Raw genomic sequence first — 55,834 nt, 5'->3', positions numbered from 1 at the left:
CTCGTCGTGACCGATCAGGACGACGAGAAGGACAACATGAGCGGCACTGCATCTGACGGAGTTCAGAGCGCCGCCGAGAAGCAGGAGAAGTAGCCGTGGCTGTTCCGAAGCGGAAGATGTCGCGCAGCAACACGCGCCACCGCCGGTCGCAGTGGAAGGCTGCGGTCCCCACCCTGGTTTCGTGCGAGCGTTGCCAGGAGCCGAAGCTCCAGCACATCGCGTGCCCGAGCTGCGGCACCTACAACAAGCGCCAGGTCCTCGAGGTCTGAGCGGCTGGTGAGAGGCGCAATGTCTGAGCTGTCCCACGCTGAGAAGCAGGCAGACAGTAACAACGCGGCCTCGTCCCACACGCTTCTGGAAGGGCGGCTCGGGTACCAACTCGAGTCCGCCCTTCTGGTGCGTGCGCTGACCCACCGTTCGTACGCGTACGAGAACGGCGGTCTGCCCACCAACGAACGGCTGGAGTTCCTCGGGGACTCCGTGCTGGGCCTGGTGGTCACCGACACGCTGTACACCACCCACCCCGACCTGCCCGAAGGCCAGCTGGCCAAACTGCGGGCCGCGGTGGTCAACTCGCGCGCACTGGCGGAGGTCGGCCGCGGCCTCGACCTCGGTTCCTTCATCCGGCTCGGCCGGGGCGAAGAGGGCACGGGCGGCCGGGACAAGGCATCCATCCTCGCCGACACCCTGGAAGCGGTGATCGGCGCGGTCTACCTCGACAAGGGCCTCGACGCGGCCTCGGAGCTGGTCCACCGGCTCTTCGACCCGCTCATCGAGAAGTCCTCCAACCTCGGCGCCGGCCTGGACTGGAAGACCAGCCTCCAGGAGCTCACGGCGGCCGAAGGTCTCGGAGTACCCGAGTACCTGGTCACCGAGACGGGTCCGGACCACGAGAAGACCTTCACCGCTGCCGCCCGCGTCGGTGGTGTCTCGTACGGCACCGGCACCGGCCGCAGCAAGAAGGAAGCGGAACAGCAGGCGGCCGAGTCCGCGTGGCGCGGGATCCGCGCCGCCGCGGACGAGCGGAAGGCCGCGGAAGCGGCGTCCGCCGCGGCGCCGGCCGAGTCCGGCGGTGAGCCGGCTTCCGCCGGTCCGGCCGCCACGGCCTGACCGGCGCTTCCTTCGGGTACGTCCCGCCCGCCCCTGCCACCGGCAGGGGCGGGCGGTCCCGTTTCCGGGCGGGGCCGTTGCGCGGACGGGCCGCCGGGTAGGCTCGCGGCAGAGCCGGACGCCCCCGCCGCCGCGTCCCGCGAACGCCCGCTTTCCCTCCGGAGGAACACCGTGCCCGAGCTGCCCGAAGTCGAAGTGGTGCGGCGCGGCCTGGAACGCTGGGTGGCCGGGCGGACCGTCGCCGCGGTGGAGGTGCTCCACCCCAGGGCCGTCCGCCGCCACCTCGCGGGCGGGGCCGACTTCGCCGCGCGCCTGGCGGGCGCGACCATCGGGGTCCCGCACCGGCGCGGCAAGTACCTGTGGCTGCCGCTGGAGGGCCGGGACCTGTCCGTCCTCGGGCACCTCGGGATGAGCGGGCAGCTGCTGGTGCAGCCGGCCGCCGCCCCCGACGAGAAGCACCTGCGCATCCGGGTCCGCTTCGCCGACGACGCCGGGACCGAGCTGCGCTTCGTCGACCAGCGGACCTTCGGCGGGCTCTCGCTGCACGAGGTCGCCCCCGGCAGCGAGGAGGGGCTGCCGGACGTCATCGCGCACATCGCCCGCGACCCCCTGGACCCCCTCTTCGACGAGGGCGCCTACCACCTGGCCCTGCGCGCCCGGCGGACCACCCTCAAGCGGGCCCTGCTCGACCAGTCGCTGATCAGCGGGGTGGGCAACATCTACGCCGACGAGGCCCTGTGGCGCGCGCGGCTGCACTACGAACGCCCGACGGCCACCCTCACCCGGCCCCGGAGCACCGAACTCCTCACCCATGTGCGGGAGGTCATGAACGCCGCGCTCGCCGTCGGCGGGACCAGCTTCGACAGCCTCTACGTCAACGTGAACGGCGAGTCGGGCTACTTCGACCGCTCCCTGGACGCCTACGGGCGCGAGGGCGAGCCCTGCCGCCGCTGCGGTACGCCGATGCGGCGGCGGGCCTGGATGAACCGGTCCAGCTACTTCTGCCCGCGCTGTCAGAGGCCGCCGCGCGCGCTGTCGTAGGACTGCCGCGAGGCGAGGACCTCGTCCATGCTGGCCTCCACGAAGTGGATCAGCGCGAGCAGGCGGTCGGCCACCTCGCGGCCGAGGGGGGTCAGCTCGTAGTCGACGCGGGGCGGGTTGGTCGGCTGGGCCTCGCGCGTGACGATGCCGTCGCGCTCCAGGGCGTGCAGGGTCTGGGAGAGCATCTTCTCGCTCACGCCCTCGACCCGGCGGCGCAGCTCGTTGAAGCGCAGGGGCCCGTCGCGCAGGGCTCCCACGGTGAGGCTGCCCCAGCGGCCGGTGACGTGCTCCAGGGTCTCCCGGGACGGGCAGGTGCGCGCGAAGGCGTCGAACGGCAGGTCGGCCGTGGCGCCGCCGGCGCAGACGTCGTTACAGACAGGGGTCTCCATACGTCCAGCGTACCCCCGGGTAGCGCTAACCATCCGCTTGCGCTTTCTAAAAGTTAGTGCTTCTCTGGGGGTGTCGCACCGCGGCGTCCGCGGCGCACCGAACAGCCCCCTAGGAGTACAGCCATGTCTGCCACCATCCCCGCCCCCGTCGTCTCGGTCGCCTACCACTCGGGTTACGGCCACACCGCCGTCGTCGCCGAGGCCGTACGGGCCGGCGCCGCCGCGGCCGGTGCGATCGTGCACGTCGTCAAGGTGGACGAGATCACCGACGCCGAGTGGGAACTCCTCGACGCCTCCGACGCGATCGTCTTCGGCTCGCCCACCTACATGGGCACCGCCTCCGGCGCCTTCCACGTCTTCGCCGAGGCCACCTCGAAGCGCTGGTTCGGCGACGCCTGGCGGGACAAGGTGGCGGCCGGCTTCACCAACTCCGCCTCCAAGTCCGGCGACAAGCTCAACACCCTCCAGTACTTCCAGATGCTGGCCTCGCAGCACGGCATGAGCTGGGTGAACCTCGGCCTGAAGCCGGGCTGGAACTCCTCCACCGGCAGCGAGTACGACCTCAACCGCCTCGGCTTCTCCTCCGGCGCGGCCGCCCAGAGCAACGCGGACGAGGGCCCGGAGGCCGTGCACAAGGCGGACATCGCCACCGCCGAGCACCTCGGCCGGCGGGTCGCCGAGCACACCCGCGTGGTCATCGCGGGCCGGGCGGCCCTGGCGGCGGCCGCGGTCTGACCGCGCCGGGGGGCCGCGAGGACCCGGAAGGGTCCAGCGGGGTTCCGGCGGGGTCTAGAAGCCGAAGTCCTGGGTCCACCAGGGGCCGCCGGAGCCGAAGTAGACGCCCACGCCGAGGGTGCGGAATTCGCAGTTGAGGATGTTCGCGCGGTGGCCCGGGCTGTTCATCCAGGACTCCATCACCGTCTTGGCGTCACCCTGGCCGCGCGCGATGTTCTCGCCGCCCATCCCGGATATCCCGGCGTTCTGCGCCCGCTGCCAGGGGGTGTTGCCGTCCGGGTCGGTGTGGTCGAAGAAGCCCCGTACGGCCATGTCCTTGCTGAAGGCGGCGGCCAGCGCGGCCAGCGGCGGGTTCGCGCGGACCGCGACGCAGCCGGCCTGGGCGCGCTCCTGGTTGACCAGGGCCAGGACCTCCGCCTCCGCGGACGGGTTCGCCACCCCGGCCGACGGCGGCTTGGGCGCCACGGGCTTGGGCGCCGCGGGCTTGGGGGCGGGTGCGGCCGCCTTCGGGGGCTGCGGGGCGCTCGTCTTCTCCGGCTTCTCCGGCGCGCCGGAGGAGGCCGAGGCGGAGGGAGTGGGCGTCGGCGTCGGCGTGGGGGACGGCGAGGCCGACGGGCTGGGGGAGGCGGAGGGGGTGCCCGTGCCGCGACCGGGGGAGGCGTGGTCGGACAGGTTGGCCAGGCCGCCCCGCTCCAGCCCCCGCTCCGGGCTCGGGGTGTGCTGGACGCGGGCCTCGCTCCGGTCGGAGGAGCCCGTGCCGACGTACGGGAAGGAACCGCCGACCGGGACGAACCCGGTCGTGACGGCCGCCGTGCCGAGCACCACGGCCACGGACACGCCGAGCAGGCCGGTGCGCACGGCGGTGCGCCGGGCACCGCGGCGCGGCGCGGCGTGGAGTCGGTGGCGTCCCATCGGTCGCGGCCCTTCTTTGCAAGATCAAACGTTGCTCACCCGAACGGGTGAGTCATTGGTGGGGGACTGTAGCCCATGCCGCAACCGGGCCGGTGGGATCAAGGAGCCCCCGGCACCGTTAGCGTTCTTGTATGGATGAAGACGTACGCATGACCGCCTGGGTGCGCGGTCGTGTACAGGGAGTGGGCTTCCGCTGGTTCACCAGGGCCAATGCTCTGGAGATCGGAGGGCTGGCCGGCTTCGCGCTCAACCTCGACGACGGCCGGGTGCAGGTGGTGGCCGAAGGTCAACGTGAGAATTGCCACCGGCTGCTCGACTGGCTCCGCGAGGGCGACACGCCCGGCCGCGTCGACGGTGTGACGGAGATATGGGGCACACCGCGCGGCGGCTACGACGGGTTCGAAATCCGTTGATCTATCGACCGATCATGGACTGATCAGACCTCCGGACCGTCCGCACCCGGTCGGATCTGCGCATTCGCCGTCGAGCCGTTGCCGTCGGCGGCGAACCGTGGAAGGCTCGGAGACGAGGATGATCTCCACGCCCCCTCCGAGGGCCGGGCCGCCCGCCGATACGGGGCGTGATCGTGTTGACCGTCAAACTTTTTGGTGAGACGCTGGAAGCCCCGCGCACCTGAGCTGTTTGGCAGTGCTGGCAGTCAACCGGCGTGAGCAAGAGAACAAGGCGCAGTGACGGACAGTCGCTGCCGGACATCGCGGGTGCGATTCCCTCACGACCCACACCGCTTCGGTCGGTCACTCAATGTGGAGGACCATCCATCATGGCAAAGGCGCTTCTCGGTTACGTCGGCGGCTCCGACCCGCGACTCCTCGCCGAGATGCGACGGCTTCAGCAGCGCGTCCAGGACCTTGAGTCCGAACTCGGACGGATCCAGTCCGAGAACGACGCGCTGACCGCGGCCGCCGCTCAGCACGGGGACTCGCTGCTCGGTAGCAGCATGGACCTCGACGTATCCCAGGCGGAGCCTGCGCTCACCTGACCCTCGACCCACCCGTCGTACGACTCCAGCCCCGGCACGATCTGCGAGGGCCCCGCTTGATCTGCAAGGGACGCTTCGGCGTCCCTTCTTTCTTGCGGGCGCCCTGACGTCTGATCTGCCCGGCACCTTCATGGGCGAAACCGGACATGGGAGGTAGAGTCCGGCGGCGTGCACCTCAAGTCCCTGACCCTGCGTGGCTTCAAGTCCTTCGCCTCCGCCACCACCCTCCGCTTCGAGCCGGGCATCACCTGTGTCGTGGGCCCCAACGGTTCGGGCAAGTCCAACGTGGTGGACGCGCTGTCCTGGGTCATGGGGGAGCAGGGGGCCAAGTCCCTGCGCGGCGGCAAGATGGAAGACGTCATCTTCGCCGGGACGACGGGCCGGCCGCCGCTCGGCCGCGCCGAGGTCTCCCTCACGATCGACAACTCCGACGGGGCCCTCCCCATCGAGTACGCCGAGGTCACCCTCACGCGGATCATGTTCCGCGGCGGCAGCAGCGAGTACCAGATCAACGGGGACACCTGCCGGCTCCTCGACATCCAGGAACTCCTCTCCGACTCCGGCATCGGCCGCGAGATGCACGTCATCGTCGGGCAGGGGCAGCTCGACTCCGTCCTGCACGCCGACCCGATGGGCCGCCGCGCCTTCATCGAGGAGGCCGCCGGCGTCCTCAAGCACCGCAGGCGCAAGGAGAAGGCGCTGCGCAAGCTCGACGCGATGCAGGCCAACCTCGCGCGGGTGCAGGACCTGACCGACGAGCTGCGTCGGCAGCTCAAGCCCCTCGGGCGGCAGGCGGCCGTCGCCCGCCGGGCCGCCGTCATCCAGGCGGACCTGCGGGACGCGCGGCTGCGGCTGCTCGCCGACGACCTCGTCGCGCTGCGGGCCGCGCTGGACGCGGAGATCGCCGACGAGGCCGCCCTGAAGGAGCGCAAGGAGTCCGCCGAGCGGGCCCTCGCGGAGGCGCTGCGCCGCGAGGGCGAGCTGGAGGAAGCCGTACGGGGGCTCGCGCCCCGGCTCCAGCGGGCCCAGCAGACCTGGCACGAGCTCGCGCAGCTGGCCGAGCGGGTACGCGGCACCGAGTCGCTGGCGCTGGCACGGGTCAAGAGCGCGTCGGCGCCGGTGGAGGAGGAACGGCGCGGCCGGGACCCCGAGGACATGGAACGGGAGGCCGCCCGCATCCGGGAGCAGGAGGCCGAGCTGACGGCCGCCCTCGAAGCCTCCGAGCGGGCCCTGGAGGACACCGCCGCGCACCGGGCCGAGCTGGAGCGGGCCCTGGCGGAGGAGGAACGGCGGCTGCGGGACGCCGCACGGGCCGTCGCCGACCGGCGCGAGGAGCTGGCCCGGCTGACCGGGCGGCTGGGCGCGGCCCGGTCCCGGGCGGGGGCGGCCCAGTCGGAGGTCGAGCGGCTGGTGGCGGCCCTGGACGGGGCGCGGGCCCGGGCCGAGGGGGCGCGGGAGGAGTACGAGGCGCTGGCCGAGGAGGTCGGCGCTCTGGAGGAGCCCTCCGCGCAGGAGGGGGAGTACGAGGCGGCGCGGGCCGGGCTGGAGGAGGCGGAGGCCCGGCTGGGCGCCGCCCGAGAGGCGCGGACCGCGGCGGAACGCTCCCGCGCGGCCGTCTCCGCGCGGCGGGACGCGCTGGCGCTGGGGCTGCGGCGCAAGGACGGCACCGGGGCGCTGCTCGCGGTGCGGGAGCGGTTGGCGGGGGTGCTGGGGCCCGCGGCGGAGCGGGTGTCGGTGGAGCCGGGGTTCGAGGCCGCGGTGGCCGCCGCCCTGGGCTCCGCCGCGGATGCGGTGGCCGTCGCCTCGCCGGGGGCGGCGGCCACCGCCCTGCGCCACCTGCGCACCACGGACGCGGGCCGCGCCACCCTGCTGATCACCCCGCCCCACCCGACCGTCCCGGCCCCGGCCGTCCCGCTCACGGGCGCCGGGGTGCACGGGCCCGCTGGGCCGGGCTCGGCCCCCGAGGCCGGGGCGCGGGGGCCGGCGGGGCCGGACGCGCTGGGCTCCGCCACGGAGGCCGGGGCGCAGGTGGCGGTCCTCGGGGAGGCTGTCGGGCGGGAGGCTGCCCGGTTCGTGCGGGGGGATGCTGCTGTGGTGCGGGCCCTGGCCTGGGTGTTGCGGGGGTATGTGGTCGTCGGGTCTCTGGAGGAGGCCGAGGAGCTGGTGGCGGCGCGGCCCGAGGTGGTGGCCGTGACCGTCGAGGGGGACGTGCTCGGGGCGCACCTCGCGCACGGGGGGTCCGCCGGGGCGCCCAGTCTCATCGAGGTCCAGGCCGCCGTGGACGAGGCCGACGGTGAGCTGGAGCGGCTGGAGCGGGAGTGCCGGGAGCTGGCTCTGGCGGAGGAGAGCGCCCGGGACAGCCGGGCCGGCGCCGCCGCACGCGTCGAGGAGCTCGGCGAGCTGCGGCGGGCCGGGGAACAGGCGCGGGCCGGGGTGGCCCAGCAGCTCGGGCGGCTCGCCGGGCAGGCGAAGGCGGCCCTCGGCGAGGCCGAGCGCGGCGCCCTGGCCGTGGCCACCGCCGAGGAGTCGCTGGAGCGCGCGCGGGCCGACGTCGAGGAGTGCGAGGAGCGGCTCGCCGCCGTCGAGGAGCTGCCGGCCGCAGACGAGCCCGACACGTCCGTACGGGACCGCCTCTCCGCCGACGGGGCCAACGCGCGGCAGACCGAGATGGAGGCCCGCCTCCAGCTGCGCACGCACGAGGAGCGGGTCAAGGGCCTGGCCGGCCGGGCGGACGCCCTCGACCGGGCCGCCCGGGCCGAACGCGAGGCGCGGGCACGTGCCGAACGGCGCCGGCAGCGGATGCGGTACGAGGCCGGGGTCGCCCGGGCCGTCGCCGACGGGGCCCGGCAGCTGCTGGCGCACCTGGAGGTGTCCGTCGGCCGGGCGGAGCAGGAGCGTACGGCCGCCGAGGAGGCCAAGGCCCTGCGCGAGCGGGAGCTCGGCGAGGCCCGCAGCCGGGGCCGCGACCTCAAGGGCGAGCTCGACAAGCTCACCGACTCCGTCCACCGCGGCGAGGTGCTCGGCGCCGAGAAGCGGCTGCGCATCGAACAGCTGGAGACCCGCGCCCTGGAGGAGCTCGGCGTCGAGCCGGCCGCGCTCGTCGCGGAGTACGGGCCCGACCAGCCGGTGCCGCCGTCCCCGCCGGCCGACGGCGAGGTGCTCCCCGAGGACCCCGACCACCCCCGCAACCGGCCCGGTCCCTTCGACCGGGCCCGGCAGGAGAAGCGGCTGAAGGCCGCCGAGCGCGCCTACCAGCAGCTCGGCAAGGTCAACCCGCTCGCCCTGGAGGAGTTCGCGGCCCTGGAGGAGCGCCACCAGTTCCTCAGCACCCAGCTGGAGGACCTGAGGAAGACGCGCGCCGACCTGCTTCAAGTGGTGAAGGAGGTCGATCAGCGAGTCGAACAGGTCTTCACGGAGGCGTACCGGGACACCGCCCGCGAGTTCGAAGGGGTGTTCTCGCGGCTGTTCCCCGGCGGCGAGGGCCGCCTGGTCCTCACGGATCCGGACGACATGCTGGCCACCGGCGTGGACGTCGAGGCGCGCCCGCCGGGCAAGAAGGTCAAGCGGCTGTCCCTGCTCTCCGGCGGCGAGCGGTCCCTGACGGCCGTGGCCCTGCTGGTCTCCATCTTCAAGGCGAGGCCCAGCCCGTTCTACGTGATGGACGAGGTCGAGGCGGCCCTGGACGACACCAACCTCCAGCGGCTGATCCGGATCATGGAGGAGCTCCAGGAGAGCTCCCAGCTGATCGTCATCACCCATCAGAAGCGGACCATGGAGGTCGCGGACGCCCTCTACGGCGTGTCCATGCAGGGCGACGGGGTGTCCAAGGTGATCAGTCAGCGTCTCCGTTGAGATTGATCATTTAAGAAATGAAGTCAATGCCGATGACTTGAAGTTCATCTTGGCTGCAAAGGAGGTATTGACTTCAGGAAATGAACACATAAGCTCTGGGCTGTCTCCCGGCTCCGGGTGGTGCCCGATCTTGTCCTGTGCGCCACTAGGAGATACGGACAGAACCCCCCACGGAGCTCACCTTGACCAGCAGCACAGCGCAGTCTGCGGAGTCGGGCGGCAGCGGCAACGCGGCCCACCCCGACCACCTCGGCCACGTCATCTTCATCACCGCGGCCGCCGCCATGGGCGGATTCCTCTTCGGTTACGACAGCTCCGTGATCAACGGCGCCGTCGAAGCCATCCGCGACCGCTTCGACATCGGCTCCGGCGCGCTCGCCCAGGTGATCGCCGCCGCGCTGATCGGCTGCGCCATCGGCGCCGCCACCGCGGGCCGGATCGCCGACCGGATCGGCCGTATCCGCTGCATGCAGATCGCGGCCGCCCTGTTCACCGCGAGCGCCGTCGGCTCGGCCCTGCCGTTCGCCCTCTGGGACCTCGCCTTCTGGCGCGTGGTCGGCGGCTTCGGCATCGGCATGGCCTCCGTCATCGGCCCCGCCTACATCGCCGAGGTCTCCCCGCCCGCCTACCGCGGCCGGCTCGCCTCCTTCCAGCAGGCCGCGATCGTCATCGGCATCGCCGTCTCGCAGCTGGTCAACTGGGGCATCCTGAACCTCGCCGACGGCGACCAGCGCGGCAAGATCGGCGGCCTGGAAGCCTGGCAGTGGATGCTCGGCGTGATGGTCATCCCCGCCGTGCTCTACGGGCTGATGTCCTTCGTCATCCCGGAGTCCCCGCGCTTCCTGATCTCCGCCGGCCGCTCCGTCGAGGCCCGCAAGGTGCTCGCCGAGGTCGAGGGCCAGAGTGTCGACCTCGACGCCCGGGTGGCCGAGATCGAGTCGGCCATGCGCTCCGAGCACAAGTCCACCTTCAAGGACCTGCGCGGCGGCCGCTTCGGCCTGCTGCCCATCGTCTGGATCGGCATCGGCCTGTCGGTCTTCCAGCAGCTCGTCGGCATCAACGTGATCTTCTACTACAGCTCCTCGCTGTGGCAGTCCGTGGGCATCGACCCGACCAGCTCGTTCCTGTACTCGTTCACCACGTCGATCATCAACATCATCGGCACGGTGATCGCGATGATCTTCGTCGACCGCATCGGCCGCAAGCCGCTCGCGCTGATCGGCTCGGTGGGCATGGCGCTCTCGCTCGGCCTGTGCGCCTGGGCGTTCTCGTACAAGACCGACGTCGCCGGCCAGATCTCCATGCCCGAGACCCAGGGCACCGTCGCGCTGATCGCCGCCCACACCTTCGTCCTCTTCTTCGCCCTGTCCTGGGGCGTGGTGGTCTGGGTCCTGCTCGGCGAGATGTTCCCCAACCGCATCCGGGCCGCCGCACTCGGTCTGGCCGCGGCCGCCCAGTGGGTCGCCAACTGGCTCATCACCGTGACGTTCCCGACCCTGTCGGACTGGAACCTCTCCGGGGCGTACGTCATCTACACGGTCTTCGCCGTGCTCTCGATCCCCTTCATCCTCAAGTGGGTGCCGGAGACCAAGGGCAAGGCGTTGGAGGAGATGGGGTAACCAACCCCGCCACCACCCCTCCCCTCCGCGGTGCTGCCCCGGCTCAGTCCCTGAGCCGGGGCAGCACCCGTTCGCACAGCAGCCGCAGGCTGCGCCACGCCTCCTCCAGCGGCATCCCGCCGCACAGCGGGTGCAGCACGAGGTTCCCCGCGTCGCCCGCCTCCCGGGCGTGGTCCACCGCCTCCTGCGGGGAGAGGATCCGGTAGACCCCCTCCGCCCGCAGCTCCTCCACCGTGCGGGCACCGGAGCGGACCGCCGAGCGGATGTCCTTGGACTGCCACGAGGCGTACGTCTCCGCCTCGTGCAGGAAGTGCTCCCCGTACAGGGCCCACGCCCGGTCCGGGTCCTCGGCCACGTGCAGCAGCGGCGTCCGCTCCGCCGGCATCATGCAGAAGCCCTCGGTGCCGTACTCGGCGAGCCGCTCCCGGTAGTACGCCTCCAGCTCCGGCAGATGGGCGCTCGGGAAGAACGGCAGCCCCAGCCGGGCCGCCCGCCGCGCCGCCGCCTTCGAACTGCCGCCGACCAGCAGCATCGGGTGCGGCCGGCTGAAGGGCACCGGCGTCACCTTCACCGTGCGGCCCCGGAAGGGGAACGGCTCGCCGGTCCACGCCTTCAGCAGGGTCTCCAGCAGCTCGTCCTGGAGCCTGCCGCGCCGCCCCCACTCCACCCCGTGCTGCTCGTACTCCTGCGGCCGGTAGCCGATGCCCGCCACCGTGATCAGCCGGCCGCCGCCGATCAGGTCCAGCACGGCGATGTCCTCGGCCACCTTCAGCGGGTCGTGCAGCGGGCCGATGATCGCCGAGACCGTGACCGTGATCCGCCGGGTGGCGCCCAGCACCGCGCCCGCGAACGCGAAGGGGGAGGGCAGCCAGTGGTTGTCCGTCCCGTGGTGCTCCTCCGTCTGCACGGTGTCGATCCCGTGCTCGTCGGCGTAGCGGGCCATCTCCACCGCCGCCTGGTAGCGGGCGGCCAGACGCTCGGGGGTGCCGTGGGGGTCGACGAGGTTGAAGCGGGCCACGGTGATGGGCATGGAGGGGTTCCCCTTCGCCGGATGCGGTCGGGCGGGCGAAGGGGGAGGCTAGCTGACGGGGCGTCAGTTGGACAGGGCCGCGGCCGGCTCGCGCTCGCCGCCGGGCTCCCCGGCCGCCGGAGCGGGGGAGGGGTCGCGCGGCAGTACGGCGTACAGCGCGGCGGAGGTGAGGATGCCGGCCACCCAGCCCAGGCCGTTCTCGCCGATCCACGTCGTGGCGAGCGGCCCGGTGAACCAGTCCACCCGGGTGAACAGCGTGCCCACCACCAGGGCCGCCCCCCAGGCCGTCATGGCCTGCCAGGCGAAGCCGCCCCGGTACCAGTAGGCGCTGGTGCGCGTGGTGTCCAGCAGCGCGGCGCCGTCGTAGGAGGTGCGGCGCAGCATGTCCACGCCGAACACCCCGATCCACGCGGAGAAGGCCACGGCCAGCAGCGTCAGGAAGGAGATGAAGGAGCCGAAGAAGCTGGTGGCGACCACCATCAGCAGGAACCCGAAGACCAGGCTGATGACGGCGTTGACGCTGACCGCCCAGGCGCGCGGCACCCTGATGCCGAGGGTCTGCGCGGTGAAGCCCGCGGAGTACATCGACATCGAGTTGATCAGCAGCATGCCGAGAAGGGCGATCAGCAGGTACGGGACCGCGATCCAGACCGGCAGCAGCTCACCGATGAACGAGACCGGGTCCTGGGCGCTGGCCAGGTCCGGCGTGCCGACGGCCATCACCGCGCCCATCAGCACCATCGGCAGCACCACGACCCCGGCGCCGCCGATCGTCGCCCCGACCACGCCCCGGGAGGAGGCCGTACGGGGCAGGTAGCGGGTGAAGTCCGGGCCGGAGGGCACCCAGCTGATACCGCCGGCGGCGATGGTCCCGATGCCCGCGATCATCATCGCCGTGGATCCGGCCGGCTTGCCGAAGACGGCGGACCAGTCGGTGGTGAAGAGCAGATAGCCGAGGACGAGCACGCTGAAGCCGCCGAAGAGGTACGTCGACCAGGTCGAGCAGACCCGCAGCGCCTTGATCCCCAGGCCCGACACGACGAAGGTGCAGCCCACGAAGAACAGCAGGGTGACGACGATCAGCGCCGTGTTGCTCTTGATCCCGAAGAGCAGGTCGAGCACGGTCAGGGCGGCGTAGGCGCCGCTGACCGCGTTGATCGTCTCCCACCCCCAGCGCGCCACCCAGATCAGTGCCCCCGGGAAGAGGTTCCCGCGCTGGCCGAAGACGGCCCGGGAGAGCGCCATGCCGGGCGCGCCACCGCGCTTGCCCGCGAGGGATATCAGCCCGACCAGGCCGTACGAGACGACCGGCGCGGCCACCGCGACGACCAGCACCTGCCAGATGTTGAGCTTGTTGAAGATCACCAGGCCCGCGCCCATGGTGAGCAGCAGCACACTGATGTTCGCGGCCACCCAGGTGGGCACGAGCTCGCGGACCCGGCCGCCGCGTTCGCCGTCCGGCACGGGCTCCAGGCCGCGGCTCTCGACCGCGCCGGCGACGGCCTTCTCTTCAGCAGGCATGAGTACTCCGTGGAAGCGGGGGAGAGGGAGTCCGGGGCGCAGCCCTGGGGACAATCCGCCCATCATCGTAGAAGTGGCGTGAAGACCACAAATGGCGGAGTGATGTCCCCGGGGAACCCACGGGGTCCGGGGGCGACGGCGGCCCGTGGCCGATACTGGGGTGGTTATGGAAATCCTGATCCTTGCTGTAGTCATCGCCCTGGTCGCGGTCGGCGCGGTCAGCGGGCTCGTGGTCAGCAGCCGCAAGAAGAAGCAGCTGCCCCCCACGGCACCGCCGAGCACGCCGACCATCACTGCCCCGCCTGCCGAACCGCAGGTGGGGGAGGACGCCGTAGAGACGGCGGAAGAGCCGCGCCGCACCATCGAGGAGGTCGGGCTCCCGGAGGCCGAGGCTCCGGTCGAGGCGCCGGCTGTGGAGCCCGAGGCCCCGGCCGCGCCCGAGATCGAGGTGCCCGAGCCCACCGCCGGCCGCCTGGTCCGGCTGCGCGCCCGGCTCGCCCGTTCGCAGAACGCCCTCGGCAAGGGCCTGCTCACGCTGCTCTCGCGCGAGCACCTCGACGAGGAGACCTGGGAGGAGATCGAGGAGACCCTCCTGATCGCCGACGTCGGCGTCGCCCCCACCCAGGAGCTGGTGGAGCGGCTGCGCGAGCGGGTCAAGGTGCTCGGCACCCGTACCCCGGCCGAGCTGCGCGCCCTGCTGAAGGAGGAGCTGGTCGCCCTCGTCGGCACCGACTTCGACCGCGCCGTGAAGACCGAGAGCGGCGTGGACACCCCGGCCGTCGTGATGGTCGTCGGCGTCAACGGCACCGGCAAGACCACCACCACCGGCAAGCTCGCCCGGGTGCTCGTCGCCGACGGCCGCAGCGTGGTCCTCGGCGCCGCCGACACCTTCCGCGCCGCCGCCGCCGACCAGCTGCAGACCTGGGGCGAGCGCGTCGGCGCCCGTACCGTACGCGGCCCCGAGGGCGGCGACCCCGCCTCGATCGCCTACGACGCGGTCAAGGAGGGCATCGCCGAGGGCGCCGACGTCGTCCTCATCGACACCGCCGGCCGTCTGCACACCAAGACCGGCCTCATGGACGAGCTCGGCAAGGTCAAGCGCGTCGTGGAGAAGCACGGCCCGCTGGACGAGGTCCTGCTGGTCCTCGACGCCACCACCGGCCAGAACGGCCTGACCCAGGCGCGCGTGTTCGCCGAGGTCGTGGACATCACTGGCATCGTGCTCACCAAGCTCGACGGCACCGCCAAGGGCGGCATCGTCATCGCCGTCCAGCGCGAGCTGGGCGTCCCGGTCAAGCTCATCGGCCTCGGTGAGGGCGCGGACGACCTGGCCCCCTTCGAGCCGGAGGCGTTCGTGGACGCCCTGATCGGCGACTGAGCGCCCGGCAGCCGCCGACGCGGACGAGTGCCCCCGCACCCCGGAATCCCGGGACGCGGGGGCACTGCTCTGTGCGGGGACGGGCTTACGGGCCTACGGGCGCGGCGGCGTCAGCGCCGGAAGCGGTGGCAGGTGTAGGCGAGGGTGCCCAGCAGCAGCCGGGCCTGCGGGGGGCCGCCCGCACTGTCCAGCGCGGGCCGGCGCAGCCAGGCGGCCGGCCCGAGGCCCGCGTGGTCGGACGGCGGGGCGGTCAGGAAGGCCCCGTGGCCCAGGGCGCGCAGGTCGAGGTCGGCGTCGTCCCAGCCCATCCGGTACAGCAGCTCCGGCAGCTCGGCCGCCGCGCCGGGGGCCACGAAGAACTGCGCCCGGCCGTCGGGGGTGAGCGTCACCGGTCCCAGCGGCAGGCCCATCCGCTCCATACGGACCAGGGCGCGCCGCCCCGCCTCCGCGGAGACCTCGATGACGTCGAAGGAGCGGCCCACCGGAAGCAGGATCGCCGCGCCCGGATACTCGCCCCAGATCGCGGTGACCGCGTCCAGGGTGGCCCCGCCGGGGACGGTGGGAGCGAAGTCCAGCGGATGCGCCCCCGGCGTGAGGCAGTTCGTATGACCGCAGGAACAGTCGCGGGCCGGAGCCGCGGCACGGGCGCCGGGGACCGCGTCCCAGCCCCACAGGCCGGTGTACTCCGCCACCGTCGTGCACTCCGCGGTGCGGCCGCGGCGCCGGACGCCGGAACGGAATTCCTTGGTGCCGCGGCTGCCGCCGATCGTGAAGCCCATGCCCATGCCCCCTCCAACGGGTCGGACGCGCCGGTGGTTACGACGTCGGCGAGACCTCTCGGCGGCCGGGTGGAGCACGCCGTCCACCGAGTCCGCCCGGCGCACTCCCCGCCGCGCACGCCCCGGCGCGCTCCCGTCCAACCGTTCCGTTTCGCCTTCCTGTCAAGTGAATCGCGCCTGGCCGGTGGCGAGTTCATTCGAAGGGGTGGCGAATGGTGGCGATTCACCGGCCGACGTCGCCGGACGGGTGATCGTAGGATTACTTTCGGTAGCTCGAACCCCGGCGGCAGGTCATCCGTGGGTATGCCGGAGGCAATGTGTGGAGGACCTGTGAAGGTCCCCGGCGGCAGCGGCCGGACCGGCCAGGGTTTCGTAGGAGAGACGATGCGGATGGGGGCGTTCCAGTGACCGGCAGCGGTGCGAGCGCAGCGAGCGGGGAGTCAGCCGACCGCAACGAACAGCTGACCTCCTGGTTCGTCCGCAGCGGCTGGTCCAAGGGCGAGCTCGCCCGCCAGGTCAACCGCCGGGCCCGTCAGATGGGCGCCCACCACATCAGCACCGACACCTCCCGCGTACGCCGCTGGCTCGACGGCGAACAGCCCCGCGAGCCCGTACCGCGCATCCTCTCCGAGCTCTTCTCCGAACGCTTCGGCGCCGTCGTCGCCATCGAGCAGCTCGGCCTGCGCAGCGCCCACCAGACGCCCTCCGTCTCCGGTGTCGACCTGCCCTGGGCGGGTCCCCAGACCGTCGAGCTGCTCAGCGAGTTCTCCCGCAGCGACCTCATGCTGGCCCGCCGCGGCTTCCTCGGGACCTCCCTCGCCCTGTCCGCCGGCCCCGCCCTCATCGAGCCCATGCAGCGCTGGCTGGTCCCGGCTCCGGCCGCCGACCCCTCGGCGCGCGAGGCGGCGGCCCCCTCCGGCTACCGGCCGTCCCGGCTCTCCGACCCCGAGCTCGACCTCCTCGAAGCCACCACCGTGATGTTCCGCCAGTGGGACGCCCAGTGCGGCGGCGGACTGCGCCGCAAGGCCGTCGTCGGCCAGCTCCACGAGGTCACCGACCTGCTCCAGGAGAACCACCCGGCCCCCGTCATGAAGCGGCTCTTCAAGGTGGCCGCCGAACTGGCCGAACTCGCCGGCTGGATGAGCTACGACGTCGGCCTGCACCCCACCGCCCAGAAGTACTTCGTCCTCGCGCTGCACGCGGCGAAGGAGGCCGGGGACAAGCCGCTGGGCTCGTACATCCTCTCCGGCATGAGCCGTCAGATGATCCACCTCGGCCGCCCCGAGGACGCCCTGGAACTCATCCACCTCGCCCAGTACGGCAGCCGCGACTGCGCCGGACCCCGCACCCAGGCCATGCTCTACGCCATGGAGGCCCGCGCCTACGCCAACATGGGCCAGCCCAGCCGTTGCAAGCGGGCCGTGCGCATGGCCGAGGACACCTTCGGCGATGTCGGCTTCGGCGGCGACGAACCCGAACCGGACTGGATCCGCTTCTTCTCCGAGGCCGAGCTCAACGGCGAGAACTCCCACTCCTACCGGGACCTGGCCTACGTCGCCGGCCGCAGCCCCACGTACGCCTCCCTCGCCGAACCCGTCATGGAACGGGCCGTCGAGCTCTTCGCCAAGGACGGGGAGCACCAGCGCTCCTACGCCCTCAACCTCATCGGCATGGCCACCGTCCACCTGCTCCAGCGCGAACCCGAGCAGGCGGCCGTCCTCGTCGACCAGGCCCTCGACGTGGCGCGAAAGGTACGCTCCGAGCGGGTGAACACCCGGCTCCGCAAGACCGTCGACACCGCCGCCCGTGAATACGGCGACGTCGCGGAGGTGGTCCGGCTGACCGACCTCCTCGCCTCCCGCCTCCCCGAGGCCGCCGAGGCCGTCTGAGCACGCCCGGGAGGGCGGGCGCGCGCCTGACGTGCGCCCGGCCCGCACCTGACCCCCGCCTGACACGGACCGGACCCGTACCTCACCGGTTCATTCAGGCGTAACACGCCCGACCTCTTCGTCATCGGGGCGAAACACCGAGCGGCGCCGCCGGAAACCGGCCTGCGCGAACCTCAGGGCCAATGAAGGGCCGTTAACCGGCCAGCCCTGACCGCCGCCGCTCAGGTCCCCCACGGTCGCCCGCACGCGAACGTACCGACGACGAGGAGACGCCGATGGCATCAGCCATCACGACCCTCGCGGCAGACGCCCCGACCCTGTCTGCCGCGAACACCGGGTTCATGCTCATCTGCTCCGCCCTGGTCATGCTGATGACCCCGGGACTCGCCTTCTTCTACGGAGGCATGGTCCGCGTCAAGAGCAGCCTCAACATGCTGATGATGAGCTTCGTCAGCCTCGGGATCGTCACGGTCCTGTGGGTGCTCTACGGCTTCAGCCTCGCCTTCGGCGGCGACCTCGGCTCCGTCATCGGCTGGAACTCCGACTACGTCGGCCTCAGCGGCATCGGCCTCACCGAACTGTGGGACGGCTACACCATCCCCGTGTACGTCTTCGCCGTCTTCCAGCTGATGTTCGCGGTCATCACCCCCGCCCTGATCAGCGGCGCCCTCGCCGACCGCGTCAAGTTCAGCGCCTGGGTGCTCTTCACCGCCCTGTGGGTCACCGTCGTCTACTTCCCCGTCGCCCACTGGGTCTGGGGCACCGGCGGCTGGCTGTTCAAGCTCGGCGTCATCGACTTCGCCGGCGGCACCGCCGTCCACATCAACGCCGGCGCCGCCGCCTTCGGCGTCATCCTCGTCATCGGCAAGCGCGTCGGCTTCAAGAAGGACCCGATGCGCCCGCACAGCCTCCCGCTGGTCATGCTCGGCGCCGGCCTGCTCTGGTTCGGCTGGTTCGGCTTCAACGCAGGGTCCTGGCTCGGCAACGACGACGGGGTCGGCGCCGTCATGTTCATCAACACCCAGGTCGCCGCGGCCGCCGCCATGCTCGCCTGGCTCGGCTACGAGAAGCTGCGCCACGGCTCCTTCACCACCCTCGGCGCCGCCTCCGGCGCCGTCGCCGGACTCGTCGCCATCACCCCCGCCGGCGGCTCCGTCAGCCCGCTCGGCGCGATCGCCGTCGGCGCCATCGCCGGTGTGCTGTGCGCCATGGCCGTGGGCCTGAAGTACCGGTTCGGCTACGACGACTCCCTCGACGTGGTCGGCGTCCACCTCGTCGGCGGCGTCGCGGGCTCCCTCCTCGTCGGCCTCTTCGCCACCGGCGGCGTCCAGTCCGACGCCAAGGGCCTGTTCTACGGCGGCGGCTTCGACCAGCTCGGCAAGCAGGCCGTCGGCGTCTTCTCCGTCCTCGCCTACTCCCTGGTCGTATCGGCGATCCTGGCCTTCCTCATCGACAAGACCATCGGGATGCGGGTCGCCGAGGACGTCGAGGTCTCCGGCATCGACCAGGCCGAGCACGCCGAGACCGCCTACGACTTCAGCGGCGCCGGCGGCGGGATCTCGTCACGCACCACCGCCTCCCCCGCCCCCGTGGCCGCCGCGAACAAGAAGGTCGACGCATGAAGCTGATCACCGCCATCGTCAAGCCGTACAAGCTCGACGACATCAAGGAAGCCCTCCACGCCTTCGGGATCCAGGGCCTGACCGTCTCCGAGGCCAGCGGGTACGGCCGCCAGCGCGGCCACACCGAGGTCTACCGGGGCGCCGAGTACACCGTGGACCTCGTACCGAAGATCCGCATCGAGGTGCTCGCGGAGGACGACGAGGCCGAGGAGCTCATCAACGTCATCGTCAGCGCCGCCCGCACCGAGAAGATCGGCGACGGCAAGGTGTGGAGCGTCCCCGTGGACTCGGTCGTCCGGGTCCGCACCGGCGAGCGCGGCGCCGACGCCCTCTAGACGGGAGCTCCCGGGTGACGAGCGTCGAAGAGACCACGCAAGACCCCGCCGGCTCGGGACCCAGCGGCTACGCCGCGGCCCGGCTGCGGCTCCTCCAGGAGGAGCCGCGGTCCGGGCCGTCACGGCGTTGCGCTCTCTCCGCCCTGACCGACCAGTGGCTGAACGGTCTGTTCACCACCGCCGCCCAGGAGGCCGGCGTACGGGGCGCGGCCCTCGTCGCCGTCGGCGGCTACGGACGCGGGGAGCTCTCCCCGCGCAGCGACCTGGACCTGCTGCTGCTCCACGACGGCAAGGCCCGCCCCCGCGACCTGGGCGCCCTCGCCGACCGCCTCTGGTACCCCGTGTGGGACCTCGGAGTCTCCCTCGACCACTCCGTACGGACCCCCGGCGAGGCCCGCAAGGTCGCCGCCGAGGACCTCAAGGCCCACCTCGGACTGCTCGACGCCCGGCTCGTCGCGGGCGACGCCGGACTCCTCGCCGGACTGCGCACCTCGGTGCTCGCCGACTGGCGCAACCAGGCCCCCAGACGGCTGCCCGAGCTGCACGCCCTGTGCCGGGAGCGCGCCGAACGGGCCGGGGAGCTGCGGTTCCTGCTGGAACCCGACCTGAAGGAGGCGCGCGGCGGGATCCGCGACGCCACCGTCCTGCGGGCCGTCGCCGCCTCCTGGCTGGCCGACGCCCCGCGCGAGGGGCTCACCGAGGCCCGGCGCCGGCTGCTGGACGCGCGGGACGCGCTGCACCTGGTCACCGGCCGGGCCACCGACCGGCTCTCCCTCCAGGAACAGCCCCAGGTCGCCGCCCGGCTGGGGCTGCTCGACGCGGACGCGCTGCTGCGCGAGGTGTACGAGGCCGCCCGGGTGATCGCCTACGCCGGTGACGTCACCTGGCGGGAGGTCGGACGGGTCCTGCGGGCCCGGGCCGCCCGGCCGAGGCTGCGGGGGCTGCTGGGCACCCGGGGGGCGGCGGCCGCCGCCGAGCGGGCCCCGCTCGCCGAAGGGGTGGTGGAGTCCGAGGGGGAGGCCGTGCTGGCGCTCGCCGCCCGGCCCGAGCGGGACCCCGTCCTGCCGCTGCGGCTGGGGGCGGCGGCCGCGCAGGCCGGACTGCCCGTCTCGCTGCACGCCGTACGCCGCCTCGCCGCGCAGGCCCGGCCGCTGCCCGTGCCCTGGCCAGCCGAGGCGCGGGAGCAGCTGCTGACCCTGCTGGGGGCGGGGGAGCCGATGGTGGGGGTGTGGGAGGCGCTGGAGGCCGAGGGGCTGATCACCCGTCTGCTGCCCGACTGGGAGCGGGTGCGCTGCCGGCCCCAGCACAACCCCGTGCACACCTGGACGGTGGACCGGCACCTGATCGAGACGGCCGTACGGGCCTCGGCGCTGACCCGCCGGGTCGGCCGGCCCGACCTGCTGCTGATGGCGGCCCTGCTGCACGACATCGGCAAGGGCTGGCCCGGCGACCACTCCGTCGCCGGCGAGACCATCGCGCGCGACATGGCCGCCCGGGTGGGCTTCGACGCCGAGGACACCGCCGTGCTCGGCACCCTCGTCCGCCACCACCTGCTGCTCGTGGACACCGCCACCCGGCGGGACCTCGACGACCCGGCGACCGTCACGGCCGTGGCCCGGGCCGTCGGGTCGGCCGGCACCCTGGAGATCCTGCACGCCCTGACCGAGGCCGACGCCCTGGCCACCGGCCCGGCGGCGTGGAGCACCTGGCGGGCCTCCCTGGTGGCCGACCTGGTGCGGCGGGCCGCCGCCGTGCTGAACGGGGCCCCGCCCGCCGGCCCCGGGCCGGAGCGGCCCGCCGCCGAGCCCGCCGCGCAGGAGCGCCTGGCGCTGGAGGCGCTGCGCACCGGGGAGCCGGTGCTCAGCCTGCACGCCCAGCAGGAGGAGGACGACGCCGTCGGGGCCGAGCTGCTCGTGGCCGTCCCGGACCGGCCCGGCGTGCTCCCGGCGGTGGCCGGGGTGCTGGCGCTGCACCGGCTCACGGTGCGGGCGGCGGACCTGCGGTTCCTGGAGCTGCCGGAGCATCTGGGCGAGGTACTGGTGCTGCGGTGGCGGGTCGCGGCGGAGTACGGGGCGCTGCCTCAGGCGGCCCGGCTGCGGACCGATCTGGTCCGGGCGCTGGAGGGCTCGCTGGACGTCCCCGCGAAGCTGGCCGGCCGCGAAGCCGCGTACCCCCGCCGGCGCGGGGTCGTCCCGCCGCCGCCCCGCGTCACGGTGGTCCCGGACGTCTCCCCCCTGGCCACCGTCCTGGAGGTCCGCGCCCCCGACGCGGTGGGCCTGCTGCACCGGATCGGGCGGGCCCTGGAGTCGGCGGGGGTCCGGGTCCGCAGCGCGCACGTCTCCACGCTGGGGGCCAACGCGGTGGACACCGTCTACGTGGTGGACCCCGACGGCAAACCCCTGCCGCCCGCGGCGGCCGCGGCCCTCGCGGCGTCGGTCGAGTCGGCCCTCGCGTAACCGCCGCGCGCAGCGCCCCCGCCACCCCGCCCCCGGGGGGTGGCGGGGGCGGATACCCTGGGGGGCGACCATCACGCCCCCGACCCGAGGAATCGCGACCACCGTGTTCGATACGCTTTCCGACCGCCTCAGCGCGACCTTCAAGTCCCTCCGGGGCAAAGGCCGCCTCTCCGAGCAGGACATCGACGCTGCGGCGCGGGAAATCCGTATCGCCCTCCTCGAGGCCGACGTCGCCCTCCCGGTCGTCCGCTCCTTCATCGCGAACGTCAAGGAACGCGCCCGCGGCGAGGAGGTCAGCCGCGCGCTGAACCCGGGCCAGCAGGTCCTGAAGATCGTCAACGACGAGCTGGTCTCCATCCTCGGCGGTGAGACCCGCCGCCTCCGGTTCGCCAAGACCGCCCCCACCGTGATCATGCTGGCCGGTCTCCAGGGTGCCGGTAAGACCACCCTCGCCGGAAAGCTCGGCCTCTGGCTCAAGGGCCAGGGCCACTCCCCGTTGCTCGTCGCCTGCGACCTCCAGCGCCCCAACGCCGTCAACCAGCTCAGCGTCGTCGCCGAGCGCGCCGGCGTCGCGGTCTACGCGCCGCAGCCCGGCAACGGCGTCGGCGACCCGGTCCAGGTGGCCAAGGACTCCATCGAGTACGCCCGGACCAAGCAGTACGACATCGTCATCGTCGACACCGCCGGCCGCCTCGGCATCGACGCCGAGCTGATGCAGCAGGCCGCGGACATCCGCGACGCCGTCAGCCCCGACGAGATCCTCTTCGTCGTCGACGCCATGATCGGCCAGGACGCGGTCAACACCGCCGAGGCGTTCCGCGACGGCGTCGGCTTCGACGGCGTGGTGCTCTCCAAGCTCGACGGCGACGCCCGCGGCGGTGCCGCGCTCTCCATCGCGCACGTCACCGGCAAGCAGATCATGTTCGCCTCGAACGGCGAGAAGCTGGACGAGTTCGACGCCTTCCACCCGGACCGCATGGCGGGCCGGATCCTCGACATGGGTGACATGCTCACCCTCATCGAGCAGGCCGAGAAGACCTTCTCGCAGGCCGAGGCCGAGAAGATGGCGGCCAAGCTCGCCAAGGGCCCCAAGGAGTTCACGCTCGACGACTTCCTGGCCCAGATGGAGCAGGTCCGCAAGATGGGCTCCCTCTCCAAGCTCCTGGGAATGCTCCCGGGCATGGGCCAGATCAAGGAGCAGATCAACAACATCGACGAGCGGGACGTCGACCGCATGGCCGCGATCATCAAGTCGATGACCCCGGCCGAGCGCCAGGACCCGACGATCATCAACGGCTCGCGCCGCGCCCGTATCGCCAAGGGCTCCGGCGCCGAGGTCAGCGCCGTCAAGGGCCTGGTCGAGCGGTTCTTCGAGGCCCGCAAGATGATGTCCCGCATGGCCCAGGGCGGCGGCATGCCGGGGATGCCCGGCATCCCCGGGATGGGCGGCGGCCCCGGCCGGCAGAAGAAGCAGGTCAAGCAGGCCAAGGGCAAGCGCAAGAGCGGCAACCCGATGAAGCGCAAGCAGGAGGAGGCCGAGGCCGCGGCCCGGCGCGAGCAGGGCCCCCAGCCCGGCCTCCCCGCCGGCGGCAGCCCGTTCGGGCTCCCGGCGGGCGGCGGCCAGCCCGGCCAGGACTTCGACCTGCCGGACGAGTTCAAGAAGTTCATGAAGTAGCGGCCGTACGAGAGGGGCCCCGCCGTGCACGCACGGCGGGGCCTTCCGTTGCGCGGGCAAGGGGGTGGATTGTCCCTTATGGTCGGCCGGGAGGACGGCATAAGGAGGCGCCCCCGTGCCCAGCCCCACCCCCGTACCGCCGCGAGACCGGGCCGACACCCCCTGGCGCTCCGAGGGCGCCCCGCCCGGCCCGCCGCCCCGCAGGAAGCCGCCCGGCGGCTGGCGCGGGCTGATCCTCGTGGCCCTGATCGTCTTCCTGATCACCAACGTCGTGCTGTCCTTCTTCAACGAGGGCGACGGGCCGACCGTCTCGTACACCGAGTTCAGCAAGCAGGTCGGCGCCGGCAACGTCGAGAAGATCTACTCCAAGGGCGACGCCATCCAGGGCGAGCTGAAGACGGAGCAGCCCGTCCCCGGCGGCCACGGCGACTACCGCAAGTTCGTCACCCAGCGCCCCGCCTTCGCCGACGACCAGCTCTGGAACGACCTCACCTCCAAGGGCGTCACCGTCACCGCCTCCCCGGTCGTCGAACAGCGCAGCTTTCTCGCCAACCTGCTGCTCTCCCTCGCCCCGATGCTGCTCCTGGTCGCCCTGTGGCTGCTGATCGCCCGCCGGATGGGCTCGGCCCTCGGCGGGGCCGGCGGGTTCGGCCGCAAGGCGCCGCCCCGGCCCGTCGAGCTGGAGGGCGCCCAGCGCACCACCTTCGAGGACGTGGCCGGGATCGACGAGGTCGAGGGCGAGCTCAGCGAGGTCGTGGACTTCCTCAAGAACCCGGCCCAGTACCGCAGGCTGGGCGCCCGCATGCCCGGCGGCGTCCTCCTGTCCGGCCCGCCCGGCACCGGCAAGACCCTCCTGGCACGGGCCGTCGCGGGCGAGGCGGGGGTGCCGTTCTTCTCGGCGTCCGCCTCCGAGTTCATCGAGATGATCGTCGGCGTCGGCGCCTCCCGGGTGCGCGAGCTGTTCACCGAGGCCCGCAAGGTGGCTCCGGCGATCATCTTCATCGACGAGATCGACACCATCGGCCGGGCCCGCGGCGGCTCCGCCGCCATGGGCGGCCACGACGAGCGCGAGCAGACCCTCAACCAGATCCTCACCGAGATGGACGGCTTCTCCGGCTCCGAGGGCGTGGTCGTCATCGCCGCGACCAACCGCGCCGACGTCCTCGACCCCGCCCTGACCCGCCCCGGCCGCTTCGACCGCACGGTCGCCGTCTCCCCGCCCGACAAGGCGGGCCGCGAGGCCATCCTGCGCATCCACACCCGCGACATCCCCCTCGCGCCCGGCGTGGACCTCGCCCGGGTGGCCGCCACCACCCCGGGGATGACCGGCGCCGAGCTCGCCAACCTGGCCAACGAGGCCGCCCTGCTGGCCGTCAAGCGCCGGCAGGACGCCGTCACCCAGGCCGATCTCTCCGACGCCCTGGAGAAGGTCCAGCTGGGCGCCGAGCGCCCGCTGGTGATGCCGCAGGAGGAGCGCCGCCGCACGGCCTACCACGAGAGTGGCCACGCCCTGCTGGGCATGCTCCAGCCGGGCGCCGACCCCGTCCGCAAGATCACCATCGTGCCGCGCGGCCGCGCCCTCGGCGTCACCCTCTCCACCCCGGACGCGGACCGCTACGCGTACACCGAGCCCTACCTGCGCGGCCGCATCATCGGCGCGCTCGGGGGCATGGCCGCCGAGCACGTGGTGTACAACGTGATCACCACGGGCGCCGAGAGCGACCTCGAACAGGTCACCAACATCGTCCGCGGCATGGTGGGACGCTGGGGCATGAGCGAGCGCGTCGGCCGCCTGACCGTGCTGCCGTCCGACGGGCAGGGCCCGTACGGGCTGACCGCCGCCCCCGCCACCCTCGACGCCGTGGACCACGAGATGCGGCGGATCGTGGACGACTGCTACCAGGAGGCGTGCCGCCTGCTCGTCGAACACCGCCCGAAACTCGACGCCCTGGCCGAGGCCCTCCTGGCCGCCGAGACCCTGGACGAGCACGCGGCGTACGAGGCGGCCGGGATCCCCCGCCTCGCCAAGGACCACGGCACCCGCTGAGGGCCGGGCCGGACGGCGGGGGCGCCCGCCGCGCCGTACGCGCTACGCCACCCGGGCGATGACGTACCGCAGGATGTTCGGCAGCCAGACGGCGCCGTCGGCCCGCTCGTACGGGTGAAGCGCCTCCGCCAGCTCCTTCTCCGCCAGCGCGAGGTCCGCGGCCCCGCCGTGCCCCGCCACGGTCCCCGCGACGGGGTACATCCCGGTCGACAGCAGCCCGCGCACGGCGCTGTCCGTGTCGGCGTGCCCGAACGGGCAGAACACCCGCCCCGACCCGTCCGGCACCAGCCCGGCGTCCTCCGCCACCGCGTCCAGGTCCCGGACCACCGGCCCGCCGCCCAGCACCGCCGGCACCGTGCACCGCTCCGCCGGCCCCCAGCCGGCCAGCACCACCGCCCCGCCCCGCCGGACCGCGGGCAGGGCCGCCGCCAGGACCCCCGGACCGGGATCGAAGGCCAGCAGCACGTCGTAGGGGCGGGCCGCGGGCACCGGGGGCGCGGCCACCACCTCCAGCAGCCGCTCCCGGGCCAGCGCCCGCCGGGCCGGATCCGCCTCCACACCCGTGGCGGCGGCGCCCCGCCCGGCGGCCAGCAGCAGGGGCAGCCCGGCCCCGCACCCGAGGCCCAGCAGCCGGATGCCCGGCCCGACCTCCAGCCGGTCGTAGACCGCCTCGTACAGCGGTACCAGCATCCGTTCCTGGATCTCCGCCCAGTCCCGGGCGACGAGCGTCGCCGTCGGCGTCGGTGTCATCGAAAGAGCGCTCCTGATTCCGTCTCGCCCCCTTGCCCCCGTTGCCAGAGAACTCCCCATCCGCCCCCGCGTCCAGAGGAGTGCGCCACCCGATTCACGCATCCGGTGCCCGGCGCCGTACCATTCGCGCCATGGCAAAGGCACCCGTTCTCACCCCGCAGGCGGAGGATTTCCCCCGCTGGTACCAGGATCTGATCAACAAGGCCGAGCTGGCCGACAACGGTCCGGTCCGCGGCACCATGGTCATCCGCCCGTACGGCTACGGCCTGTGGGAGCGGATGCAGCAGGAGATGGACGCCCGGATCAAGGACGCCGGTGCCCAGAACGCCTACTTCCCGCTGTTCATCCCGCAGTCGTACCTGACGCGGGAGGCCGAGCACGTCGAGGGCTTCGCCCCCGAGCTCGCGGTCGTCACCCACGGCGGCGGCAAGGAGCTGGACGAGCCGGTCGTCGTCCGGCCCACCTCCGAGACGATCATCAACGACTACTTCTCCAAGTGGGTCCAGAGCTACCGGGACCTGCCCCTGCTGATCAACCAGTGGGCCAACGTCGTCCGCTGGGAGATGCGCCCGCGCGTGTTCCTCCGTACGAGCGAGTTCCTCTGGCAGGAGGGCCACACCGCCCACGCCACCTACGAGGACGCCCGCGACTACGCCGCGCACATTCACCGGAACGTGTACGGCGACTTCATGACCAACGTGCTCGGCATCGATGTCGTGCTCGGCCGCAAGACCCCCAAGGAGCGCTTCGCCGGCGCCATCAACACCCTCACCCTCGAGGGCATGATGGGCGACGGCAAGGCCCTCCAGATGGGCACGAGCCACGAGCTCGGCACCAACTTCGCCAAGGCGTTCAACACCTCCTACCTCTCCAAGGAGGGGCAGCAGGAGCTGGTCTGGCAGACCTCGTGGGGTGTCTCCACCCGTATGGTCGGCGGCCTGATCATGTCCCACGGCGACGACAACGGCCTGCGCGTCCCGCCGCGTCTGGCGCACGTCCAGGTCGTCGTCATGGCGATCAAGGGCGACGAGGCCGTGGCCAAGGTCCGCGAACTCGGTGCGCAGCTGAAGGCCGCGGGCCTGCGCGTGCACGTGGACGACCGGGTCGACACCCCCTTCGGCCGCCGCGCCGTCGACTGGGAGCTCAAGGGCGTACCGGTCCGCATCGAGATCGGCCCGCGCGACCTGGAGAACGGCACGGCCATGCTGGCCCGCCGGATCCCCGGCGGGAAGGAGCCGGTGCAGATCGACGCGCTGGCCGACCTGCTGCCCAAGGTGCTCGACGAGGACCAGGCCCAGCTGCTGCGCGAGTCCCGCGAGCGCCGGATCTCCCGTACGAGCGACGTCGCCACCATCGAGGAGGCCGCCGAGGCCGCCCTCGCCGGCGGCTGGGCGCGGATCCCGTGGAGCGTCCTGGGCGCGGAGGGCGAGGCCAAGCTCGGCGAGCAGGCCGTGACCGTCCGCTGCCTGGTGGCCGAGGACGGGTCGGTGCCGGAGGCGGACGACGCCCCGGGTACCCTCGCGATCGTCGCGCGCTCGTACTGAGCCCACCGAGCCTTTCCTCCAGCCCCCGGCGCGCGGTTTTCGGCCGCACGCCGGGGGCTGGTTCGTGCCGTCGGCGTTACGTACCGACTCCTCCGGAGATCGGCGCACCCGTCCTCGTCAGGACGCATGAGGCTGAACTGACTGGTACGTGCAAAAAATTTGGAATGGCCCGGAATCGGAACACCGGGGCACCCCGGCTCGTTGTCACGACGTGAGCACGACACCACCTGTTCTCGCCGCAGAGCTGGCGCAGGCGTGGGCCGACATTCAGCGGTACCACCCCGAGCTGCCTGACCTTGCCGCGCCCGAGTCCCTGATCGGAGAGTCCTCGTCCGCCTGTGGCGCCGAGCTCTCCTTCGAGCGACTGCTGCACGAGGCAGTCCACGGCATCGCGGCCGCCCGCGGGGTCCGTGACACCTCCCGAGCAGGCCGCTACCACAACCGCAGATTCCTCGCGATCGCCGAGGAGATGGGGCTGGACCACTCCGAGGAACCGCACGCCAGCAGCGGGTTCTCCCTGGTCTATCTCAATCCCGAGGCCAAGAAGCGCTACCGTCCCACGATCGAGCGGCTCCAGCGCGCCCTCAAGGCGCACACGGTCGCCACCGCCGCCGACACCAAGCGCAGCTTCCGCGGACCGGCAGCCCGGCACGGCTCCTCGGGCGGCGGCGTCCGCGTCAAGGCGGTGTGCGACTGCGGGCGCAACGTACGGGTCGTCCCCTCCGTGCTGGCGCAGGCGCCGATCGTGTGCGGCGGCTGCATGAAGCCGTTCCGCATCCCCGAGGTGGCCACCGCGGCCGCGTCCTGACGTGGTGCCCCGGGCGGGCGGAGTGGTGTCCTCCCCGCTCGGAGGCGCCGCGGGCATGTGGCACAATGGGCAGCTGTACTCGACAGTCGCACAGGACCCCTCTCTCCTCCGGCTGACGCGTCCATCGGGCATCCGAGTACCGCAACCCCACGTGGCATCTCAAGTGCCCAACCACGTCAAGTTCAGGAGACACCACTCCAGTGGCAGTCAAGATCAAGCTCAAGCGCCTCGGTAAGATCCGCTCCCCTCACTACCGCATCGTCGTCGCCGACGCCCGCACCCGCCGGGACGGCCGCGCGATCGAGGAGATCGGCATCTACCAGCCGACGTACAACCCCTCGCGCATCGAGGTCAACGCCGAGCGCGCGCAGTACTGGCTCTCCGTGGGCGCCCAGCCCACCGACGCCGTTCTCGCCATCCTGAAGCTCACCGGTGACTGGCAGGCGCACAAGGGCCTCCCGGCCCCCGCGCCGCTGCTCCAGCCGGAGACGAAGGAAGACAAGCGTCGCTCCTTCGACGAGTTCGCCAAGGCCCTCGAGGGCATCGGCGAGGGCAAGGGCGAGGCCATCACGCAGAAGAAGAAGGCCGACAAGAAGGCGGACGAGGCTGAGGCCACCGCCGAGTCGACCGAGGCCTGAGCATGCTCGAGGAGGCTCTTGAGCACCTCGTAAAGGGCATTGTGGACAACCCCGACGACGTGCAGGTCGCCTCGCGCAACCTGCGCCGCGGGCAGGTGCTCGAGGTCCGGGTGCACCCCGAGGACCTCGGCAAGGTGATCGGCCGCAACGGCCGCACCGCACGTGCACTGCGGACCGTCGTGGGCGCCATCGGCGGGCGGGGGATCCGCGTCGACCTCGTCGACGTGGACCAGGTCCGCTGAGCAGTTGAATCACCGGCACGGGCCGGGGAGGGCATTCGTGCCCGCCCCGGCCCGTCGTCGTCTGAACAGGAGAGGCAAACAGTGGAGCTCGTAGTCGCGCGGATCGGCCGCGCCCACGGGATCAAGGGTGAGGTCACCGTCGAGGTGCGCACGGACGAGCCCGAGCAGCGGCTCAGCCCCGGCGCCGTGCTCCGCACCGAGCCGGCGTCGGCGGGTCCGCTGACCATCGAGACGGGGCGGGTGCACAGCGGCCGGCTCCTGCTGCGCTTCGAGGGCGTACGGGACCGCACCGGCGCCGAGGCGCTGCGCAACATCCTCCTCATCGCGGACGTGGACCCCGCGGAGCTGCCCGAGGAGGAGGACGAGTACTACGACCACCAGCTGATGGACCTGGACGTAGTGCTGGAGGACGGTACGGAGATCGGCCGGATCACCGAGATCTCCCACCTGCCCTCGCAGGACCTGTTCATCGTCGAGCGCCCGGACGGCTCAGAGGTCATGATCCCCTTCGTGGAGGAGATCGTCGCCGAGATCGACCTGGAGGAGCAGCGCTGTGTCATCACCCCGCCGCCGGGGCTGATCGACGACCGCGCCGTGATCGCCTCCGCCCGCGATGCCGAGGCCGAGGGCGGCGAGGCGGCCCGGGCCGCGGACTCCGGGGACGACGCCTGATGCGGCTCGACGTCGTCACGATCTTCCCCGAGTACCTGGAGCCCCTGAACGTCTCCCTCGTCGGCAAGGCACGGGCCCGCGGGCAGCTCGACGTCCACGTGCACGACCTGCGGGACTGGACGTACGACCGGCACAACACGGTGGACGACACCCCGTACGGCGGCGGACCCGGCATGGTCATGAAGACCGAGCCCTGGGGCGAGGCCCTGGACGCGGCCCTGGCCGAGGGCTACGAGTCCGGCGCGCACGGCCCCGTCATGGTCGTGCCCACCCCCAGCGGCCGGCCCTTCACCCAGGAACTGGCCGTCGAGCTCTCCGAGCGCCCCTGGCTCATCTTCACGCCGGCCCGCTACGAGGGCATCGACCGCCGGGTTATGGACGAGTACGCCACCCGCATGCCGGTCTACGAGGTCTCCATCGGCGACTACGTGCTGGCGGGCGGCGAGGCGGCCGTCCTGGTCGTCACCGAGGCCGTGGCCCGGCTGCTGCCCGGGGTGCTCGGCAACGCCGAGTCGCACCGCGACGACTCCTTCGCCCCGGGCGAGATGGCCAACCTGCTGGAAGGCCCCGTCTACACCAAGCCCCCGCAGTGGCGCGGGCGCGCGATCCCCGAGGTGCTGCTCAGCGGCCACCACGGGAAGATCGCCCGGTGGCGCCGGGACGAGGCGTTCCGCCGCACCGCGGAGAACCGGCCCGACCTGATCGAGCGCTGCGACGCCTCCGCCTTCGACAAGAAGGACCGGGAGATCCTGAGCATCCTGGGCTGGAAGCCGTCCGGAGACGGCCGATTTTGGCGCAGGCCGCAGGCCGTGGAAGAATAGGCGGCTGCTGTGTGCTCGCGGGCGCCCCTGCCACAGGGGGACCGTCGTCCGCCGGGTGGCACGGCTCTCGAATTCTCTACGGAAACCCCGCACCGACGACCTGTGGCGTCGTGCGAAGAAAGCAGACGAACTCATGTCTCACCTGCTCGATGGCGTCAACTCCGCCTCCCTGCGTACGGACGTCCCGGCCTTCCGCCCGGGTGACACGATCAACGTGCACGTCCGCGTGATCGAGGGCAACCGCTCCCGTATCCAGCAGTTCAAGGGTGTTGTCATCCGCCGCCAGGGCTCTGGCGTCTCGGAGACCTTCACCGTCCGCAAGGTCTCCTTCAGCGTCGGCGTGGAGCGTACCTTCCCGGTCCACTCCCCGATCTTCGAGAAGATCGAGCTCGTCACCCGCGGTGACGTGCGTCGCGCCAAGCTGTACTTCCTCCGTGAGCTCCGCGGCAAGGCCGCGAAGATCAAGGAGAAGCGCGACCGCTGATCTCCTCTCCGGGTTCCGGGGACGGCCGGATAGGCTCGCCCCCGATGGACACCGAAGCAGAGCTCACACAGCGCGGCCACTCCTCCCCCGAACAGGGGGAGGGGCGGCCGCGCTCTGCTTTTTCCCGGGCGCGCGCCTCCCTGGGCAAGGGGCCCTGGCGGCGGGCCGCCGTCTTGGGCGTGGTCTGCACGGTCTTCCTGCTGCTGGTCAGCAATTTCGTGGTGCAGCCCTTCCTGATCCCGAGCCGGTCCATGGAGCCGACCCTGGAGGTCGGGGACCGGATCCTGGTGAACAAGCTGGCGTACCGTTTCGGCTCTACGCCCCGGCGCGGTGACGTGGTGGTCTTCGACGGCACCGGCTCCTTCGTACGGGAACCCGCCCGCGGCAACCCGGTCGGCGACGCCCTGCACGGGGCCGCCTCGGCGCTCGGCCTGGCGGAGCCCTCCGACACCGACTTCGTCAAGCGGGTCGTGGGGGTCGGCGGGGACGACGTGGTGTGCTGTGACGCGGGCGGCCGGATCCGGGTCAACGGGGTCCCCGTCGCGGAGCCGTACCTGTACCCGGGGGACACGCCCTCGGAGGTGCCGTTCCGGATCGTGGTCCCGCTGGGGACCCTGTGGGTCATGGGTGACCACCGCAGCCAGTCCCGCGATTCCCGGGACCACCTGGGGGAGCCGGGCGGCGGGATGGTGCCGGTGGAGAAGGTGATCGGGCGGGCCGACTGGATCGGCTGGCCGGCCTCGCGCTGGGGCTCGCTGCCGGGGAAGGCCGCGGCCGGGGGCCCGCATGGGTAGCCGGGGGCGTCCGCGGGGCGGACGGGAGCGCGAGCCGCGCCGGGAGCCGGTGCCCTCGGAGCCGCCGCCGGAGCCCTCGGAGCCGTCCGGGTCCGCACGGCCCTCGCGCCCGTCCGGGCCGTCGAAGCCGTCCGGGCAGTCCGGGCATTCCAAGCAGTCCGAGCCGTCGGAGGGCGGCGGGCGGGCTCAGCGGCGGCGGATGGCGCGCAAGGTGCGCCGGCGCCGGCGCACCCGGCGGGCCGGTGAGCTGCCGCTGCTGGTGGCCGTGGCCCTGTGCATCGCCCTGGTCCTGAAGACCTTCCTGGTCCAGGCGTTCTTCATCCCGTCCGGCTCGATGGAGCAGACGATCCGGATCGGCGACCGGGTGCTGGTGGACAAGCTGACCCCCTGGTTCGGCTCCAAGGTCGAGCGGGGCGAGGTGGTCGTCTTCAAGGACCCCGGAGGCTGGCTCAAGGGCGAGGCGTCCCGGCCGGCCCAGGACCCGGCCGGGGTGAAGCAGATCAAGCAGGCCCTGACCTTCATCGGCCTGCTGCCGTCGGCCGACGAGCAGGACCTGATCAAGCGGGTCGTCGGCATCGGCGGCGACACCGTGGCCTGCTGCGACAACCGGGGCCGGGTGACCGTCAACAAGCGTCCGCTCGATGAGCCTTACGTGTCACCCGGGAACTCTCCCTCGGACATCCCCTTCGAGGTGCGCGTACCCGCCGGGCGGCTCTTCGTGATGGGCGACCACCGCGCCAACTCGGCCGACTCCCGCTACCACCTCGACGAGGCGTTCGAGGGCACGATCGACGAGAAGGGCGTGGTGGGACGGGCCGTGGTGATCGCCTGGCCGTTCGGTCACTGGCGCCGGCTGGAGCAGCCCGCCACCTTCCTCGACGTTCCCGATCCCGTCCGCTCCGGGCGCAGGCCGCGGCCCGGGCGGCGCCGTCGCGCCGCCGCGTTCGCATAGTGTGTTCCAGGTCTCCCGCGCCCTAGGGAACTCCCGCTCGTTAAGGGAGGGGAGGGCCCGTTCCTGTTCCGGTGCGGGCGGTGGTTTTCCGAGTGAGGAGTGGATGTGGGGGATGTGGCGGTAGGCGCTCGATCCGGACGCGATGAGGGCGAGGAGCGGCCGGACGATGCCGTCACGCACGAGACCGACGAGGCGGGTGCGGAGGAGAAGCAGCACCGTTCCTTCTGGAAGGAACTCCCGCTCCTCATCGGTATCGCCCTGGTACTGGCCCTGCTGATCAAGACCTTCCTGGTCCAGGCGTTCTCGATCCCGTCCGACTCGATGCAGAACACCCTGCAGCGCGGTGACCGGGTGCTGGTGGACAAGCTGACCCCTTGGTTCGGCTCGGAGCCCGAGCGCGGCGAGGTCGTCGTCTTCCACGACCCCGCGCAGTGGCTGGCCGGGGAGCCCACCCCCGAGCCCAACGTCGTGCAGAAGGTCCTCAGCTGGATCGGCCTGATGCCGTCCGCCGAGGAGAAGGACCTGATCAAGCGGACCATCGCCGTCGGCGGGGACACCGTCGAGTGCAAGCGGGGCGGGCCGGTCGTCGTCAACGGCAAGCCGCTGGACGAGCCGTACATCTTCCCGGGCAACACCCCCTGCGACGACATGCCGTTCGGGCCGCTCACCGTGCCCAAGGGCAAGATCTGGGTGATGGGCGACCACCGCCAGGACTCCCAGGACTCCCGCTACCACATGCAGGACTCCACCCAGGGCTTCGTGCCCGTCGACGACGTCGTGGGCCGGGCCGTGGTCATCGCCTGGCCGGTGACCCGCTGGGCGACCCTGCCGGTTCCCGCCACCTTCGACCAGAAGGGCATCGACAAGCAGCCCCCGGCGCCCGCGCACGCGCCGCAGGCCGCCGGGGCCGGATCGGCCGGGGTGAACTCGGCCGCGCTGGGGCTCGTGGGCGCGGTGCCCCTCGTCCTGTGGCGCAGGCGGAGGCTGACCAAGGGCTCTACCGCCCGGTAGGGTGCCGCCCAGGCCGGCCGCCGCCGGGTGGCGGCCATCTCCGGGTATGGGGGCGCACCAATGGGCGGAACTCAGGCAATACGCGGGAGCGGCAGAAAGGGCCGCGGCGGGCTCGGCAACACGTTGTCGGGCATCGTCGTGGCCATCGGCTTCGCGCTCTTCCTCGGCGGCTTCGTCTGGGGGGCACTGGTGTACCAGCCCTACACGGTGCCCACGGACTCCATGGTCCCCACGGTCCGGCCCGGCGACCGGGTGCTGGCGGAGCGGATCGGCGGCGCCGAGGTGCGCCGGGGGGACGTGGTCGTCTTCAAGGACTCCCAGTGGAGCGACTCGCCCATGGTCAAGCGGGTCGTGGCCGTCGGCGGTGACCGGGTCGCCTGCTGCGGTCAGAACGGCAAGCTGACCGTGAACGGCAAGCCGCTGGACGAGCCGTACGTGGACCAGGCCGGGCACGACGCGCTGGCCGTGGGGACGACCTCCTTCGAGGTGTCCGTGCCCGAGGGCAACCTCTTCCTGATGGGCGACCGGCGCTCCGGCTCCCTGGACTCCCGGGCGCACCTCCAGGACGCCGGCCAGGGGACGGTTCCCCGCTCGGCGGTCGAGGCCCGCGTCGACGCGGTGGCGTGGCCGGGCCCGCAGATGCTGGAGCGGCCGCGCGCCTTCGCCGCCCTTCCCGGCGGCACCTCGCAGCCCGGGCCGCTGCGGCTCCAGGTGGGCGCGGTGGTGGCCGGAGCCGCCCTCGTCGTCCTGGGGGCCGCCTACGGGCCGGTCGCCCGGGTGCTGGGGCGCGGGCGGGGGCGCTCCGGTGGGCGCTGAGCCGGGCGCCGGGCAGCCGCGGAAGGTGTCCCGGGTGGTCCTGCTGGACCCCGCGGACCGGATCCTGCTCCTGCACGGCTTCGAGCCGGACGATCCCGCCGACACCTGGTGGTTCACCCCGGGCGGAGGACTGGAGGGCGACGAGACCCGTGAGCAGGCCGCGCTGCGCGAGCTCGCGGAGGAGACGGGGATCACCGAGGTGGAGCTGGGGCCGGTGCTGTGGCGGCGCTACTGCTCCTTCCCCTTCGCCGGGCGGCGCTGGGAGCAGGACGAGTGGTACTTCCTGGCCCGGACCGAGCGGACCGCGACCGTGCTGGACGGGCTGACCGAGCTGGAGCGGCGCAGCGTCACGGGGGCGAGATGGTGGACCTCCGAGGAACTTCTCGCGGCCCGTGAGACGGTGTACCCGACCAAGCTCGCCGGGCTGCTGAGGACGCTGCTCGATGACGGTCCCCCGGACGCTCCGGTGGTCCTGCCCCCGGAAATCGTTTAGGGGCGCACGGCCCTGGCGCACAATAGGGGGACGCACGGCTGAAGGGGAACATGCCATGAGCGCCGAGGACCTCGAGAAGTACGAGACCGAGATGGAGCTGAAGCTCTATCGGGAGTACCGCGACGTCGTCGGGCTGTTCAAGTACGTGATCGAGACGGAACGCCGTTTCTACCTCACCAACGACTACGAGATGCAGGTGCACTCGGTCCAGGGTGAGGTGTTCTTCGAGGTCACGATGGCCGACGCCTGGGTCTGGGACATGTACCGGCCCGCCCGTTTCGTCAAGCAGGTGCGTGTGCTGACCTTCAAGGACGTGAACATCGAGGAGCTCAACAAGAGCGACCTCGAACTGCCGGGAGGCTGAGCCGAGGGGGCTCCGCCGAGGGCCCCTCCTCGCCCGGACGGGTGAGCGCGATATCCACACCACCCCGGTTGTCCACCAAGATCCACTCGGTGGGGCGGGAGGCGGGATCGTCGGTGCCGGAGGTGGTGCCGGATGAGCGCGACGGGCGTGGCACGACAGGCATTGGGGCGGTACGGCGAGGAGCTCGCCGTGCGCAGGCTCACCGAGTCGGGGATGACGGTGATCGCCCGGAACTGGCGGTGCCGGGGCGGGGAGATCGACATCGTCGCGCGGGACGGGGACGCCCTCGTCGTGTGCGAGGTCAAGACGCGCCGCGCCGGGGACTTCGAGCACCCCATGGCCGCCGTCCGGGCCGGGAAGGCCGAGCGGCTGCGCCGGCTCGCCGGACGCTGGCTAGCCGACCACGGGGGGCCGCCACCGGGCGGGGTGCGGATCGACCTGGTCGGGGTCCTGCTGCCCCGGCGCGGCGCGCCCGTGGTGGAGCACGTCAGGGGGGCGGCCTGATGGGGTTCGCGCGGACCTGCTCGGTGGCCCTGGTCGGCGTCGAGGGCGTGGTGGTGGAGGTCCAGGCGGACCTGGAGCCGGGGGTGGCGGCCTTCACCCTGGTGGGGCTGCCCGACAAGACCCTGGTCGAGAGCCGGGACCGGGTGCGGGCGGCGGTGGCGAACTCGGGCGCCCCCTGGCCGCAGAAGAAGCTCACGGTCGGGCTGAGCCCGGCCTCCGTACCGAAGTCCGGGTCTCATTTCGACCTGGCCGTGGCGGCGGCGGTCCTCGGGGCTGCCGAGGTGCTGGACCCCGGAGAGATCGCCGACCTCGTGCTCATCGGGGAGCTCGGCCTGGACGGCCGGGTGCGGCCGGTCCGGGGCATCCTGCCGGCCGTGGTGGCCGCCGCCGAGGCCGGGTACCGGCAGGTGGTGGTGCCCGAGCAGTGCGCCGCCGAGGCCGCCCTGGTCCCGCAGATGTCGGTGCTGGGCGTGCGCAGCCTGCGGCAGCTGATCGCCGTACTGACCGACGCGCCGGTGCCCGAGGAGGACCCGCCGGAGCGGGAGGGCCGCCCGGACGCGATGCTGGCCGGGCTGGTCCTGCCGGGCGCCGGGCTCGGCACCGGCCTGACCCGGGGCGCCGAGGCGCCCGACGCCCCCGACCTCGCCGACGTGGCGGGCCAGCACGCGGCCCGCCGGGCCCTGGAGGTCGCCGCCTCCGGGGGCCACCACCTCTTCCTCAGCGGACCCCCGGGCGCCGGGAAGACGATGCTCGCCGAGCGGCTGCCCTGGATCCTGCCGCCGCTCACCCGCCAGGACTCCCTGGAGGTGACGGCCGTCCACTCGGTCGCGGGAATCCTGCCCCCCGGCGAACCGCTGGTCTCCCGTCCCCCCTACTGTGCCCCGCACCACTCGGCGACCATGCAGGCCCTGGTCGGTGGCGGAGCCGGGATCCCCAGGCCCGGGGCGGTCTCCCTGGCCCACCGGGGAGTGCTCTTTCTGGACGAGGCGGCCGAGTTCAGCGGGAAGGTGCTCGACGCCCTGCGCCAGCCCCTGGAATCGGGACACGTGGTCATCGCCCGGGCCGCCGGGGTGGTACGGCTGCCCGCCCGCTTCCTGATGGTCCTCGCGGCCAACCCCTGCCCCTGCGGGCGGCACACCCTGGGCGGGTCCGCCTGCGACTGCCCCTCCTCGGTGGTCCGGCGCTACCAGGCACGGCTGTCGGGCCCGCTGCTCGACCGGGTCGACCTGCGGGTCGAGGCCGAGCCGGTCACCCGCGCCGACCTGCTGGGCCGGGGAGGGCGGGGCGAGAGCACGGCGGCCGTCGCCGAGCGGGTGCGTCAGGCCCGGGAGCGGGCCGCCGCCCGGTACGAGGGCACGCCGTGGCGGCTCAACGCGGAGGTGCCCGGGCACGAGCTGCGCACCCGCTGGCCCGCCGGGCCCGGCGCCCTGGCGCAGGCCGAGCGGGAGATGGAGCGCGGGCTGCTCACCGCCCGGGGGCTGGACCGGGTGCTGCGGGTCGCCTGGACGGTGGCCGACCTGCGCGGCCGCGACCGCCCCGAGGCGCTGGACGCGGCCGTCGCCCTGGAGCTGCGCACCGGGATCGCCCGTGGGGCGGCCCTCGCCCTGGGGGCGCCGTCATGACCGCCGCCGCGCAGCCGGATCCGGAGGTGCTGGCCCGGGCCGCGCTGACCCGGGTCCTGGAGCCGGGGGACGAGCACGGCGGGCGCTGGCTGCGGGAAGTCGGCCCCGTCGCCCTGATGCGGATGCTGGGCGGGGCGGGCGCCGGTGCGCAGGCCGGGCCGCTGACCGGGGCGGCCCCCGAGCGGCTCGCCGGATACCGCAGGCGGGCGGCGCTCGCGGAACCGGCCCGCGACCTGGAACGGGCCGCCGCCGAGGGGATCCGGTTCGTCTGCCCGGGCTCGGCGGAATGGCCGACCCAGCTGGACGACCTCGGCGACGCCCGGCCCGTGGGGCTCTGGCTGCGGGGCCGGCCGAACCTGCGGACCTGGGCCCTGCGCTCGGTCGCCGTGGTCGGCGCCCGCGCCTGCACCCCGTACGGGGCCCACATGGCACAGACCCTGGCCGCCGGGCTCGCCGAGCGGGGCTGGGTGGTGGTCTCCGGGGCGGCGTACGGCATCGACGGCGCCGCCCACCGCGGGGCCCTGGCCTCCGGCGGCGCCACCGCCGCGGTCCTCGCCTGCGGGGTGGACACCGTCTACCCGCGCGGCCACGCCGGACTGCTCGGCCGGATCGCCCGCCAGGGGCTGGTGCTGGGCGAACTGCCCCCCGGCAGCCACCCGACCCCCAGCCGGTTCGTCCTGCGCAACCGGGTCATCGCCGCCCTCACCCGGGGAACCGTCGTCGTGGAGGCCGCCCGGCGCAGCGGCTCCCTGGTGACCGCCCGCCGGGCCCAGCGGCTGGGCCGCCTCACCATAGGCGTCCCCGGCCCCGCCACCAGCGGCCTCTCCGCCGGGGTGCACGAACTGCTGCGCGGAGAGGGGGTCCTGGTCACCGACGCCGACGAGGTGGTCGAGGTGGTCGGCGACATGGGCGAGCTGGCCCCGGTACGGCGCGGGCCCGTCCTCGCCCGCGACCTGCTGGACCCCGCGGCCGCGCGGGTCCTCGAAGCACTCCCCGCCGGCCGGGCCGCCGACGCCGGCGAGATCTCCCTCGCCGCGGGCACCGGCACCGATGAAGTCATCGGCAGACTGTACGAACTTCACTCTCTGGGGTTCGTCGAACGGCAGGGCGACGGCTGGCAGTTGACGCGCCACGGCCCCCGGGGGGAGGCGTAATCCGGAGCCCCCCGGCGAGGCGGTCGTTGACCTGGGGCGTTCCGGTGAAAGAGTGAAGGCGATGAGAGACGCGGTCTTCCCCGAGGCGGCCGCCCAGGCCGTACGCGAGGCGCCGGTCCCGGGCCGCCCGCGCGGGTCCGGGCGCCCCTCGGCCCCCGCGCCATCCCGTACTCTTCGCGCACCGCGACACTTTCGTCACGCTACGCTCCCAAGGAATCCCGCTCCGGCAAAGGCGAAGCATGCCCCAGCACACCTCAGGGTCCGACCGCGCTTCGGTGCCACCCGCTGCCCGTGGCAGCGTGCGGTCCGCCGAGCCCTCGTCCCTGGAGCTGCTCTGGCGCTCATACAAGGACTCCGGTGACGAGCGGCTGCGGGAACAGCTGATCCTGCACTACTCGCCGCTGGTCAAATACGTGGCGGGCCGGGTCAGCGTCGGCCTGCCGCCCAACGTGGAACAGGCCGACTTCGTCTCCTCCGGGGTCTTCGGACTGATCGACGCGATCGAGAAGTTCGACATCGAGCGGTCCATCAAGTTCGAGACGTACGCGATCACCCGGATCCGCGGCGCGATGATCGACGAGCTGCGGGCGCTGGACTGGATCCCGCGCTCCGTGCGCCAGAAGGCCCGCGCCGTGGAGCGCGCCTACGCCACGCTGGAGGCCCAGCTCCGGCGCACTCCCACGGAGGGCGAGGTCGCCGGGGAGATGGGCATCGCCGTGGAGGAACTCCACACCGTCTTCAGCCAGTTGTCCCTCGCCAACGTGGTCGCCCTGGAGGAGCTGCTGCACGTCGGCGGCGAGGGCGGCGACCGCCTCTCCCTGATGGACACCCTGGAGGACACCGCCGCCGAGGACCCGGTGGAGATCGCCGAGGACCGCGAGCTGCGCCGGCTGCTCGCCCGGGCCATCAACACCCTGCCCGAGCGGGAGAAGACGGTGGTGACCCTCTACTACTACGAGGGCCTGACCCTCGCCGAGATCGGCAACGTCCTGGGCGTCACCGAGAGCCGGGTCAGCCAGATCCACACCAAGTCCGTGCTCCAACTGCGCGCCAAGCTCGCCGACGTCGGCCGCTGAGCCAGCCCCGGGCGGAGCGGCGAACCGGCCGGGGAGGCTTGCGCCCCTCCGTACAGTGGTGAGGTGCCCAGGATTCGAGCGGCCTCCGTGGCCGAGCACCGGTCGATGCAGCGCGGCGCCCTGTTGGACGCGGCGCGTTCCCTGCTGTCGGAAGGCGGGACCGAGGCCCTGACCTTCCCCGCCCTCGCCGAGCGGACCGGCCTCGCCCGGTCCTCCGTGTACGAGTACTTCAAGTCGCGCGCGGCCGTGGTCGAGGAACTGTGCGCGGTGGACTTCCCCGTCTGGGCCGCCGAGATCGAGGCGGCGATGGAAGCCGCGGACTCCCCCGAGGAGAAGATCGAGGCGTATGTGCGCTGCCAGCTGGAGCTGGCCGCGGACCGCCGCCACCGGGCGGTGGTGGCGATCTCCGCCGGCGAGCTGGACGCGGGCGCCCGGGAGAAGATCCGCGCCGCGCACGGCGGGCTGGTCGCGATGACCGTCCAGGCGCTGGAGGCCCTCGGGCAGCCGGAGCCCCGGCTGGCCGCGATGCTGCTCCAGGGGGTCGTGGACGCGGCCGCCCGCCGGGTCGAGCTCGGCGCCGCCGAGGACCCCGCCGTGATCACCGCCACCGCCGTCGCGATGGCCCTGCGCGGCGTCAGGGGCTAGTCAGCCCGGTCCGGCCGCCGCGCTCCGCCCGGCAGGGTCCGGTCCGGCCCGGTCAGCCGGCCCCCGCACGCCCGGCCCGGTCCGGGGCCGTCCCCGCCGGCGGCAGCAGCCGGGGTGTGGCCGCCGGGAGCAGCGCCAGCGGGTTGCGGTAGGCGTCCTCCCCGGCCAGGAGCCCCCAGTGCAGGCAGGGCCCCGGGCAGTGCGAGCCCTCCGTGAGCACCGCCACCACCTGGCCCGCAGTGACCGCCTCCCCCTCCGCCACCAGCGGCCGCACCGGCTCGTACGTGGTCCGCAGCCCGCCCGGAAGGGTGAGTGAGAGCACGCCCCGCCCCGCCACCTGGCCGGCGTAGTGGACCCGCCCCGGCCCCACCGCCCGGACCCGCGCCCCCACCGGGGCCGCCAGGTCCACCCCCCGGTGCCCCGCCGCGTACGGCGTCGGCGGAGGGTCCCACCACCGGGTCACGGACAGCGGCGGGGGCAGCGGCCGGACCGCCCGGAACGGCGCCTCGGCGGGAGCGCCGGCAGGGGCCGGGAACAGCGCCCGGGACAGGGCCAGCACCACGGTGAGCAGCAGTGTCGTCGTCATGCGCCCAGGGTCCCGCGCCCACCCCGCGGGCCGCCCGCGCCTGTGGACGGCCCCGAGGGTGTGGACAAGGGCGTCACCCGGCATACCGCCGGGTCCCGTACACTTCTTGTGGCGATCCGGGTCACCGGGTCGACTTCGCACGCCCCAGCGCCGGCCGGTTCCGGTCGGCTGACAGCGTCTCTCGGTCCCTCATGGGGCAGGGCGCGGCGGGGCGTCAGGAACCAAAACCGAGAAACCAAGGAGATGGCCATGGCCGTCGTAACGATGCGGGAGCTGCTGGAGAGCGGCGTCCACTTCGGTCACCAGACCCGTCGCTGGAACCCGAAGATGAAGCGCTTCATCTTCACCGAGCGCAACGGCATCTACATCATCGACCTGCTCCAGTCGCTGTCGTACATCGACCGCGCCTACGAGTTCGTGAAGGAGACCGTCGCGCACGGCGGTTCCATCATGTTCGTCGGTACGAAGAAGCAGGCGCAGGAGGCCATCGCCGAGCAGGCGACCCGCGTCGGCATGCCGTACGTCAACCAGCGCTGGCTGGGTGGCATGCTCACCAACTTCTCCACCGTCTACAAGCGCCTCCAGCGTCTGAAGGAGCTTGAGGCGATCGACTTCGAGGACGTCGCCGCCTCGGGTCTCACCAAGAAGGAGCTCCTGGTCCTCTCCCGCGAGAAGGCCAAGCTGGAGAAGACCCTCGGTGGTATCCGCGAGATGTCGAAGGTTCCCAGCGCCGTCTGGATCGTCGACACCAAGAAGGAGCACATCGCCGTCGGTGAGGCGCGCAAGCTCCACATCCCGGTCGTCGCGATCCTCGACACCAACTGCGACCCCGACGAGGTCGACTACAAGATCCCGGGCAACGACGACGCGATCCGCTCCGTCACCCTGCTCACCCGCGTGATCGCCGACGCCGTCGCCGAGGGCCTCATCGCCCGCTCCGGCGCCGCTACCGGTGACTCGAAGCCGGGCGAGAAGGCCGCCGCCGAGCCGCTCGCCGAGTGGGAGCGCGACCTGCTCGAGGGCGAGAAGAAGGCCGACGCCGAGGCCCCCGCGGCCGAGGCTCCGGCCGCTGAGGCCGCCGAGGCTCCGGCCGCCGAGGCCGAGGCGCCTGCCGCCGACGCCGAGGCTCCGGCCGCCGAGCAGGGCTGACCCACTGAGAGCGCCCGGCGTTCATCCGCCGGGCACTCGCAGCACGGACGATGACGGCGGGGGAGCCGCGCCACAAGCGCGCTCCTCCGCCGTTCACCCGTAGATCTACGACTTCGAGAGAGAATCACAGACTCATGGCGAACTACACCGCCGCTGACGTCAAGAAGCTCCGCGAGCTCACCGGCGCCGGCATGCTGGACTGCAAGAACGCGCTCGTCGAGGCCGACGGCGACGTCACCAAGGCCAACGAGATCCTGCGCGTCAAGGGCCTGAAGGGTGTCGCCAAGCGCGAGGGCCGTTCCGCCGAGAACGGTGCCGTCACCTCCCTGATCTCCGACGACGCCACCTCCGGCGTGCTCGTCGAGCTCAAGTGCGAGACCGACTTCGTGGCCAAGAGCCCGAAGTTCCTGGCCGTCGCCGACCAGCTCGCCGCCCACGTGGCCGCCACCAAGCCCGCCGACATCGAGGCGCTGCTGGCGTCCGAGATCGAGGCCGGCAAGACCGTCCAGGCGTTCGTGGACGAGGCCAACGCCAACCTCGGCGAGAAGATCGTCCTGGACCGCTTCGCGGCGTACGAGGGTGCGTTCGTCGCGTCCTACATGCACCGCACCATGCCCGACCTGCCCCCGCAGATCGGTGTCCTGGTCGAGCTGGACAAGGCCGACGCCGACCTGGCCAAGGGCATCGCCCAGCACATCGCCGCCTTCGCGCCGAAGTACCTCACCGCCGAGGACGTCCCGGCCGAGATCGTCGAGTCGGAGCGTCGCGTCGCCGAGGAGACCACCCGCGCCGAGGGCAAGCCCGAGGCCGCGATCGCCAAGATCGTCGAGGGTCGCGTCAACGGCTTCTTCAAGGACGCCACGCTGCTCGGCCAGCCGTACGCGCTGGACAACAAGAAGTCCGTCCAGAAGGTTCTGGACGAGGCCGGTGTCACCCTGAAGCGCTTCGCCCGCATCAAGGTCGGCATCTGAGTCCGTCCGTACACGACGGACACCGGACCCCGATAGGGTCTGAAGCAGTCGTCCACGCTTGCGCCGGACGACCGCAGATCTGACGAGGAGGCCATTGCCGCAGAGGGAACCGCGAGGACCCACCGGCAATGGCCTTCTTCGTATGTGCACGAGGAGATCTCCATGAATCAGGGCGTGGACCCCCACACCGCATCCCACGACAAGAGCGACCACGACAAGAAGGGTCGCCGCTTCATGCTGAAGCTGTCCGGCGAAGCCTTCTCCGGCGGCGGCGGGCTGGGTGTCGACCCTGACGTCGTGCACGCCATCGCCCGCGAGATCGCGGCCGTGGTCCGCGACGGCGCCGAGATCGCGATCGTCATCGGCGGCGGCAACTTCTTCCGCGGCGCCGAGCTCCAGCAGCGCGGCATGGACCGGGCCCGGTCCGACTACATGGGCATGCTCGGCACCGTCATGAACTGCCTCGCCCTCCAGGACTTCCTGGAGAAGGAGGGCATCGACAGCCGGGTCCAGACCGCCATCACCATGGGCCAGGTCGCGGAGCCGTACATCCCGCTGCGCGCCGTCCGCCACCTGGAGAAGGGCCGCGTCGTCATCTTCGGCGCCGGTATGGGCATGCCCTACTTCTCCACCGACACCACGGCCGCCCAGCGGGCCCTGGAGATCGACGCCGAGGCCCTCCTCATGGGCAAGAACGGCGTCGACGGGGTCTACGACTCGGACCCGAAGACCAACCCGGACGCGGTGAAGTTCGACGCGCTGGAGTACAACGAGGTGCTGTCCCGCGACCTCAAGGTCGCCGACGCCACGGCCATCACGCTCTGCCGCGACAACACGCTCCCGATCCTGGTCTTCGAACTGCTCGCCGAAGGCAATATCGCCCGTGCCGTCAAGGGTGAGAAGATCGGCACGCTCGTGAGCGACCAGGGCACCCGGGCCTGAGCCCGTCGTACCGGGCCCCGCGGGGCCCGGTACGGGCGGCCCGCCCGGCCCCGCCCGCCTGAACCATCCACTCAAGACATGCAGGAGCACGTGGTGATCGAAGAAATCCTCCTCGAAGCCGAGGAGAAGATGGAGAAGGCCGTCGTCGTCGCCAAGGAAGACTTCGCCGCGATCCGCACGGGCCGTGCGCACCCGGCGATGTTCAACAAGATCGTGGCTGACTACTACGGTGCCCTCACGCCCATCAACCAGCTCGCCTCGTTCTCGGTGCCCGAGCCGCGCATGGCCGTCGTGACCCCGTTCGACAAGAGCGCCCTGCGCAACATCGAGCAGGCGATCCGCGACTCCGACCTGGGCGTCAACCCCAGCAACGACGGCAATATCATCCGGGTGACCTTCCCCGAGCTGACGCAGGACCGCCGCAAGGAGTACATCAAGGTCGCCAAGAACAAGGCCGAGGACTCCCGCGTCTCCATCCGCTCCGTGCGCCGCAAGGCCAAGGACGCCCTCGACAAGCTGGTCAAGGACAAGGAGGCCGGCGAGGACGAGGTGCGCCGCGCCGAGAAGGAGCTCGACGACACCACCGCGAAGTACGTCACGCAGGTGGACGAGCTGCTCAAGCACAAGGAAGCCGAGCTCCTCGAGGTCTGATGAACGACTCTCCCTGGGCCGCTGAGCCGGTACCGGCGGGTCCCGCATACGATGCGCTGGTGGGCCCTCAGACTGCGCCCATGCCCATCGTGCCCGATGCCGCCGGCCGTGCGTTCGACGACCGGGAAGCACGGAACCGGGGGGCCGCCTTCACCGGCGGCCCCCCGCTCCGTACCGAGATGCCGTTGCAGGAGCCCATGCCCAGCCCCCCGCCCCCGCCTTCACAGGTACCGCAGGACGCCACGCCCCCGCCGCAGAAGAAGCGCGCCGGGCGTGACCTGCGGGCCGCCATAGGGGTCGGCGTCGGCCTCGGCGCGGTGATCTTCGCTTCGCTGTTCATCGTCAAGGCCGTCTTCGTCGGCGTGATCGTCGTCGCGGTCGTCGTCGGCCTGTGGGAGCTCACCTCCCGGCTCCAGGAGAAGAAGGGCATCAAGGCCCCGCTGGTCCCGCTCGCGGTCGGCGGCGCGGCGATGGTCATCGCCGGCTACGTCCGGGGGGCCGAGGGCGCCTGGGTCGCCATGGCGCTCACCGCGCTGGCGGTGCTCGTCTGGCGGATGACGGAACCGCCCGAGGACTACCTCAAGGACGTCACCGCGGGCGTCTTCGCCGCGTTCTACGTGCCCTTCCTGGCCACCTTCGTCGCGATGCTGCTCACGGCCGACGACGGCCCCCAGCGGGTGGTCACCTTCCTCCTGCTGACCGTCGTCAGCGACACCGGGGCGTACGCCGTCGGCTGGCGCTTCGGCAAGACCAAGCTCGCGCCGCGCATCAGCCCCGGCAAGACCCGCGAGGGACTGCTCGGCGCCGTGGCCTTCGCGATGGCCGCCGGCGCGCTGTGCATGGAGTTCCTCATCGACGGGGGCTCCTGGTGGCAGGGCCTGCTGCTGGGCCTGGCCGTCGCCGTCAGCGCCACCCTGGGCGACCTCGGCGAGTCGATGATCAAGCGTGACCTGGGCATCAAGGACATGGGCACGCTGCTCCCGGGCCACGGCGGCATCATGGACCGCCTCGACTCCCTGCTCCCGACGGCCCCTGTGGTCTGGCTGCTGCTGGCGGCCTTCGTCGGCACCGGCTGACGGATCCGGGCCGGGTTATCCTGGAGGGCGCGCCGTGTGCACACGGCGCGCCCTTTCCGTCCAGCGGCCGAGCTGCCGCGGACCGGCCCTGCCTGCGCGGGGTGACCCCCACCCCGTCGTACCGAGGAGTACCGCATGGCCCCCCGTCCCGTCCCGGGTGAGCTCACCTTCGTCGCCCCGCGAGGGGCCAAGAAGCCGCCCCGGCACCTGGCCGACCTCACCCCGGCCGAGCGCCGCGAGGCGGTGGCCGCGATCGGTGAGAAGCCGTTCCGGGCCAAGCAGCTCTCCCAGCACTACTTCGCCCGCTACGCCCACGACCCGGCGGAGTGGACCGACATCCCGGCGGCCTCCCGCGAGAAGCTCCAGCAGGAGCTGCTGCCGGAGCTGATGAACGTCCTCCGGCACATCAGCTGCGACAACGACACCACCCGCAAGACCCTGTGGAAGCTGCACGACGGCACGCTCGTCGAGTCGGTGCTGATGCGCTACCCCGACCGGGTCACCATGTGCATCTCCTCGCAGGCCGGCTGCGGTATGAACTGCCCGTTCTGCGCCACCGGGCAGGCCGGCCTCGACCGCAACCTCTCCACCGCCGAGATCGTGCACCAGATCGTCGACGGCATGCGCGCCCTGCGCGACGGCGAGGTCCCCGGGGGCCCGGCCCGCCTGTCCAACATCGTCTTCATGGGCATGGGCGAGCCCCTCGCGAACTACAAGCGGGTCGTCGGCGCCATCCGCCGCCTCACCGACCCCGAGCCCGACGGGCTGGGCCTGTCGCAGCGCGGGATCACCGTCTCCACCGTCGGCCTGGTCCCGGCCATGCTGCGCTTCGCCGACGAGGGCTTCAAGTGCCGCCTCGCCGTCTCCCTGCACGCCCCCGACGACGAGCTGCGCGACACCCTCGTGCCCGTCAACACCCGCTGGAAGGTCCGCGAGGTCCTCGACGCGGCCTGGGAGTACGCCGAGAAGTCCGGCCGCCGGATCTCCATCGAGTACGCCCTCATCCGCGACATCAACGACCAGGCATGGCGCGGTGACCTCCTGGGCCGCCTGCTCAAGGGCAAGCGCGTGCACGTCAACCTGATCCCGCTGAACCCGACCCCCGGCTCCAAGTGGACCGCCTCGCGCCCCGAGGACGAGCGGGCCTTCGTCGAGGCCATCGCCCGCCACGGTGTGCCGGTGACCGTCCGGGACACCCGTGGCCAGGAGATCGACGGAGCGTGCGGACAGCTCGCCGCGAGCGAGCGGTAGTCTGGCCCGCGTACATCTGCATATTCCGACAGGGGAGCGCCACAGCGCTGAGAGTGCGGCACACGTTTCACGACGAGCACCGTGGCCGCAGACCCTCTGAACCTCGCCCAGGTCATTCTGGGTAGGAAGTTCGGTCACCACCTCAAGCTGTTGCGCCCTGCCCGGGCGCCGCGCTCCATGTGAGCGCCCGGGCGGGGCCGCGTCTTCTCCTGGTCACACCCAGGAGGAATCAACCGTGAGCACCACCAAGAAGATCGCGGGTGCGGCGCTGGCCGCCGCGCTCGGCGTCACCACCCTGGCCGCGTGCGGCGGCGCCGCCAAGGACGAGGACGGGGCCGCCGCGAGCGGGGCGCCGAAGTCCAAGACCGTCACCCTGGTCTCCCACGACTCCTTCAACGTCTCCGAGCCGGTCCTGAAGGAGTTCGAGCAGCAGAGCGGCTACACCGTCAAGGTGCTCAAGTCCGGGGACGCCGGCGCCGCCCTGAACCAGGAGATCCTCACCAAGGGCTCGCCGCGCGGCGACGTCTTCTTCGGCGTCGACAACACGCTGCTCTCCCGCGCCCTCGACAACGGGATCTTCACCCCGTACGAGGCCAAGGGCCTGGCCGGCGTCAAGCCCGAGTACGTCCTCGACGCCCAGCACCGCGTCACCCCCGTCGACTCCGGCGACATCTGCGTCAACTACGACAAGGCGTACTTCGCCGACAAGAAGATCGCCCCGCCGCAGACGCTCGACGACCTGCTCAAGCCCGAGTACAAGAACCTGCTGGTCACCGAGAACGCCGCGACCTCCTCGCCCGGTCTCGGCTTCCTCCTCGCCTCCGTCGGCAAGTACGGCGAGGAAGCCTGGAAGGACTACTGGAGCAAGCTCAAGGACAACGGCGTCGAGGTCGTCGACGGCTGGGAGCAGGCGTACAACGAGCGGTTCTCCGGTTCCGCCGGCGGCAAGAAGGCCAAGGGCGACCGCCCGCTGGTCGTCTCCTACGCCACCAGCCCGCCGGTCGAGGTCCTCTACGGCGAGCCCCAGCCGGCCGAGGCGCCCACGGGCGTGGCCACCGGCACCTGCTTCCGCCAGGTCGAGTTCGCGGGGCTGCTGAAGGGCGCGAAGAACGAGGAGGGCGGCAAGGCCCTCATCGACTTCCTGATCGGCAAGAAGTTCCAGGAGGACATGCCGCTCCAGATGTTCGTGAACCCGGTGGTCAAGGACGCGAAGCTGCCGGAGGTGTTCACCAAGCACGGCGTGGTGATCGACAAGCCCGAGAACGTGGCCCCCGGGACCATCGCGAAGAACCGTGACCAGTGGGTCAAGGCATGGTCCTCGATCGTCGTGAAGTAGTACGCGACGGCTCCCCGCGGGAGGGCGTGCGGGCCACCGCCGTCAGATTCGCTCTGATGGCGGTGCCCCTCGCCTTCTTCGGGCTGTTCTTCGCCTATCCCGTCGCCGCGATCGTCGGCCGCGGGTTCGACACCGGGGACGGCTGGCACTTCGGGCGGATCGGCGAGGTCCTCGCCCAGCCGGACATCGCCGGTGTGCTCTGGTTCACCACCTGGCAGGCGCTCGCCTCGACGGTGCTGACCCTGCTCGTCGCGCTCCCCGCCGCGTACGTGTTCGCGCGCTTGTCCTTCCCCGGCAAGCAGCTGCTGCGCGCCCTGGTCACCGTCCCGTTCGTGCTGCCGACCGTGGTCGTCGGCACGGCCTTCCTGGCCCTGGTCGGGCGCGGCGGGCTGCTGGACGAGGTGTGGGGCGTCCGGCTGGACACCACCGTCTGGGCGATCCTGCTCGCCCACGTCTTCTTCAACTACGCCGTCGTCGTCCGGACGGTCGGCGGGCTGTGGGCCCAGCTGGACCCGCGCCAGGAGGAGGCCGCCCGGGTGCTGGGAGCCGGGCGGTTCGCGGCCTGGCGGCGGGTGACCCTGCCCGCGCTGGCCCCGGCGGTGGCCGCGGCCGCGCTGATGGTGTTCCTGTTCACCTTCAGCTCCTTCGGCGTCGTGCAGATCCTGGGCGGCCCCTCGTACGCCACGCTGGAGGTCGAGGTCTACCGGCAGACGGCGCAGCTGCTGGACCTGCCGACGGCCGCCGTGCTGACGCTGGTGCAGTTCGCCGCCGTCGGGATGATCCTCGCCGTCCACGCCTGGACGGTGCGCCGGCGGGAGACCGCGCTGCGCCTGGTCGACCCCTCGCGCACCGCGCATCCGCCGCGCGGCTGGGCCCAGCGCGGACTGCTGGCCGGGGTGCTGGTGACGGTGGCCCTGCTGATCGTGGCCCCGCTCGCGGTACTGGTGGAGCGGTCCCTGGACGCGCCCGGCGGGTACGGGTTCGGGTTCTACCGCGCGCTCCAGGAGGCCGGGGCCGGGGGCGGAACGTTTCTGGTGCCTCCGCTGGAGGCCATCTGGAACTCCCTCCAGTACGCCCTCGCCGCCACCGCGATCGCCCTGGCCGTCGGAGGGCTCGCCGCGGCGGCGCTGACCCGGCGGGCGGGCCGGTTCGTGCGGGGTTTCGACGCGCTGCTGATGCTGCCGCTGGGGGTGTCCGCGGTGACGGTGGGCTTCGGGTTCCTGATCACCCTGGACCGGCCCCCGCTGGACCTGCGTACCTCCTGGATCCTGGTGCCGCTGGCTCAGGCACTGGTCGGGGTGCCGTTCGTCGTGCGGACCATGCTGCCGGTGCTGCGGGCCGTGGACGGGCGGCTGCGGGATGCGGCGGCCGTGCTCGGGGCCTCGCCGCTGCGGGTCTGGCGGGAGGTGGACCTGCCCCTGGTGCGGCGGGCGGTGCTGATCGCCGCCGGCTTCGCCTTCGCCGTCTCACTGGGGGAGTTCGGCGCGACGGTGTTCATCGCCCGACCGGACCGGCCGACGCTGCCGGTGGCCGTGGCCCGGCTGCTGGGGCGCGCCGGGGAGATGAACTACGGGCAGGCCATGGCCCTGAGCACGATTCTGATGCTTGTGTGCGCCGTGTCCCTGCTGCTGCTGGAACGGCTGCGCCCCGCCACGACCTCGGGAGAGTTCTGATGACCCTGCTCCGGCTCGAAGGGGTGACGGTCCGCTTCGGCGACCGCGCGGTGGTGGACGCGGTGGACCTGGAGGTCGCCGCGCACGAGACCGTCTGCGTGCTGGGGCCGAGTGGCAGCGGCAAGTCCACCCTGCTGCGGGTGGTGGCCGGGCTCCAGCCGCCCTCCGCCGGACGGGTGCTGCTCGACGGGGCCGACCAGGCGGGGGTGCCGGTGCACCGCCGGGGGGTGGGCCTGATGTTCCAGGACCACCAGCTGTTCCCGCACCGCGACGTCGGCGGGAACGTCGCCTTCGGCCTGCGCGCACGCCGCTCCGCGAAGGCCGGGCACGAGCAGCGCGTGGCCACGCTCCTGGAGCTGGTCGGGCTCCCCGGGGCGCAGCGCCGGGCGGTGGCCTCGCTGTCCGGCGGGGAGCAGCAGCGGGTCGCCCTGGCCCGGGCGCTGGCCCCCTCACCGAGGCTGCTGATGCTGGACGAGCCGCTCGGCCAGCTGGACCGCGGGCTGCGCGAGCGGCTGGTGGTCGAGCTCCAGGGGCTCTTCTCCCGCCTGGGCACCACCGTGCTGGCCGTCACCCACGACCAGGGCGAGGCGTTCGCGCTGGCCGACCGGGTGGTGGTGATGCGCGAGGGGCGGATCGCGCAGGCGGGGACCCCGCTGGAGGTGTGGCAGCGGCCGGCGTCGGAGTTCGTGGCGCGGTTCCTCGGCTTCGAGAACGTGGTCCCGGCCACCGTCCAGGGCGGCGCCGCCGCGACCCCGTGGGGCGAGGTCCCCGTACCGGCCGGCTCGCCCGAGGGGGAGCAGCGGCTGCTGGTCCGTCCGGCCGGGGTGGTGCTGTCGGCGGCGGGGCTCGCGTGCGCGGTGGAGTCCCGTACGTTCCGGGGCACGCACGTGGCCCTGCTGCTGCGGCCGCAGGCCGGTCCGGTGCTGGAGGCGGAGTGCGGTCTGGCCGCCGCGCCGGCCGTGGGGGACCGGGTCGCGGTGGCCTTCACCCCGTCCGAGGTGGTCGTCCTTCCCTCGGCGTGAGCCGGCCGCCGGCGGATCAGGCCGCGCGGATGCCGTCGACGGCGACGGGCAGGTGGCGGGGGCCGCGCAGGACGGCGTTCTGCCGGTAGGGCGGCGGATCCTCCAGCAGCCGCGGGTTCTCCAGCCGGCGGGCCAGCTCGCTCAGGGCCAGCGCCGCCTCCAGCCGGGCCAGCGGCGCCCCGAAGCAGCTGTGGATACCGCTGCCCAGGCCCAGGTGCTGGACGTCCTCGCGGTCGGGGTCGAAGCGGTCGGGGTCCACGAACCGCTTGGGGTCGCGGTTGCCGGAGGCCAGGATCAGCCACAGGGAGGAGCCCTTGGGGATGGGCACTCCCGCGACCTCGATGTCGGTCAGGGTGCTGCGCTGCGGCAGCAGCTGCACCGGCGGCTCGTAGCGCAGCAGTTCCTCCACCATCGGCACCGCGAGGCCGGGCTCGGAGCGCAGCCGCTCCAGGACCGGCGGGTGGCGCAGCAGGGTGAGCATGCCGTTGGTGATCAGGTTGACGGTGGTCTCGTGCCCGGCGATCAGCAGCAGCGCCGCCGTGCTGAGCACCTCCATGGTGCTCATGGTGCCGTCCGGACCCTGTCCGGTGGCCAGCTCCGAGAGCATGTCGCCGGTCGGGTTCTTGCGCCGTTCCTCGGTCAGCCCGGCCAGGTACATGCCGAGCTCCATCCGGGCGCCGTCCGTCTTCTTGGCGCGTTCGGCGGGGTCGGCGTCCGGGTCGGGGTCCAGGCTCGCGGCCAGCGTGTCGGCCCACACGTGGAAGCGGCCTTCGTCCTCGGGGGGCACGCCCAGCAGACGGCAGATGACCGTCACCGGGAAGGGGTAGGAGAACTCCTCGACCAGGTCGATCCGGGCCGGGTCGCCCTGCGCGGCGACCTTGTCGATCAGCCCGGTGACGATGCCGCCGAGTTCGCCGCGCATCTGCTCGATGCGGCGCGGGGAGTGCGGCGGCCCGAAGGGGCGGTTGGTCATCCGGCGCAGCCGGTCGTGGTCGGGCGGGTCCAGCTTGAGGAAGGACGGCGGCAGTACCTGGCCGCCGTCCTCCCCGGCCTCGTTCAGCGGGTCGCCTGCGGTGGCCGTCAGGTTGCGGGCGTCGGAGCTGATGCGCGGGTCGTGCAGCAGGCCCTTGATCTCGTGGTACGTGCTGACGACGTACGGGCCGTCCCCGTCGTGGAACACCGGCGTCCTGCGGAGCTCCTCGTACAGCGGGTAGGGGTCGGCGCGGCTGGAGTAGTCGAGGATCTGCCGCAGGAGGCCGTGGGTCATGGGAGGTCCCGGTGGTCAGTTGTGCGCAGGGGTGAAGGTCATCCGGCGGTCGGCCGGTGAGTAGCCGCTCAGCGTGATGGTCGGGCCGTGCGTGGGCAGCGACGGGTCGGGGAAGTCCGCGGGCAGCGGCCGGTCCTCGCCGGCCCTGCGGTCCACCGTGGGGAAGGGCGGCGGGAACGGCGCGGTCTGCTCGATCTGGTGCTCGTAGAACTCCAGCCAGCGGCTCTGGTCGAAGGTGACGGCGCCGATGACGCGGCCCTGGTACCCGTACACGCCGACGAAGCGGCGCTCGGCGCGCGCGCCCTGGGTGATCATGATCTCGGTGCCCATCGACGGGACCCCGACCGACTTGATGTTCACGCCGAACTGGGAGGACCAGAACGCCGGGATCCACACGTGGGGCCTGCGGTCTGCGCTCTCGCTGAGCATGTTGTGCGCGGCCGTCTCCGCCTGGGCCACGGCGTTGCCCCAGTGCTCCAGGGACAGGAACTGGTAGCCGAACAGGGCGTGCGGGGAGCGGGCCACGTCCCCGGCGACGTAGATGTCGTCGGTGACGATGCCCCAGATGTCGAAGGCCCGGCAGCCCGCGTCGCAGGCGATGCCCCGGGGGCCGGCGCCGAGCCCGGAACCGGTGAGCCACTCGGTGTTGCGCTGGGCGCCGAGGGAGACGACCACCACCTCCGCCTCCAGCGTGGTGCCGTCGGAGAGGTGCGCGGCGCGGACCCGGCCGGAGGAGTCGCCCTCCAGGCCCGTCACCATGACCCCGGTCCGCAGGTCCACCCCGTTGTCCCGGTGCATGGCGGCCGCCACCGCCCCCACGACCCCGCCGAGGGCGCCGACCAGGGGGGCGTCGCCGCGTTCGGCCACGGTGACGGCCAGGCCCCGCTCGCGGCAGGCGGAGGCGATCTCGGAGCCCGTGAACCCGGCCCCGATCACCAGGACCCGGTTGGGGCCGGCCGCGAGGGCGCGTTCCAGCGCGGCGGCGTCGCCCAGGGTGCGCAGGACGAAGACCCCGTCGAGGTCGGCCTCGTCCGGGTGGGGCCAGGGCCGGGCGCGCACCCCGGTGGCGATCAGCAGCCGGTCGTACTCCACCACGTCCCCGTCGGCCATCCTGACCCGTCGGGCGGACCTGTCCAGTCCGGTGGCGGGGACCCCGAGGCGCCACTTGGCGTCGATGTCCCGGCGCCGCGGCAGGGCGGTTCCGTCGGCGGCCGCCTTGCCCAGCAGGACCCCCTTGGACAGGGGAGGACGGTCGTACGGTTCGTGGAGCTCGTCGCCGATCATCGTCAGCGAACCGGCGAAGCCCTTCTCGCGCAGGGTCTCCGCGGCGCGCAGACCCGCCAGGGAGGCGCCCACGACGACGATGCGTCCTTCGTGCTTGAGCCGCTCCAGGGCTCCGTCACCGTTCACCGCCGGCCTCCTGGGGCTGGAGGGAGCCGTTCATCGCGTCCAGGAGGATGGCCCGGACGGGGCAGGCGTGGGCGGCGCGTACGACGTCGTCGTGCTGGTCGTCGGAGGGCTGCGGGTCGTACAGCAGCGACTCCTCGCCGTGCATCGCGAAGACGTCGGGCGCGAGGAACGCGCACTGCGCGTACCCCTGACAGCGGTTCAGGTCGACGACGAGCCTCACGAGGCATCAGTCCTTCCGTACCCTGATGACCCCCCAAGCCCCCGAGGCCCCCGCCACCCTTCCAGCATGCGCGCGTGGCCCGCTCTCCGCCCGCCGGGCGAGACGGCCACCGAAAGCGCAGGTCAGGGCGTACGGCGCAGGCTGGTGCGGAGGATGTGGAGGCTGACGACCAGCACCCAGAACGGGAAGACCAGCTCCGCCCACGGGACTCCCGACCCCAGGACGAGCAGCGCCAGCCCCGTCGCGAACCCGAGCAGGGCCAGCGGCCGCGGGAAGACACCGATCCGGCGGCCGATGGTCGAGGCCGAGAAGGTGAACACGGCCGCCATGCGCATCGCGTACGCGCTCAGGACGTTGTACGCGAAGGAGCGGCCGAACCCGGAGGGCGGCTCGGCCTCGTTGAGCACCGTACCGGCCGCCGCGGCGGCCACGAACAGGGAGGCGACGAAGACGAAACCGCTGCCCAGGAACACCGTGGCGAAGAACCGGTCCTCCGCCGGCCCCGCCTGCTCCCGCAGCGCCCCCATGAACCACAGGAAGAAGATCCCGGCGAACGGGACGATCTCCAGCGCCAGCCGCACGGCCCAGCGCTCGTCCGGGGCGACGGTGGCCTCGGCGGGGCTCCCGGAGGGGATGGCGGTCCGCATGAGCACGATCGCCGCGGCGAGCAGCAGGGCGAAGGCGACACCCGCTGTCCCGGCGGCGCGGGGTGTGCGCAGCCGTGTGGAGGTGGAGGATTCCATGCCTTCAGCAGAACCTCGCCGCCGCGGCGGCGCCACCCGGACGTCCGGCTCAGCCCACCGGGACGGGCTCCTCGGCCGGGGCTTCGGCGCCGTCGTGGTTGCCGTACCAGGCCACCGCGACGGCGCCGGTCACCGCCAGCACGAAGCCGGCGACCGCCAGCCAGGCCAGCCCCGGCCGGGAGGCGTCGCCGAGCCACAGGACGCCGATCGCGCCCGGCAGCACCGTCTCGCCGACGACCAGGGCGGCCGTGGCACCGTTCACCGAGCCGATCTGGAGGGCGACGGTGTGCAGGTACATGCCGCCGACTCCGGCGACGAGGATCGCGTACAGGGCGGGGTCGGTGACCAGCGTGCCCAGGTCGAAGGGGTCGATCCCGTCCAGGACGCGCACGCCCACGCCGAGCGCGCCGAAGGCCAGGCCCGACAGCAGGCCGGCCAGGATCGCGGCCCTCGCGCCGAGGAACCGTACGGCCACCGTCCCGCCGACGATGATCAGCAGGGTGACGGCCAGCAGCCACCAGTGCGTGGCCATCGCGGCGTGGTGGCCGCCCTCGTGGCCGGCGGCGGTGGCCAGGAGCACCAGCGCCGCGCAGACGACCCCGATCGAGGTCCACTCCTTGCGGGACAGCCGGATGCCGAGCATCTTCACGCTCAGCACGGCGGTGATCACCAGGTTGGCGCTGATCACCGTCTGGGAGAGGAAGAGGGGCAGCAGGCGGGCCGCCAGCGCGCCCAGTCCGAAGCCGACGAAGTCCAG

Annotated in this window: 54 protein-coding genes, 1 pseudogene and 1 riboswitch (2 of these 56 cut by a window edge); of the genes and pseudogenes, 43 read left to right on the top strand and 12 right to left on the bottom strand. The window is 72.6% G+C overall.

The annotated features are described in order from the left end of the window. The 4 genes from ABZ716_RS00620 to mutM all read left to right on the top strand — a co-directional run. Positions 1-93, top strand: the 3' end of a protein-coding gene (locus tag ABZ716_RS00620; protein ID WP_358812250.1) for a DUF177 domain-containing protein. The gene continues 576 nt to the left of window position 1, outside the view; only the last 93 of its 669 coding nucleotides appear in the window; its start codon lies off the left edge, out of view; its stop codon occupies positions 91-93. Between the two features lie 2 nt (positions 94-95). Next, positions 96-269 (top strand): 50S ribosomal protein L32, encoded by a 174-nt coding sequence (gene rpmF, locus ABZ716_RS00615; RefSeq protein ID WP_003965982.1) that lies wholly within the window; start codon positions 96-98, stop codon positions 267-269. Between the two features lie 19 nt (positions 270-288). Continuing rightward, positions 289-1,110 (top strand): ribonuclease III, encoded by an 822-nt coding sequence (gene rnc / locus ABZ716_RS00610; protein ID WP_351884139.1) that lies wholly within the window; start codon positions 289-291, stop codon positions 1,108-1,110. Positions 1,111-1,281: 171 nt separating this feature from the next. After that, on the top strand, positions 1,282-2,151 hold the full coding sequence (gene mutM / locus ABZ716_RS00605) for a bifunctional DNA-formamidopyrimidine glycosylase/DNA-(apurinic or apyrimidinic site) lyase (RefSeq protein ID WP_358812251.1): 870 nt from the start codon (positions 1,282-1,284) through the stop codon (positions 2,149-2,151). Here the strand turns inward: mutM and ABZ716_RS00600 are convergent. Further along, positions 2,124-2,540, bottom strand: a complete 417-nt coding sequence (locus ABZ716_RS00600; RefSeq protein WP_358812252.1) for a helix-turn-helix domain-containing protein — start codon at positions 2,538-2,540, stop codon at positions 2,124-2,126. The two genes, mutM and ABZ716_RS00600, sit on opposite strands and share 28 nt — an antisense overlap. A 123-nt stretch (positions 2,541-2,663) precedes the next feature. Here ABZ716_RS00600 and ABZ716_RS00595 point away from each other — a divergent pair, with 123 nt between their 5' ends. Continuing rightward, positions 2,664-3,275: a flavodoxin family protein gene (locus tag ABZ716_RS00595; RefSeq protein WP_358812253.1), complete on the top strand. Its 612-nt coding sequence runs from the start codon at positions 2,664-2,666 to the stop codon at positions 3,273-3,275. A 54-nt stretch (positions 3,276-3,329) separates the two neighbouring features. Here the strand turns inward: ABZ716_RS00595 and ABZ716_RS00590 are convergent, their stop codons facing one another. After that, positions 3,330-4,187 (bottom strand): CAP domain-containing protein, encoded by an 858-nt coding sequence (locus ABZ716_RS00590; protein WP_358955487.1) that lies wholly within the window; start codon positions 4,185-4,187, stop codon positions 3,330-3,332. A gap of 131 nt (positions 4,188-4,318) precedes the next feature. Here ABZ716_RS00590 and ABZ716_RS00585 point away from each other — a divergent pair, with 131 nt between their 5' ends. The 4 genes from ABZ716_RS00585 to ABZ716_RS00570 all read left to right on the top strand — a co-directional run bounded on the left by ABZ716_RS00585 (position 4,319) and on the right by ABZ716_RS00570 (position 10,658). Further along, complete coding sequence (locus ABZ716_RS00585; RefSeq protein ID WP_358812255.1) at positions 4,319-4,600, top strand: acylphosphatase; 282 nt, start codon at positions 4,319-4,321, stop codon at positions 4,598-4,600. Positions 4,601-4,968: 368 nt separating this feature from the next. Continuing rightward, positions 4,969-5,187 carry a hypothetical protein gene (locus tag ABZ716_RS00580; RefSeq protein ID WP_351884127.1) on the top strand — a complete coding sequence of 73 codons (219 nt, stop codon included), beginning with the start codon at positions 4,969-4,971 and terminating at the stop codon, positions 5,185-5,187. A 168-nt stretch (positions 5,188-5,355) separates the two neighbouring features. After that, the gene (locus tag ABZ716_RS00575; protein ID WP_358955485.1) at positions 5,356-9,039 is read left to right on the top strand and encodes an AAA family ATPase; all 3,684 of its coding nucleotides are present in this window, start codon (positions 5,356-5,358) and stop codon (positions 9,037-9,039) included. Between the two features lie 182 nt (positions 9,040-9,221). Further along, positions 9,222-10,658: a sugar porter family MFS transporter gene (locus ABZ716_RS00570; protein ID WP_358812257.1), complete on the top strand. Its 1,437-nt coding sequence runs from the start codon at positions 9,222-9,224 to the stop codon at positions 10,656-10,658. Positions 10,659-10,701: 43 nt separating this feature from the next. Here ABZ716_RS00570 and ABZ716_RS00565 read toward each other — a convergent pair whose 3' ends face one another. Together ABZ716_RS00565 and ABZ716_RS00560 are read right to left on the bottom strand one after the other, a co-directional pair. Next, positions 10,702-11,688 (bottom strand): LLM class flavin-dependent oxidoreductase, encoded by a 987-nt coding sequence (locus tag ABZ716_RS00565; RefSeq protein WP_358955482.1) that lies wholly within the window; start codon positions 11,686-11,688, stop codon positions 10,702-10,704. A gap of 63 nt (positions 11,689-11,751) precedes the next feature. After that, complete coding sequence (locus ABZ716_RS00560; RefSeq protein WP_358955480.1) at positions 11,752-13,209, bottom strand: cytosine permease; 1,458 nt, start codon at positions 13,207-13,209, stop codon at positions 11,752-11,754. 166 nt (positions 13,210-13,375) lie between these two features. Between ABZ716_RS00560 and ftsY the strand changes: the two genes are divergently transcribed. Next, positions 13,376-14,587, top strand: a complete 1,212-nt coding sequence (gene ftsY, locus ABZ716_RS00555) for a signal recognition particle-docking protein FtsY (protein ID WP_358955477.1) — start codon at positions 13,376-13,378, stop codon at positions 14,585-14,587. A gap of 110 nt (positions 14,588-14,697) precedes the next feature. Here ftsY and ABZ716_RS00550 read toward each other — a convergent pair whose 3' ends face one another. Continuing rightward, on the bottom strand, positions 14,698-15,366 hold the full coding sequence (locus ABZ716_RS00550) for a bifunctional DNA primase/polymerase (RefSeq protein WP_358812261.1): 669 nt from the start codon (positions 15,364-15,366) through the stop codon (positions 14,698-14,700). A gap of 404 nt (positions 15,367-15,770) precedes the next feature. Here ABZ716_RS00550 and ABZ716_RS00545 point away from each other — a divergent pair, with 404 nt between their 5' ends. The 6 genes from ABZ716_RS00545 (at position 15,771) to ftsH (ending at position 25,390) form a co-directional block, all read left to right on the top strand. After that, positions 15,771-17,255, top strand: coding sequence for a hypothetical protein (locus ABZ716_RS00545; protein WP_351884113.1), 1,485 nt, complete (start codon positions 15,771-15,773; stop codon positions 17,253-17,255). Between the two features lie 275 nt (positions 17,256-17,530). Next, positions 17,531-18,877 carry an ammonium transporter gene (locus ABZ716_RS00540; protein WP_358812262.1) on the top strand — a complete coding sequence of 449 codons (1,347 nt, stop codon included), beginning with the start codon at positions 17,531-17,533 and terminating at the stop codon, positions 18,875-18,877. Continuing rightward, positions 18,874-19,212, top strand: coding sequence for a P-II family nitrogen regulator (locus tag ABZ716_RS00535; RefSeq protein ID WP_351884109.1), 339 nt, complete (start codon positions 18,874-18,876; stop codon positions 19,210-19,212). Before ABZ716_RS00540 ends, ABZ716_RS00535 begins: the two co-directional genes overlap by 4 nt. A 14-nt stretch (positions 19,213-19,226) precedes the next feature. Further along, entirely contained in the window at positions 19,227-21,668 is a 2,442-nt protein-coding gene (locus ABZ716_RS00530; RefSeq protein WP_358812263.1) for a [protein-PII] uridylyltransferase, read from the top strand. A gap of 103 nt (positions 21,669-21,771) precedes the next feature. Further along, on the top strand, positions 21,772-23,343 hold the full coding sequence (gene ffh, locus ABZ716_RS00525; protein ID WP_358812264.1) for a signal recognition particle protein: 1,572 nt from the start codon (positions 21,772-21,774) through the stop codon (positions 23,341-23,343). Between the two features lie 115 nt (positions 23,344-23,458). Beyond that, positions 23,459-25,390, top strand: a complete 1,932-nt coding sequence (gene ftsH, locus ABZ716_RS00520; RefSeq protein ID WP_358955474.1) for an ATP-dependent zinc metalloprotease FtsH — start codon at positions 23,459-23,461, stop codon at positions 25,388-25,390. Positions 25,391-25,432: 42 nt separating this feature from the next. Here the strand turns inward: ftsH and ABZ716_RS00515 are convergent, their stop codons facing one another. Next, positions 25,433-26,140, bottom strand: coding sequence for a methyltransferase type 11 (locus ABZ716_RS00515; RefSeq protein WP_358955472.1), 708 nt, complete (start codon positions 26,138-26,140; stop codon positions 25,433-25,435). Between the two features lie 131 nt (positions 26,141-26,271). Here ABZ716_RS00515 and proS point away from each other — a divergent pair, with 131 nt between their 5' ends. The 18 genes and pseudogenes from proS (at position 26,272) to ABZ716_RS00425 (ending at position 40,780) form a co-directional block, all read left to right on the top strand. Continuing rightward, positions 26,272-27,684, top strand: coding sequence for a proline--tRNA ligase (gene proS, locus ABZ716_RS00510; protein WP_351884099.1), 1,413 nt, complete (start codon positions 26,272-26,274; stop codon positions 27,682-27,684). A gap of 211 nt (positions 27,685-27,895) precedes the next feature. After that, a complete protein-coding gene (locus tag ABZ716_RS00505; RefSeq protein ID WP_351884097.1) occupies positions 27,896-28,492 on the top strand; it encodes a hypothetical protein in 597 nt (198 codons plus the stop codon). A 200-nt stretch (positions 28,493-28,692) separates the two neighbouring features. Beyond that, the gene (gene rpsP, locus ABZ716_RS00500; protein WP_351884095.1) at positions 28,693-29,130 is read left to right on the top strand and encodes a 30S ribosomal protein S16; all 438 of its coding nucleotides are present in this window, start codon (positions 28,693-28,695) and stop codon (positions 29,128-29,130) included. A 2-nt stretch (positions 29,131-29,132) separates the two neighbouring features. Further along, a complete protein-coding gene (locus tag ABZ716_RS00495; protein WP_042810017.1) occupies positions 29,133-29,372 on the top strand; it encodes an RNA-binding protein in 240 nt (79 codons plus the stop codon). Positions 29,373-29,453: 81 nt separating this feature from the next. Next, complete coding sequence (gene rimM, locus ABZ716_RS00490; protein WP_358955469.1) at positions 29,454-30,044, top strand: ribosome maturation factor RimM; 591 nt, start codon at positions 29,454-29,456, stop codon at positions 30,042-30,044. Continuing rightward, positions 30,044-30,865 (top strand): tRNA (guanosine(37)-N1)-methyltransferase TrmD, encoded by an 822-nt coding sequence (gene trmD, locus ABZ716_RS00485; protein WP_351884091.1) that lies wholly within the window; start codon positions 30,044-30,046, stop codon positions 30,863-30,865. The genes rimM and trmD overlap by 1 nt, the downstream gene beginning before the upstream one ends. A gap of 133 nt (positions 30,866-30,998) precedes the next feature. After that, positions 30,999-31,349, top strand: a complete 351-nt coding sequence (gene rplS, locus ABZ716_RS00480; protein WP_079429989.1) for a 50S ribosomal protein L19 — start codon at positions 30,999-31,001, stop codon at positions 31,347-31,349. 44 nt (positions 31,350-31,393) lie between these two features. Continuing rightward, positions 31,394-32,143: a signal peptidase I gene (lepB, locus tag ABZ716_RS00475; protein WP_358812268.1), complete on the top strand. Its 750-nt coding sequence runs from the start codon at positions 31,394-31,396 to the stop codon at positions 32,141-32,143. Positions 32,144-32,342: 199 nt separating this feature from the next. After that, positions 32,343-33,241, top strand: a pseudogene (gene lepB, locus ABZ716_RS00470) (signal peptidase I). Next, positions 33,210-34,106, top strand: coding sequence for a signal peptidase I (gene lepB / locus ABZ716_RS00465; RefSeq protein WP_358812334.1), 897 nt, complete (start codon positions 33,210-33,212; stop codon positions 34,104-34,106). Before lepB (ABZ716_RS00470) ends, lepB (ABZ716_RS00465) begins: the two are co-directional and overlap by 32 nt. A gap of 60 nt (positions 34,107-34,166) precedes the next feature. Further along, entirely contained in the window at positions 34,167-34,922 is a 756-nt protein-coding gene (gene lepB, locus ABZ716_RS00460) for a signal peptidase I (protein ID WP_358812269.1), read from the top strand. Continuing rightward, the gene (locus tag ABZ716_RS00455; protein ID WP_358812270.1) at positions 34,912-35,415 is read left to right on the top strand and encodes an NUDIX hydrolase; all 504 of its coding nucleotides are present in this window, start codon (positions 34,912-34,914) and stop codon (positions 35,413-35,415) included. Before lepB (ABZ716_RS00460) ends, ABZ716_RS00455 begins: the two co-directional genes overlap by 11 nt. 55 nt (positions 35,416-35,470) lie before the next feature. Then, on the top strand, positions 35,471-35,779 hold the full coding sequence (locus ABZ716_RS00450) for a DUF2469 domain-containing protein (RefSeq protein ID WP_014675276.1): 309 nt from the start codon (positions 35,471-35,473) through the stop codon (positions 35,777-35,779). 132 nt (positions 35,780-35,911) lie between these two features. Further along, positions 35,912-36,283 carry a YraN family protein gene (locus tag ABZ716_RS00445; RefSeq protein ID WP_358812271.1) on the top strand — a complete coding sequence of 124 codons (372 nt, stop codon included), beginning with the start codon at positions 35,912-35,914 and terminating at the stop codon, positions 36,281-36,283. After that, positions 36,283-37,905, top strand: a complete 1,623-nt coding sequence (locus ABZ716_RS00440) for a YifB family Mg chelatase-like AAA ATPase (RefSeq protein ID WP_358955467.1) — start codon at positions 36,283-36,285, stop codon at positions 37,903-37,905. The genes ABZ716_RS00445 and ABZ716_RS00440 overlap by 1 nt, the downstream gene beginning before the upstream one ends. Continuing rightward, the gene (gene dprA, locus ABZ716_RS00435) at positions 37,902-39,059 is read left to right on the top strand and encodes a DNA-processing protein DprA (RefSeq protein ID WP_358955464.1); all 1,158 of its coding nucleotides are present in this window, start codon (positions 37,902-37,904) and stop codon (positions 39,057-39,059) included. Before ABZ716_RS00440 ends, dprA begins: the two co-directional genes overlap by 4 nt. A gap of 239 nt (positions 39,060-39,298) precedes the next feature. Further along, positions 39,299-40,135 (top strand): RNA polymerase sigma factor WhiG, encoded by an 837-nt coding sequence (whiG, locus tag ABZ716_RS00430; RefSeq protein ID WP_358812281.1) that lies wholly within the window; start codon positions 39,299-39,301, stop codon positions 40,133-40,135. Positions 40,136-40,222: 87 nt separating this feature from the next. Next, positions 40,223-40,780: a TetR/AcrR family transcriptional regulator gene (locus ABZ716_RS00425; RefSeq protein WP_358955841.1), complete on the top strand. Its 558-nt coding sequence runs from the start codon at positions 40,223-40,225 to the stop codon at positions 40,778-40,780. A gap of 52 nt (positions 40,781-40,832) precedes the next feature. Here the strand turns inward: ABZ716_RS00425 and ABZ716_RS00420 are convergent, their stop codons facing one another. Further along, on the bottom strand, positions 40,833-41,366 hold the full coding sequence (locus tag ABZ716_RS00420; protein ID WP_358955462.1) for a M23 family metallopeptidase: 534 nt from the start codon (positions 41,364-41,366) through the stop codon (positions 40,833-40,835). A 249-nt stretch (positions 41,367-41,615) separates the two neighbouring features. Here ABZ716_RS00420 and rpsB point away from each other — a divergent pair, with 249 nt between their 5' ends. The 9 genes from rpsB (at position 41,616) to ABZ716_RS00375 (ending at position 51,437) form a co-directional block, all read left to right on the top strand. Continuing rightward, on the top strand, positions 41,616-42,515 hold the full coding sequence (gene rpsB / locus ABZ716_RS00415) for a 30S ribosomal protein S2 (RefSeq protein WP_351884071.1): 900 nt from the start codon (positions 41,616-41,618) through the stop codon (positions 42,513-42,515). Positions 42,516-42,649: 134 nt separating this feature from the next. Continuing rightward, positions 42,650-43,486, top strand: a complete 837-nt coding sequence (gene tsf / locus ABZ716_RS00410; protein WP_042813432.1) for a translation elongation factor Ts — start codon at positions 42,650-42,652, stop codon at positions 43,484-43,486. A 162-nt stretch (positions 43,487-43,648) separates the two neighbouring features. After that, on the top strand, positions 43,649-44,428 hold the full coding sequence (gene pyrH, locus ABZ716_RS00405) for a UMP kinase (RefSeq protein WP_351884069.1): 780 nt from the start codon (positions 43,649-43,651) through the stop codon (positions 44,426-44,428). Positions 44,429-44,521: 93 nt separating this feature from the next. Next, entirely contained in the window at positions 44,522-45,079 is a 558-nt protein-coding gene (frr, locus tag ABZ716_RS00400; protein ID WP_351884219.1) for a ribosome recycling factor, read from the top strand. Continuing rightward, positions 45,079-46,155 carry a phosphatidate cytidylyltransferase gene (locus tag ABZ716_RS00395; RefSeq protein WP_358812283.1) on the top strand — a complete coding sequence of 359 codons (1,077 nt, stop codon included), beginning with the start codon at positions 45,079-45,081 and terminating at the stop codon, positions 46,153-46,155. The genes frr and ABZ716_RS00395 overlap by 1 nt, the downstream gene beginning before the upstream one ends. A gap of 135 nt (positions 46,156-46,290) precedes the next feature. Beyond that, positions 46,291-47,406 (top strand): 23S rRNA (adenine(2503)-C(2))-methyltransferase RlmN, encoded by a 1,116-nt coding sequence (rlmN, locus tag ABZ716_RS00390; protein WP_351884065.1) that lies wholly within the window; start codon positions 46,291-46,293, stop codon positions 47,404-47,406. A 20-nt stretch (positions 47,407-47,426) separates the two neighbouring features. After that, positions 47,427-47,552: riboswitch (TPP riboswitch) on the top strand. A gap of 89 nt (positions 47,553-47,641) precedes the next feature. Further along, a complete protein-coding gene (locus ABZ716_RS00385) occupies positions 47,642-48,742 on the top strand; it encodes a thiamine ABC transporter substrate-binding protein (protein WP_358955459.1) in 1,101 nt (366 codons plus the stop codon). Positions 48,743-48,798: 56 nt separating this feature from the next. Continuing rightward, positions 48,799-50,415, top strand: coding sequence for an iron ABC transporter permease (locus tag ABZ716_RS00380; RefSeq protein ID WP_358955457.1), 1,617 nt, complete (start codon positions 48,799-48,801; stop codon positions 50,413-50,415). Next, positions 50,415-51,437, top strand: a complete 1,023-nt coding sequence (locus ABZ716_RS00375) for an ABC transporter ATP-binding protein (RefSeq protein ID WP_358955455.1) — start codon at positions 50,415-50,417, stop codon at positions 51,435-51,437. The genes ABZ716_RS00380 and ABZ716_RS00375 overlap by 1 nt, the downstream gene beginning before the upstream one ends. 16 nt (positions 51,438-51,453) lie before the next feature. On the opposite strand, the gene ABZ716_RS00370 is transcribed toward ABZ716_RS00375, so the two are convergent. From ABZ716_RS00370 to ABZ716_RS00350, 5 genes are all read right to left on the bottom strand, one after another. Further along, the gene (locus tag ABZ716_RS00370) at positions 51,454-52,704 is read right to left on the bottom strand and encodes a cytochrome P450 (protein ID WP_358955453.1); all 1,251 of its coding nucleotides are present in this window, start codon (positions 52,702-52,704) and stop codon (positions 51,454-51,456) included. 15 nt (positions 52,705-52,719) lie between these two features. After that, complete coding sequence (locus ABZ716_RS00365; RefSeq protein WP_358955450.1) at positions 52,720-54,114, bottom strand: FAD-dependent oxidoreductase; 1,395 nt, start codon at positions 54,112-54,114, stop codon at positions 52,720-52,722. Beyond that, positions 54,104-54,334 (bottom strand): ferredoxin, encoded by a 231-nt coding sequence (locus ABZ716_RS00360; protein WP_358955448.1) that lies wholly within the window; start codon positions 54,332-54,334, stop codon positions 54,104-54,106. The genes ABZ716_RS00365 and ABZ716_RS00360 overlap by 11 nt, the downstream gene beginning before the upstream one ends. Positions 54,335-54,456: 122 nt before the next feature. Next, positions 54,457-55,077, bottom strand: a complete 621-nt coding sequence (locus ABZ716_RS00355; protein ID WP_358955446.1) for a hypothetical protein — start codon at positions 55,075-55,077, stop codon at positions 54,457-54,459. Between the two features lie 49 nt (positions 55,078-55,126). Continuing rightward, a protein-coding gene (locus tag ABZ716_RS00350) for a hypothetical protein (protein WP_358812290.1) crosses the window boundary here: on the bottom strand, positions 55,127-55,834 show its 3' portion. Its footprint extends 192 nt past the window's final position; only the last 708 of its 900 coding nucleotides appear in the window; the start codon falls outside the window, past its right edge — the gene reads right to left on this strand; it ends in the stop codon at positions 55,127-55,129.

Source organism: Streptomyces sp. NPDC006687 (assembly GCF_040636215.1).
GTDB lineage: Bacteria > Actinomycetota > Actinomycetes > Streptomycetales > Streptomycetaceae > Streptomyces.
The sequence above is the reverse complement of the archived record's forward strand: the minus strand, read 5'-3'. Positions and strand labels throughout refer to the sequence as shown.

What these genes read in the sequence shown, in the direction of transcription:
- rnc (WP_351884139.1), top strand. Translation starts at nt 289, where the DNA reads ATGTCTGAGCTGTCCCACGCTGAGAAGCAGGCAGACAGTAACAACGCG.
- ABZ716_RS00600 (WP_358812252.1), bottom strand. Translation starts at nt 2,540, where the DNA reads ATGGAGACCCCTGTCTGTAACGACGTCTGCGCCGGCGGCGCCACGGCC.
- ABZ716_RS00595 (WP_358812253.1), top strand. Translation starts at nt 2,664, where the DNA reads ATGTCTGCCACCATCCCCGCCCCCGTCGTCTCGGTCGCCTACCACTCG.
- ABZ716_RS00590 (WP_358955487.1), bottom strand. Translation starts at nt 4,187, where the DNA reads ATGGGACGCCACCGACTCCACGCCGCGCCGCGCCGCGGTGCCCGGCGC.
- ABZ716_RS00585 (WP_358812255.1), top strand. Translation starts at nt 4,319, where the DNA reads ATGGATGAAGACGTACGCATGACCGCCTGGGTGCGCGGTCGTGTACAG.
- ABZ716_RS00580 (WP_351884127.1), top strand. Translation starts at nt 4,969, where the DNA reads ATGGCAAAGGCGCTTCTCGGTTACGTCGGCGGCTCCGACCCGCGACTC.
- ABZ716_RS00565 (WP_358955482.1), bottom strand. Translation starts at nt 11,688, where the DNA reads ATGCCCATCACCGTGGCCCGCTTCAACCTCGTCGACCCCCACGGCACC.
- ABZ716_RS00560 (WP_358955480.1), bottom strand. Translation starts at nt 13,209, where the DNA reads ATGCCTGCTGAAGAGAAGGCCGTCGCCGGCGCGGTCGAGAGCCGCGGC.
- ftsY (WP_358955477.1), top strand. Translation starts at nt 13,376, where the DNA reads ATGGAAATCCTGATCCTTGCTGTAGTCATCGCCCTGGTCGCGGTCGGC.
- ABZ716_RS00550 (WP_358812261.1), bottom strand. Translation starts at nt 15,366, where the DNA reads ATGGGCTTCACGATCGGCGGCAGCCGCGGCACCAAGGAATTCCGTTCC.
- ABZ716_RS00540 (WP_358812262.1), top strand. Translation starts at nt 17,531, where the DNA reads ATGGCATCAGCCATCACGACCCTCGCGGCAGACGCCCCGACCCTGTCT.
- ABZ716_RS00535 (WP_351884109.1), top strand. Translation starts at nt 18,874, where the DNA reads ATGAAGCTGATCACCGCCATCGTCAAGCCGTACAAGCTCGACGACATC.
- ABZ716_RS00515 (WP_358955472.1), bottom strand. Translation starts at nt 26,140, where the DNA reads ATGACACCGACGCCGACGGCGACGCTCGTCGCCCGGGACTGGGCGGAG.
- proS (WP_351884099.1), top strand. Translation starts at nt 26,272, where the DNA reads ATGGCAAAGGCACCCGTTCTCACCCCGCAGGCGGAGGATTTCCCCCGC.
- ABZ716_RS00495 (WP_042810017.1), top strand. Translation starts at nt 29,133, where the DNA reads ATGCTCGAGGAGGCTCTTGAGCACCTCGTAAAGGGCATTGTGGACAAC.
- trmD (WP_351884091.1), top strand. Translation starts at nt 30,044, where the DNA reads ATGCGGCTCGACGTCGTCACGATCTTCCCCGAGTACCTGGAGCCCCTG.
- rplS (WP_079429989.1), top strand. Translation starts at nt 30,999, where the DNA reads ATGTCTCACCTGCTCGATGGCGTCAACTCCGCCTCCCTGCGTACGGAC.
- lepB (WP_358812268.1), top strand. Translation starts at nt 31,394, where the DNA reads ATGGACACCGAAGCAGAGCTCACACAGCGCGGCCACTCCTCCCCCGAA.
- lepB (WP_358812269.1), top strand. Translation starts at nt 34,167, where the DNA reads ATGGGCGGAACTCAGGCAATACGCGGGAGCGGCAGAAAGGGCCGCGGC.
- ABZ716_RS00450 (WP_014675276.1), top strand. Translation starts at nt 35,471, where the DNA reads ATGAGCGCCGAGGACCTCGAGAAGTACGAGACCGAGATGGAGCTGAAG.
- ABZ716_RS00445 (WP_358812271.1), top strand. Translation starts at nt 35,912, where the DNA reads ATGAGCGCGACGGGCGTGGCACGACAGGCATTGGGGCGGTACGGCGAG.
- ABZ716_RS00440 (WP_358955467.1), top strand. Translation starts at nt 36,283, where the DNA reads ATGGGGTTCGCGCGGACCTGCTCGGTGGCCCTGGTCGGCGTCGAGGGC.
- dprA (WP_358955464.1), top strand. Translation starts at nt 37,902, where the DNA reads ATGACCGCCGCCGCGCAGCCGGATCCGGAGGTGCTGGCCCGGGCCGCG.
- whiG (WP_358812281.1), top strand. Translation starts at nt 39,299, where the DNA reads ATGCCCCAGCACACCTCAGGGTCCGACCGCGCTTCGGTGCCACCCGCT.
- ABZ716_RS00420 (WP_358955462.1), bottom strand. Translation starts at nt 41,366, where the DNA reads ATGACGACGACACTGCTGCTCACCGTGGTGCTGGCCCTGTCCCGGGCG.
- rpsB (WP_351884071.1), top strand. Translation starts at nt 41,616, where the DNA reads ATGGCCGTCGTAACGATGCGGGAGCTGCTGGAGAGCGGCGTCCACTTC.
- tsf (WP_042813432.1), top strand. Translation starts at nt 42,650, where the DNA reads ATGGCGAACTACACCGCCGCTGACGTCAAGAAGCTCCGCGAGCTCACC.
- pyrH (WP_351884069.1), top strand. Translation starts at nt 43,649, where the DNA reads ATGAATCAGGGCGTGGACCCCCACACCGCATCCCACGACAAGAGCGAC.
- ABZ716_RS00395 (WP_358812283.1), top strand. Translation starts at nt 45,079, where the DNA reads ATGAACGACTCTCCCTGGGCCGCTGAGCCGGTACCGGCGGGTCCCGCA.
- rlmN (WP_351884065.1), top strand. Translation starts at nt 46,291, where the DNA reads ATGGCCCCCCGTCCCGTCCCGGGTGAGCTCACCTTCGTCGCCCCGCGA.
- ABZ716_RS00380 (WP_358955457.1), top strand. Translation starts at nt 48,799, where the DNA reads ATGGCGGTGCCCCTCGCCTTCTTCGGGCTGTTCTTCGCCTATCCCGTC.
- ABZ716_RS00375 (WP_358955455.1), top strand. Translation starts at nt 50,415, where the DNA reads ATGACCCTGCTCCGGCTCGAAGGGGTGACGGTCCGCTTCGGCGACCGC.
- ABZ716_RS00370 (WP_358955453.1), bottom strand. Translation starts at nt 52,704, where the DNA reads ATGACCCACGGCCTCCTGCGGCAGATCCTCGACTACTCCAGCCGCGCC.
- ABZ716_RS00355 (WP_358955446.1), bottom strand. Translation starts at nt 55,077, where the DNA reads ATGGAATCCTCCACCTCCACACGGCTGCGCACACCCCGCGCCGCCGGG.